Source organism: Salinimicrobium profundisediminis (genome assembly GCF_026241755.1).
In the GTDB taxonomy this organism is placed as follows: domain Bacteria; phylum Bacteroidota; class Bacteroidia; order Flavobacteriales; family Flavobacteriaceae; genus Salinimicrobium; species Salinimicrobium profundisediminis.
On sequence record NZ_JAPJDA010000001.1, the window covers coordinates 173015 to 230685 of the forward strand.

The window sequence follows — 57671 nt, forward strand, 5'->3', positions numbered from 1 at the left end:
ATGGTTAAACTTTAGTTATAGATTCTTTATTTTTTACGGTAGTACAATATGTGTAACACCAAAATTTCGGGACCTTCTGTAATAACTTAAATAAAAATCATGATCATCCTGAACCCAGAATGATCATACCTTAAATATCCGTAATTTATCTAATATTTAAAATATTCTGAAATTAATTAATATTTCACAATTTAAGATAAAAAGTTACTCATTAAAGCTTATCTACTAAACTTTTTACCTTTTGTACAATTCATTTAATTACAACCTACACTTTCCTCAGCATAATCAGCAAACCACTTTTTTGCAGCATTGGCACATGCTTCGGGATCATTATTATAAGCCACTCCCCTATAAGGATCTCCCTCATGGATAAGATTCTCGGGAGCCAGCAAGTTCCAGCTTACATTGCCACTTTCATCGGCAAGAGCTTTAAAATTGGCTCCAAAACCCCAGGCCCCGGCTTCACCTGTTACACCGCCTTCCCCCCAGGCACTATATCCATCTGGCGCCCAGTCTATCTCTGTAATAGCTATGGGTGCAAAATCTGCAACCGGTTGAATATTTTCATGCCAGTTCTTCCTAAAGGTTCCCGGATCATTATTATCCATTCCCCAATATCCCGGATAGATATGTACTGAATATCCTATGTTATTTCCCTCAATAGGATTATTTGCGTAACCTTTATAATGAGACTGATATCCAGAACCGGGAATCCATATTACATTTTGAAATCCATTTTCTCGAATCATCTCAACTAAAGGCTGAAAAAACATTTTTAATTTATCAAAATGAGGTTGAGAATTGCTTCCCCATTCTCCATTAGTACCCAGTATGTGGATAGGTTCATTCGCCAGTTCAAACATTAAGTGGTCGTAACTCTTTAACTTTTCATGACTTGAGAGATAGTTCCATACTGTTTTAAGGTATTCATGATATTCATCTCCAACATCAATCCTTTCTGGGCATACTCCGGGTGGTCTAAGGATAATATACATTCCGCGGGATCTTGCATGCTCAATTAAAGGAATAATAACATTATTAACTCCCTCTACAAACCTGTCAAAATTAAATTGGGAAATGTCATTTTCGCCACCTACTTCAGCGCCCGGTTTATTTGACCAATAAGGATCTATGTGTAAGCGTACCATATTAAGATACCAGCCGTCATTATCCTTATTGGTCAATTTATCCATGACTTTCTTATTATACTCCAGTGCTCCCTGAACATCATAATTGTTCCATCTCCATTCCCCCACATGTCCGCCGTTAAACCAGGGATTGGGAGTCATAGCTACCCCATGAAGTAAAACTTCTTCTCCACAGGAATTTTTTAAAAACCTTCCTTCTACATTTAATTTGGATGTACTTAAGGGCCATTCAAAATTCACTGATGTATCTTCTTCTGTCTCATCTTCCCCATCATCTTCCTCTATGGGGTTTTCTTCGTTAGCCTCTTCTTTCGGCAGGGACGAATCATCAGTTGAACATCTCACCAACACAAATAGCAAAATGAATAGAAATATTCCTCTTTTAAATGGGCTGGTTAAAGACATTACTTCTTATAGATTTTGAAGAGCTTCAGCAAAACTTGCATAAGCCGGTTTTCTAGAAAAATTAAGATCCCAAAGACCCTGTCTTTCGCCAGGCATCCAGTTAGCATCATCAGAACTGTCCTGTACTCCCCATACGGTTACACCGTATCGTTGATTCGCCGGTACATTTTCAGCATAACTATCCACAACATACTTATACATTTCGGCTTGTTTTGCTAACATTTCTGAAGTGGGTTCGCTACTATTTACAGCTACATCGAGTTCAGAAACCTTTACAAGTTTTCCTGTAGCCGCAAGTAAACGGAACATCTCATCAATTTTCTCTTTTGAAGTATTAATGTTGATATGCATTTGAGTACCGATTCCATCTACCGTTGCCCCCTGACTTTCAATATATTCTACAAAATCAATGATACCGCGGGTCTTGTCCAGATTATATTCAAGATTATAATCATTGATAAAAAGCAGATCCCCTGGATTACCGTATTTACGTGCCAATTCAAAAGCCTTAACAGCATAATCCTTACCCAAATAATCCTGCCAGTAGAATTCATCTGCCGCTAGTTCTTTTCCAGCACCTGTTTTTAGTTCAAAGGGATTCCCATCATCCATAGGCTCATTTACTACATCCCAGGCATGTACATAGTCTTTGGAAACTTCCATCATGCCCGCAATCCATCTTTCCATTTCGTTTGTAATAATTTCTTCCTTTTCTTCAGGTGTTTTCTCTGTACCTCCAGGGTTTACACGGGAAAGCGTTACGTCATCAATATAAACTGTTCCTGCAAACTGACCATAGTCAATAATAAATCGCTCACGGTCCTCCTTGGTTATTGTTGTCTGCAAAGTATACTCCTTCCATTCTTCCGATACATTGAATGAGCCAAGCGGATCACTGGAGTAATCAGATGGCGATTGTATCGCGGCACTAAGAGTACCGGCAGTATTTGCCTTTACTTTAAAATTCAGTACATAAGTTGACTCCATTTCCAATGTAGGTAAATCATAGGCAATCTGTGCCTCCCAGGGATTTACAGCCGAAGGATTCGTAAAGGTAAAAGCATATCCTGTATCACCAAAGCCCCCACCTTCTGCCGAGCGCTCCCTTGTAGAACCATTTCCCCAGCCAGCCCAGCCGTCGGTACCAGTTTCAAAATCAGAATTGGTAATTACGCTTGGATCCAATCCGGGACCACCACTGCCTTCCTCGTTATATTTCTTCAGGCTTATGTTATCAAAGTAATAAGTAGTGGCAACATTACCGAGGTTAAAAGCAATTGTACTTGCCCCTGCAACTTCTTCAGAGACTACAATTTTTTTGGTAAAAGTAGTCCATTCAGGTGTGGCGCTAATAGCACCAAAAAAATCCCAGTGTTTATACTCATAAGGTTGAATATGAGCCTGGGTAGCAAAAGAGGCAGCCACATCTGAGCGAACATCCATACTAAGTTCATATTCTTCCCCTACCTCCATAGGCGGAGAGAACTTTAAAAAGAACTGGCTGTCCCATTCGTTTTCCCGAGCTTCTTCATTGGTCACTTTCAATGCCCTGCCATCACCACCTGAGCCTTCTCCGTCAGCCGTAAAAGAAACAATAGCATTAGCGCTACTCTCATAATTTGCTGCTTCATCTGTTTCAAAGTAAGCATCGGTAACCACCTCCCAGATAGGTCCACCTTCTGTTTTCGTTGGTGCAATAGTGCTGTTTAGATATTCAGCATTCTGGTTAGCATGCCATACAAGAGTATGCCCGTAAACAGATAAACCAGCCGCATTTGCAGTTTCGAGAAACTCTTCCACAGCAGCCAGGTTAAGGTTCCCGTTTTTTTGTAACACGGCCCCGTGTTTCATTCCATATCCCGGAGTAACTTCTTCAAAATTTAAATTGATCAAACGATACATTAGTCCTTCCGAATTATAATCTGAAATACTAACTGCTGCGCCCAAAATAAAGTCTGAAGAATCTTCTCCTAAGTATGTCTTTAAAGCCTCGTAACTATTTAACTCCTCCTGGAGCGCTACACTTTCCGGTTTTTCGACCTGAAAGTCGAGTGGTTCATAATCTGTACAAGAGGTCACTAAAGATAATCCCAGTACACAGATACCTATTTTATATAGACTTTTCATCCCATTTAGATCTTAAATATTAAACATTTATTCGAGTACAGGAGTAAAGAGCTCCATCTCTACACCTCTATTTCTCATCACTAAAGTATCTGTTGTTGAAACCCGAAAATCATCCAAATCAACTTCATAATTGAGATAAATGGCATCCCGGTCCTGATTTCCCCAACTGTTTTCTTCTCCATCTTTTACAAATTCTCCACTACCAGTAACAGAAAAATCAGTAGAATTAGTACCAACAGTAATGGTTCCATCTTCATCAAAAGTGAGTATAAGCGGCACTTCTATATTGGTTCCATCACTGGATTTAAAAGTCACAGGAAAAAGAACTTTATTTAAAGACTGAGTAGTAAGCAGTACCACTTCATCATCAACCACAAACTCTTCACCTCTTACAATAGTTTGATCAAGATTAGCATTCCCATTCTTACCAACAATAACATCTTCTCCTCTGCGAAGGTAATACCCGTGTAATTGATTAATATATTTTACAGCGTACAGTACAAAATCTTTAGGCTGGACAGACCAATCACTTGCCACGGTTCTTCTTCCATCTGCAACTAATGGTTTTCCTGACAAAATAGAATCTGCATTTTGAACATTGGTCATTCTCACCGGAATCACATAATTTCTATGAATAGCCAATGGATCTGCAAAAAAAGCTTCGGTGAGTTGAACCTGAACACCGCCCACAATTTTCCCTTTAGGAATTATAATTTTATCGGCTACGATGTTATAGTAGTTCCCAGGCATTGATAGAATATCTCCAGCTCCTTCAAACGCTAACCCATCAACAAGGCTGTTATCTACAGTGATATCAACGGTAACATCAGCTGGATTTTCATAGACTCCCCCGGTCGTAGCCATAATCTGGAATTTCCATTCATTATCTAATGAAGTATCAAAGATATCTTCTCCCAAGGTTATGGTCCTTACAGGATATTGATGAGCGAAGTAAACCGTCTGGTATTCAAAATCGGGGAATTCCCAGTCCTCATTCTCGCATGAAGCGAACAGAATTGAGATAAATAGGAACAAGGTTAATTTAGTTATATTTTTCATGAGTTTTCATTTTAATTTTATATACAATTCCTGTGCAACCAATTTAATTGATTCTTACCACCCCATATTCTGGATTAAACCAAATTTTAATACCTCGCTATACGGAATTGGCCCGTAGATCATATAATCTGAATAAAGTCTTGGTTCAACAGAAATAACCTCATGATTTCCATCCTCAATCCTGTCTCCAAATGCCATTTCTGAAAGGTCTTCATTCCATCTACGCAAATCCCAAAAACGGAAGCCCTCAAAACTTAGTTCCAGTCTTCTTTCATTTCTTATTAATTCCCTCATTGCATCCTGGTCTCCTTTTATAGACTCAAGATAAAGATCACCACCATTAGCACTTAATCCAGCCCGCTCACGAATTGCTCTTATCACATCATAAGCTGAATAAGAATTACCGCCTGTTCCCATTGGCCCCCAGGCTTCATTTGCTGCCTCTGCATAATTCAAATAAATTTCAGTATACCTGATTAACGGATTAATGTGCCTTTGCTGATTGACACTTTGAGGGTCAAGATTCACATCTTCCCTTAGCAGTTTGCGAAGGTAATAGCCTGTACGAGTAGAGGACTCGACTATGTTCAAACCATCAATGGTTCCGCCATCAACTGCGGTTATGATTGTTTCATCAAACGGCCCCATTTGACTACCATTCACTACTATAAAAGCAGTAAGACGGGGATCTCGGTTCACATATGGGTTTGCAGGATCATAACCACTATCGGGGTGATCAATTGGGTAACCATTTGCCATAGGAAATGCGTTGACCAGGTTTTGAGTAGGGTTTACCAGACCATCTCCAAAAAGTGAGGGTGGATAAAGTTGTTCTTCAAGTGTGCTACTTGGCCCTGGCATATTTGCTCTCCACAAAATCTCAGGGGGATTTAAACCGGCAGCAAGATTATCAATCACTCCTCCATCATTGTACCAGGTAAGACCGTCTGGATCAAGACCTCCATCTCCTCCGTTCCTGTCTAATACATCTGCCGCATAATTAGCCGCATCTGCCCAGGTTGTAGAAGTACCTTGATTAAAAGCAGGGCTTGCTGCAAGTAAAGCTGCTCTGGAACGGATACCAAGAGCAACTCTCTCGGTCATGCGTAAACGATTAGTTTTACCTAATACGCGGTTATAGTCATTGACTCCCGCTCCCATATTCACGTATTTTGCAGGAATGCCATCCTGATTTCCAATGTCTTCATAATCCAAGGGAAGCAATTCTATAGCCTTTTCTATATCACTATAAATTTGCTGTATACCTTCTTCAAAAGTAGCTCTTTGCAGACTTGAAAAATCTGTAGAAGCATCTTGTGGCTCTAACATAATTGGTACTCCCAAAAGTTGTCCCCCGGCCATTCCACCATGAGCCTGTAGCAATCTATGCATAAAGTAAGCACGTAGACCGTATACCTCACCTTTAGTACGATCTTTAAACATTTGGTTTACGGCTGGATTTTCGGCATATGTAACGGTATCTGCCTTAGATAGCATTAAGTTCAAATATTGGATTGCTGCAAAGGAATTTTGCCACTGGTCTACAGGGTTAAAATTTTCAGCCCATTGCCCTGTGGCCATGTTAGAGTAATTATTATCCTCGTCACTACTTACAGCGTCATCTGTAGCCATTTCACTAAATGACCATCCACCGGGCAGCCTGGTATAACCATTGTAAAGCAAACCAAGTGCAAAACCCGGCTCATCCTGAATATCGCTCAGATCCCGATTGTTTTCAATTGCCGGCTCAAGAAACTCCTTTTCACATGAGGAGAATACCAGCACAACCGAAACAAAAAACAGTATTTTCTTATACATAATTTAATTTTTAAAATTCATTAAAATAAGGCTTTAACACCAAGATTAAAAAAACGGGTCTGTGGAGCACCTCCTATATTTAATTCCAGAATATCTCTATTAGGAGCGATCGTTAAAAGGTTAGCGCCATTTACGTAAACTCCAAATTCTTTAAGGAAATCACCATTAACTATGCTCTCCGGGAATGTATAAGAAACCTGAACCCGTGCAAGATCAAAACGGTTGGTACTGTAAGTCCAGAAATCTGAATTTCTGAAGTTGTTATTACCTCCCGAAGTTGTTAAACGGGGAAAAGTAGCAGTATCCATAGTCTCTGGAGTCCAACGATCTCTAACAACCTCAGAATATTTATCCTGGCCATTTACCCAGAAATAATTATTGTCTTTCATACCTATTGCACCCGAACGGGCAACTCCCAGAGCAAAGAAGGTGAAGTTGTTCCATTTTGCTGTAAGGTTAACACCTGCGGTAAATGGCGAGCCATACCAGCCCCCTCTTCCAAGGTATACCTCATCCTGTGAATTAATTACCCCATCTGCATTTTGGTCCTTATATTTAATATCCCCAGGTTGAACTTCACCAAATGCTGGTTCTGGTGAATTGGCAATATCTTCTGTACTCTCAAAAAAACCATCACTTTCCAGACCCCAAATAGCATCCAGCGGCCTGCCCTGCCTGTTCTGGTATTCATCTTCATAGAATTCGGCTCGTTTGGAAGCTTCGGTAGTGAAATAAGTACCTACCAGTCCTAAAGACCAATCTACCTGCCCAATTTGCTTATTAAAATTTACACCGAAATCAAAACCAGAACGTAGATCTTCGTTATAATTTACATATGGGATAAAAGAAGAATTAGGCCATCCTGTTTGAAAATAACTAGGATACAAAACCGAGAGTTGATCTACAAGACCAGTCATCTTGCTCATAAAAACATTTCCATTCACTACCAGCATATTGTCAAAAAAGGAAGCATCCAGCCCCACACTTATTTCTTCCCGCTTTGGTAACTTCATATTTGGATTCGCACCACGACGGGAATCGGTACTTTGTGCGGGCGCAGATAAGTCTGCCCATCCATACCAAGCTCCGTCTGTTTGTGTATAGATAGCTTCATAAAGGTAGTAATCAGAAATATCAAGATCTGTATGTAATATACCTGCCGAAACTGACAGCTTCAGGTCATCTACAATAGATGAAGACGACAGAAAGTCTTCTTCACTAATTCTCCAGCCTAACGAGAGCGTTGGAGAAAAGGCAGTCCTGTTATCTTCCGGTACCATGGTAGAGTATACCATTGCACCGTTAAATTGCGCATAGTACTTGCTCCTAAAGTCATAGCCTAAATGTAAACCAAGGTTCGCGTTATTTGTGCCCTGATATACACCAGAAGAAGATCGTTGAAATCCGCCTGCTATTAACATTGCTGAGATATTATGATCATTATCAAGCTGGGTTTGATAATTCAATTGTCCTGAAAAAGCAATTGTCTGGCGGTAAGAACTGTTGCTCACATTTAGATCCCCGGAACTAGCATCCTGTCCATACCGGGTTAAGTTGCTTATAAGATCTGTTCCTGCATAATTATTCCAGGCTGGTTCAAAAACTGCATAACTATTATTGAAAGCCTGAGTATACGAGGTTGCATAGTCTATCCCAAATAAAGAACTAAAGGTCAATCCCTCAAGCACATTTTGTAAGTCGGCATCCACACCGGCATTAAATTGAAATTGTCGGCTGTTGAATGTGTTGGAACCGCCGGCATATACATCTGCAATAGGATTGGTTTGATCCAGTTGAGTGCCTCCTAACAGATACCGCCCATTAATTAGGTTATCGGTACCCTCGACCAGGTTCCATGAAGTTAAATCATTTTCCTCAAGAAAAGTAATGGGAATAAGAGGTGTAAACCGGTTAGGCCTTATATTAGCAGCACCTTCCCAATAATTTGTATTAACCCCTACATTACTGGTAAAAATGGCAGCTAAATCTACATTGGCAGATATATAATCTGTAAGTTTCATATCCACATTCCCGCGCACATTGAACCTTTCATTTTTGTTGTTCTCAGCTTCACCGAAATTTAAAAGGGAGCCTTCTCTCATAAAACCCATGTTAGTATAGTACCTGGCTTTTTGATTTCCACCGGCAATTTCGAGTGTCCCATCATAAAGACTGTAAGCTTCCTGAAGGTAATCGGAAGAATAAAAATCAACATTGGGATATCGGTAAGGATTGTCACCTACAGCGTGATAATAAATTTCTTCCTCAGAATATAAAGCTTCAAGCCCATCATTAATTCTTGCTTCATTATAGAGTGTCATATATTCTGCAGACCCCAAATACTTCGGAAAACCTTTTGGAATATGAAAACCGGCATTTACCCTAACATCAATTGTTTGTTCTCCAATATGGCCTCCTTTTGTAGTGATGAGTATAGCACCTTTAGCAGCCCGGCTACCGTACAACGCAACTGCAGAAATTCCTTTTAAAAAGCTGATCTGGTCAATTGCAGTGGGTTGTACACTATTTAAATCACGAGGTACGCCATCCACAAGCACGAGGTACTCGTTCATTCCCCACAAATTACCATGAAAACCAGGAACAAAGGCTTCCATATTTTCAAGTGGGTAAGTAATATAGTTTTTATCAAGTAATTCCGGCAAATTAACATAAGATATACCTCCTAAAAGGTCATCAACGTTTTCTTTTCGATACGCCACCTGAACGAGTTGTTCTACCTCTAGCACTATCTCTTGCAGTCCTGGTGTGGCGGTAACGAATTGGACTTCGTTACCCAAAGTGCTAATAGATAGTTTGGCATTTGGAGATACCTGCAGGGAAAAAATTCCCATGCTATCTGTCTGGGTGGAAATATTATCCTGCTCACTTGTAACAATAGCCCCTTTAACCGGCAAACCTTTTTGTGTTCGGATAAGGGTGGTTAAATCAAGTTTGGTGGCAGTTTGTGCGGAAAGTATCACAGGAAGTAAAACCGTAATAGCGCACAAAACAATTTTTAGTGTTATATGTTTCATTAGTTGGTGTTTCGACGTTAAGATCATTTAATACTTAAGAGTTAGGTCCTATTAATACCACTACCATCCGGGGTTTTGATAAAATTCAGGACAGATACTTACATCAGATACTTTTAAAGGCAACCAGTAATGCCTATCAGTGAAGTCACGTACAAGAATAACTTCTTCCTTAAGATTCACTACACGATTTTCTCGTGGATTTTCATAATCAAAGGATGCAGGTCTATCAAATTCATGGGAAGTTTTAATGGTATAAGGATATTCAGTCAACAATAACCAACGTCTAAGATCATTAAAACGATGTCTTTCAAAAGCTAATTCCACAGCACGTTCACGCCTCAATTCTGGCAAAAAGTCTTCTGCTGAAGCAGTAAATTTGCTATGAACAGGATCTACCCCCGCCCTGTCGCGAATAGTATTAACAGCTTCCAACGCTGTTTTACTAAAATTTGAAGATTTACCCGCGGGAGAACCATACCCTGTTAGGGAAGCCTCTGCATACATAAGGTATATATCTGCCAAACGCATATATGGCACCATAAGGTGAAGAGCATAGCCGTAATCGTACTCCCTATCATATTGATTTGCAGTAAGTGGAATAAATTTTTGGTTTACATAACCTGTTCGGCTTCCAAAATTCACATCTCGATAACTCCCTCCAGTATATAAATTTGCATAACGCACTGCATTTTCATTTACTTCGGGTGGTAATGATCCTTCTACAACCTGCACCCCATCATACAGTATATCATGATAAAATCGTGGATCACGACCTTCCCAGGGATGGGCAGGATCATATCCAGATTCAGGGTCAGCTTGAGTTATATCTTCTGGAAGAGGCATCCCATTCGCCATACCATAAAAACTTACGTAATTTGCCGTAGGTAAAAATTTGATATCCCCTCCTCCTACTACAGAAGGCAGATACTGTTTACTAATACCCCAGTTAGATCCATTTGCTTCAACATAAGGAGATCTAAAAATCGCTTCTGTACCTCCAGGAATAGCCCAGTTTTGGCCGGTAGTATAAAAGTTCTGGCTATATTCATCAAAAGGAAGAAGTGAATATTGGGTTTCGCCATTTTCAACCAGAGATAATAATTCACCAAAGGCAGATGCCGCCCGTTGACTATATTCATTGTTATATGAACGGCTTCCTGTAGACTCATAGTTCATTAAAGGGCTGGCAGCCCAAAGAAGGTTTTTACCCAGGTAACCCAGTGCCATTATTTTGTTAATGCGCAAATCATTCTTTCCTAGTGTACGTCTACCTACAACCGTATTGTCCCAGTTTACAGGCAAAAGATCGGCCGCCCTTCTAAAGTCAATCGCAGCCAATTCTGCAGTCTCATGGTAGCTAAGGCGGGGTTCGCAAATTTGCTCATCTGAAGGCAAGACTTCCTGTATATAAGGAAGACCTCCAAAATACTGGATCAATTGAAAATGAAACCACGCTCTAAAGAACAATAGCTGACCTTCAATTATATCTCTTTCTTCCTGCGTCGCATTTGTCATGAGATCCAAATTGGCAAGACCAATATTAGCTTTCCTAATTCCGTACCATGCAAGTGGCCATAAGCCCTTGTTCATTCTACCTCCAGCTACATTAGTATTGGCTCCATTTTTATCCATCCAGCCAGCTCCCCAGCCATCATGTTCTGCCTGCCAGCCCCAAAAGTTTCCGTCTTCAATTTTCACCCCAAAGTGGAAAGTATTTGCTGCAGATTGAATCTCATCATCTCCCCAATTGAATGAGGTGGTCCAGTAACTTGTAGTAAAGTTGGGAATAGCCATATAAAGCTCTTCAACAAATCCCTGATAGTTCTGGAAATTCTCAAAAGCGGCCTCTTCTGAGACAACCGATTCTGGTGTTCTCTCCAGATAGTCCTCACAGGAAACCATCATGAGCAATCCTATGAAAAAGCTGCTCTTAACAATTGTTTTTATATATTCTTTCATAAAAAACGATTTTAAAATGTAACGTTGAATCCTAGGTTAAACCTTTTAACTGTTGGGTATGCTCCTTGAGAAGCCCAACCTGTTCCCGCAAAGTTCGATTCCCTATCGTCTGGCATATCGGTCCACAGCAAAAGGTTATTACCATTTATATAAACACGAAGGTTTTGAAGACCAAAACTTTTTACCATATCGTGCTGAAAACGATAAGCAATTTCAGCATTCTTTAAACGGAGGTAGGAACCATCGTAGAAATAACGATTCCCAATATTGTATCCAGATACGACTGAATTCCAGCGTGGCATTGGTGTATCAGCATTAGGAGTATCTATTGACCAGTAAGTTCCCTGATCATAAACCCTGTTCGATTGACCAGCAAGGCTGTTGAATACCACCTGGCGGGTAACATTATTTACTCCATAGAACTGGGTAAAGATGCTAAAGCCTTTCCACTCAATCCCTACATTTGTGCTGTAGGTATTTTGAGGAACTCCCGAATATCCAAACGGAGCAGCATCAAAACTATCTATAACCCCATCCCCATTATAGTCAAGGATCTGGTAATTACCCGGAATTTTATTCAAGTTATTAGTATTATGAGTGGTACTCCCATAAAGTTCATCCCAGGTATTGTAGTACCCACTATTGATATGTGTGCGGGCCTGCCCCAGAGCATATCCTGCATCCTTTTGATAATCGGCTAACAATTGCGGATCATCTCTTTCCAGCACCTCATCTTCGGCATGGGTCATGGCAAAGTCTGCCCAAACATTCAACCCATTACTAAAGGTATGGTTCAAACCTAGAGTAATTTCATAACCCTGGGTTCTAACCCTTCCCAGGTTTGCTGCAGGAGCACCTGTACCAAAATAAGAAGGTATTGCTCTGTCACCCGACATTAGGATATCCTCCCGGTCATCTCTAAATATATCTACTGAACCATCTAAAAAACCTTTAAACAATCCAAAATCCATACCCAGGTTATACTTGTATACGGTCTCCCAGCGAACAAATGGGTTCCCTACCTGTTGCTGTATATACCAGGCATAAGGACTCAATTCACCTCCTTCGCCCACTAAACCAAGTTGAGAGTTCCCTCCGTACGCCCATTCATCCATATATAGAAAACGAGCACCTATATTATCATCCCCTACTTCTCCATAAGAGGCCCGTAACTTCAGCATGTCGAGGAAAGAAACAGATTGCATAAATTCTTCTTCAGTAATGGTCCACCCAATACCTCCGGAAGAGAAGAAAGCAAATCTGTATTCAGGAGCGAACTTTTCAGAACCATTGTAGGCTCCGTTATACTCCAGCATATATTTACTCTTATAATTATAGGTCGCCCTAAACACCCAATCTTCCCGATATGCGGGGATTCCGTTACCTCTTGCATCTTTTTGGCGGTTCATAAGTCCCATCAGGTTAAAATTGTGATCGTCTGCAATGGTGTTTGCATAATCCAACTTCAACTGATAGAAAATTTTACGCCATGTCAAATCATTATCTACAGTTCCGGTCGCAGGAGACCATCTTGGTCCAGGGTTATAAAAGTCAATTCCGGTTGTAGAACTAATTCCTTCTGCAAGGGTCACCTCTCCTGTTTCTGGATCAATCCACTTTTGCTGAGCATCGTTGTACAGGTCATTCACCCCTCTCTCATTTTCTATAAAGGTGTTATCAACGGCCAAAGTTCCATTGAACTTCAATCCTTTCAATATCATACCAAGATCCTGGTCCAGTACAAAGGTTGTAGAGATACGGGCAGTAGTTTCTTTCTCTACACCGCTAAGAGAAAGTATGCGCACAGAATTAAGTCCTTTTTGAGCATTTGGAGCATAGTATCCATAATTCCCATCAGAGTATCGCGGCATGAAAAGGGTTGGATCTCCATTATATGCAGCATCCCAGAACGGATACTCGTTACCACCACCCCATGGGCTTTTGCGAACCCCGTAGGTACCACCCAAATCTGTACGAAGTGTGGTTGTAGATGTAAGTTGAAAATCTAAATTACTTCGGAAGTTAAGACGGTTATATTCATAACCTGGATCATAACCCCGGTCATTTTCAAAATCTCTGAATAAATCCCCTTCATTCTGGAAATCGATAGTAGCAAAATATTTAACGAAATCTGTACCTCCACGGATGTTTACGTTAGCATTATAAGACATAGCATAATCCTTAAAGAGGGTCTTTTGCCAATTAACATCAGGATAACGCTCTCTTTCTGCCAGGTTGGCCGGATTACGATATTTATCCCTTATTTCTTCAGGAATCATTTGCCCCCAACTGGCGGGGTTAGTAGAAAGTTCATATTCGATAGCCCTGTTTCTTATACCTATAGCATCATAAGCATCATAGGTACCCGGTAACTTAGAAACCAACTTCATGGTAGAGCTAAAGTTTGCAGTGATTTCAGCCTTACCAGAAAGTCCTCTTTTTGTAGTTACAATAATAACCCCATTAGCCCCTCTGGAACCAAATACAGCAGTAGCCGATGCATCTTTTAAAACAGACATGGATGCAATTGAACTAATCGACATGTTATTAAAAAATTCGGGGCGCTCTACCCCATCCACCAGGATAAGGGGAGAGGTGCCATTCCAGCTATTCTGCCCCCTTATTACAATTTGAGGCGCTTCCCCACCTGGTAGCCCTGTACTGGCCGATGTTATTAACCCCGGCAATGCACCAGTTAGCGCAGAACCAACATCAGACACCCCTCCGGTACGCTCCAAAACTTCACCAGTAGTTTGAGTAACAGCTCCCACTACAGTTTCTTTTCTTTGTGTACCGTAGCCCACAATTACAACTTCTTCAAGCGCATCTTGATCTGGCTCAAGCACCACATTAACAACAGATTGTCCTGCCACTGATTTTTCTACAGTTCCAAACCCCACATAACTAAAAACAAGAACTGCATCTACAGAAGAAACCTCTAATGAGTAATTTCCATCAATATCTGTAGCAGTACCTTTTTCAGGAAACCCTTTTTCAAAAACATTAGCCCCAGGAAGACCAAAACCATCTATAGACGAGGTTACCGTTCCTGTTACAATAGCCTGTTGCTGAATTGGATTCTCCAATCCAACACCAAAACTGTCTACTCTATTGGCCGCTAATAGGGAGCCAGAAAAGAAAAATTTTAAAAATATCCCTAAGAAAATATATCTTATCAGATATGAAAATTTAAATAGATGTAAAGTCATATTGCCAAAGTGTTAATTTATGTTATAATATGAGTCTTTAGAAGTTTCTGCTACAAAACAAATGCACGAAAACGATTGAATTATAGTTTAGAATTAACCTCGATTTATTAGTGTAGATTTTACACTTAGTAAAAGTCATAAAGATTTTTAGATTTTCCAAATTTATTTTCACACAATTTTAACTACATGTAAACAACTAGTACATGAAGAATTGGAGTTATGAGGTTATGATTAAATTCAAATATGATAGAAATGTTAAATAAGTTTTATAATATTGCTTATTAAATACAAACTATGATTCACGATTACAGTTTTGAAGATAAAGTCTTACTGGCTGTAGATTGTATAATTTTTGGATTTGATGAAGAAGATTTACAAATCCTTTTGATCAAGAGAGATTTTGAACCTGAAAAAGGTAATTGGTCCCTTATGGGAGGATTTCTAAAAAAAGACGAAGATCTTGACCAGGCTGCTAATAGAATTCTTCATCATCTTACCGGAATTAATAATGTCTATATGGAGCAGCTTTACAATTTTAGTAAAGTAAATCGTGATCCCGCAGAAAGAACATTGTCGGTGGCTTACTATGCCCTCATTAATATTGCCGAGCACAGACAGGAGTTAACAGAAAATTATTCGGCAAAATGGTTTAAAATATCCGACTATCCCAGCTTGATTTTTGACCATGACCAAATGGTTCAAAAAGCCATCGCCAGGCTTCGTTACAGAACCTCAACCAATCCTATTGGTTTTGAATTGCTTCCTGAAAAATTTACAATGCGTCAATTACAGAAGTTATACGAGACCATCTTAAACGAAAAGTTAGATAAAAGGAATTTTATTAATAAAATCAAATCTTTGGATATTCTGGTGAAATTAAATGAAAAAGATATGGTTTCTTCTCGCAAAGGTTCTTTCCTTTATAAATTTGATGCAAAAAAATATAATGCAAAAGTGGAAGAAGGTTTTTCTTTCAGGTTATAATAAGTTTATTTTCTTTTGTTATTATCCCTCACTTTATCCAGGCTAGGGTTCTGAAGCTTTACTGAGACTAATTTCAGCGTCACCACTAACACACATGTAGATGACGAATGAATCCAGGTGAGCGAAATATTATTACTATCAAATCTTTTCTTTCAGAATGAGTTCAAATTTTACAGGATAATTCAGCATTTAAGTTTCTTTTGTTCCTGATAAGATAAAAAATCCACCTACAGCTTATTATTCCGAAAGCACAAAAGAAACTTTTTAAATCTTACACAGCATTACCGCCAACAAAAAATCCAAATTCTTTAGGCTATACCATAAAACAAATAACCTCTGCTTCAATAATATTAGGAATCAGCCTTGACCTTCAACCTTACACATTTATTTCAATTAGCCCTTTTCTTATCTTATCTCTCCTAATTACTCAGACAAATACTTCGGAATAAAAGTAACATTTACTCGCTTAATTCAAAATTATCCTTCTAAAATGCCATTTTTGAAAGGTTTTATTTCAGAAAAGTTTATTTTGGTGCAGATTTGATATAAGCTCCGGTGAAATATTATGTAATCATTTTTTTTTTATGTTCCTGCTCCTCCCCCTCCAGGCACAGGAAAGATCCCCGGTTCAGGGAATCGTGAAAAACAATGATTCGCTGCTTAAAAATGTGCACATCAACAATGTTTCTTCAGGAAAATTTTCTGTTTCGGGGGAGCAGGGGTTGTTTCAGCTAAAGATAAAAACCGGTGATACTTTGGTATTGTCTCATGTAGGAATGAATGACCTTATAAGCTTCATAAAAGCTGAAGACCTTCAGAAGTCACCATTGTTCTTTCAGATGATTGAAAACTCCCAGGAATTAGGAGAAGTAGTAATTGATGAAAATTCAGAAATTAATGCGGTAAGCCTGGGAATCATTCCGAAGAAAATAGAAAAGCTCTCCATGAACGAGAGGAGATTGGAAACAGCCGGCGATTTTAAATTTATTCACCTGCTGGGCCTGCTGGGAGGTTCTTTAGAGATTGATCCTATTCTAAATGCCATTAACGGCCGTACAAAAAAGCTGAAGAGAAATATCAGGATAGAAAAAGAACAGCGCAATATCGCATTTTTGGAGATCCACTACAAACCTTATATGCTGGAGACAATGCAATTGACCAGCGGAGAAGTCACCTTGCTCATCGATTTTGCCTTGGAGAAAAAAGAACTACAAGCCTTGTTGGATGAAAAAAATGATGCTGCTATAAAACTTTTTCTTCACGATTGTTGGTTTCACTTGAGCAAACGAATGGAATCATCTAATTAGCATTTTCCAACAACTATTAAAATTGCTGTTAAACATGGCTAATAGCTGCACTTTTATTGCATTTTTCTAATAAATTTAAGACCCATGATTAACTAGCTGAATAATTTTCTTTCATTTGCTATGCGTGCATAATAAAATTTTCTTAACTTTGAAATTGTATGAAAGAAAAAACCATTGATTACGTTCTTCGCGCGACCTGGATTGCTATTGCTAAAATGTACAATGAAGAGGCCGGAAAAGAAGGAAGTACAATGGCTACAGGCTTTGCTCTTTTGAGTATAGATCCCGAGGAGGGCACCCCTTCTACCTCCCTGGGCCCAAAAATGGGAATGGAAGCCACCAGTTTGTCGCGAACCCTTAGAACCATGGAGGATAAAGGTCTCATAAAGCGGAAGAAAAATCCGGTAGACGGGCGTAGTGTCTTAATTTACCTCACCGATTTTGGAAAAGAGATGCGCGATTATTCTAAGAAAGTGGTACTTACTTTTGACCAGGCGGTAAGAAATGAAATCCCTCAAGAAGATCTCGATAAGTTTATTGAGGTAGCTTCAAAAATCATGGATCTTATTGCCACGCGTAAAATTTACAATGAATCATAAAATCGTTCAGGCGATTATCAAAATAAATAACAACATGAAAAGACGAATCAACAAAGTTGCAATTATAGGTTCGGGGATTATGGGAAGTGGTATTGCCTGCCATTTCGCCAACATTGGCGTAGAGGTGCTACTACTAGATATTGTTCCCCGGGAACTGACCGAAAAAGAAAAAAAACAGGGTCTTACCCTGGAAGACAAACAGGTGAGGAACCGTATTGTTAACACAGCACTGCAGGATGCTTTAAAATCGAAGCCCTCTCCTATTTATCATAAAGACTTTGCCAATCGCATTAAAACCGGAAACCTGGAAGATGATATCTCGAAGGTATCGGAAGTTGACTGGATCATGGAGGTTGTTGTGGAGCGCCTGGATATTAAAAAACAGGTTTTTGACAATCTTGAAAAGCACCGCAAACCGGGAACATTGATCACCTCCAATACTTCAGGAATCCCAATTCAGCAAATGAATGAAGGCCGAAGTGAAGATTTCCAGAAACACTTCTGCGGAACACACTTTTTCAACCCTCCGCGATATTTAAGACTGTTTGAAATTATTCCGGGGCCAGATACTTCCGAAGAAGTTTTGGAATTCCTCAATGAGTATGGAGAGAAATTCCTTGGAAAAACTTCGGTAGTCGCAAAAGACACTCCGGCGTTTATTGGGAACAGGATTGGCACTTACAGTATCATGAGCCTTTTCCACATGGTGAAGGAGCTTGATCTTACTATTGAAGAAGTTGACAAACTTACAGGTCCCGTTATAGGAAGACAAAAATCTGCCACTTTTAGAACTGTAGACCTTGTAGGACTTGACACGCTTAAACATGTTGCTGAAGGCCTGCATAAAGGAGTGCCTACCGATGAAGAGCACGATCTTTTTGCCATGCCCGACTATATTAATACCATGGTCGAGAATGAGTGGTTTGGAAGTAAAAGCGGACAGGGTTTCTACAAAAAGATCAAGAACAAAGACGGTTCAAGTGAAATCCAGTCACTTGACCTTAATACACTTGAGTACCGGGCACAAAAAAAGGCAAATTTTGCTACTCTTGAATTAACGAAAACGATTGATAAAGTTTCAGATAGGTTTAAAGTTCTGGTTGACGGTAAAGACAAAGCCGGGGAGTTCTACCGAAAGAATTTTGCTGCTATTTTCGCCTACGCCTCTAAAAGAATTCCTGAAATCACCGATGAACTCTACAAAATAGATGACGCCATGAAAGCCGGTTATGGCTGGGAACATGGTCCGTTTGAAATTTGGGATGCCATAGGTGTTAAAGAAGGTATGGAAATTATGAAAGCTGAAGGCAAAGAGCCTGCAGCCTGGGTAAACGAAATGCTTGAAAAAGAAAATAAAGGCTTCTATACCGTTAAAGACGGTAATACCTGGTATTACGATATTCCGGCAAAGGAGTACAAAAAGATTCCGGGGCAGGATGCATTTATCATTCTGGATAACATCAGGGAATCCAAAAAAGTATTCAGTAACAGCGGAGTTGTAGTTGAAGATCTTGGCGACGGCATCCTGAATGTGGAATTCCGCAGTAAGATGAATTCGATTGGCGGAGATGTTCTTGACGGACTCAACAAAGCCATTGATCTTGCTGAAAAAGAATACCAGGGGCTGGTTGTCGCCAACACCGGAAAAAACTTTTCTGTAGGAGCTAATATTGGGATGATCTTCATGATGGCTGTGGAGCAGGAATATGATGAGCTTAATATGGCTATAAAATATTTCCAGGACACCATGATGAGAATGCGCTACTCCTCTATTCCAACAGTTGCAGCACCACACGCTATGACTTTGGGTGGTGGATGTGAACTTTCACTACACGCAGATAAAGTTGTCGCTGCAGCCGAGACTTACATCGGACTTGTTGAATTTGGAGTTGGGGTAATTCCCGGCGGTGGAGGTTCCAAGGAAATGACCTTGCGTGCTGCCGATACCTTCCAAAAAGATGATGTGGAGTTGAACCGACTTCGGGAACATTTTCTCACCATTGGTATGGCAAAGGTTTCAACCTCAGCTTACGAAGCTTACGACCTGAATATTCTTCAGAAAGGAAAAGACATTGTGGTAATTAATCCAGATCGCCAGCTGGCAATTGCTAAAAAGCATGCGCTGCTCATGGCAGAGAATGGTTATACCAAACCTGTAAAGAGAACAGATATTAAGGTATTGGGTAAACAAGCACTGGGTGCCTTCTTAGTAGGTACAGACCAGATGTACGCCGGTAAATACATTAGCGAACACGACAAGAAGATCGCCAACAAACTGGCTTACGTAATGGCCGGAGGTGACCTTTCTGAAAACTCTTATGTGAGTGAACAATACCTGCTCGATCTGGAAAGAGAAGCATTCCTTTCTTTAACAGGAGAAAGAAAAACCCTGGAGAGATTGCAGCATATGTTGCAGAAAGGGAAACCGTTGAGAAATTAGTATTGAGTAGTAAATAGAGCTAGTAATGCACAAACTGAGCGACCTTAAGATCTGGAACAAAGCCATGGATGTGGCTGAATTGACATACTTACTTTCAGCTAAATTTCCTTCAGAAGAAAAATTTGGCTTAACAAGTCAAATAAGGCGCAGTGCAATTTCAGTTCCTTCTAATGTTGCCGAAGGAGCTGGTAGATCTACAAAGGGAGAATATAAAAATTTCTTAAGTATTGCTAATGGATCTTCTTATGAACTTCTAACTCAACTCATTTTATCTCATCGACTCAATTTGGTGCCTGAAGAAGATACCAGAGAAGTTATTTCGGAGGTGATTGAAATACAGAAAATGAATTATGCATTGATAAAATCGTTAGAAAAGTGAGTAGTCTCAATACTCACTACTAACTACTAAATACTGAAAAATGAACAAAACAGCTTACATCGTAAAAGGATACCGAACTGCAGTGGGAAAAGCGCCGCGGGGGGTATTCCGATTTAAAAGGCCAGATGAATTAGCGGCAGAAACTATCCAGTTTATGATGGATAAGCTGCCCGAATTTGATAAAAAACGCATCGATGACGTGATCGTTGGTAATGCTATGCCCGAAGCCGAACAGGGACTTAACGTAGGGCGTTTTATCTCCCTCATGGGGCTAAACACAGAAGACGTTCCCGGGATGACGGTGAACCGTTACTGCGCCTCAGGTCTCGAAACCATTGCTATTGCAACAGCCAAGATCCAGAGCGGAATGGCTAATTGTATTATTGCAGGTGGTGCAGAAAGCATGAGCTATATCCCAATGGGCGGTTATAAACCAGTTCCCGATTATAAACTGGCTAAAGCCGGAAAGGAAGATTATTACTGGGGAATGGGATTAACTGCGGAAGCAGTTGCTCAAAAATACAAGGTTTCAAGGGAAGACCAGGATGAGTTTGCATTCAACTCTCATCAAAAGGCTCTAAAAGCCCAAAAAGAAGACCGCTTCCAGGATCAGATCGTACCAATCACCGTAGATCAAACTTATGTGGATGAAAATGGTAAAAAACAAACGAAATCTTACACCGTCAATAAAGATGAAGGACCTAGAGCCGATACTTCAAAAGAAGTTTTAGGAAAACTAAGACCTGTTTTTGAAGAAGGTGGTAGTGTGACTGCAGGTAACTCTTCTCAAATGAGTGATGGTGCCGCTTTCGTCATGGTAATGAGCGAAGAAATGGTGAAAGAACTAAACCTGGAGCCGGTGGCAAGACTTGTTAGCTATTCGGCTGTTGGGGTTGAACCAAGGATCATGGGAATTGGACCCGTACATGCCATTCCTAAAGCAGTTAAACAAGCTGGGATTCAACTTAATGACCTTGAGCTGATCGAGCTTAACGAAGCTTTTGCATCTCAGTCTTTAGCAGTGATTAGAGAACTTGGACTTGATATGAACCGCATGAACCCTAACGGAGGCGCTATTTCGATGGGTCACCCGTTGGGATGTACAGGAGCCAAACTATCAGTGCAGTTGTTCGATGAAATGCGCAAACGTGACCTGAAGAATAAATACGGAATGGTAACCATGTGCGTAGGTACAGGACAGGGAGCCGCAGGAGTTTTTGAATTTCTGTCGTAAAAAAAGAGACTAGAAACTAGAGTCTAGATACTAGACTTTTCAACTAAAATAAAAACCAGTCTAGACTCTAGGTTCTAGAAGTCTAGGTTCTAAAAAAAACAAAATGAGCACACAAACAGATAGCAACAAAAAAGACCTTCTTCGCGGAGGGCAGTTTCTGGTAAAGGAAACAAAAGCAGAGGATATTTTTACTCCCGAAGATTTTTCGGATGAGCAAAAAATGATGCGCGAATCGGTACAGGAGTTCGTGAATCGGGAAGTAATGCCGAAGAGAGAAGAGTTCGAAAAGAAGAATTACGACCTCACAAAAGAGTTAATGGAAAAGGCCGGGGAAATGGGCTTTTTGGGAGTTTCAGTTCCTGAAGAGTACGACGGGCTGGGAATGGGATTTGTAACTACCATGCTGGTAGTGGATTATATTTCAGGGGCTACGGGATCATTTTCGACTGCTTTTGGAGCCCATTCGGGGATTGGAACGCTTCCAATTACCCTCTATGGTAATGAGGAACAAAAGAAAAAATATCTTCCGAAGCTCGCTACTGGAGAATGGTTTGGGGCCTATGCATTGACCGAGCCGGGAGCTGGTAGTGATGCAAATTCAGGAAAGACAAAAGCAGTTCTTTCTGAAGACGGAAAGTATTACAGCATTACAGGTCAAAAAATGTGGATCTCCAATGCCGGGTTCTGCAATATGATGATCGTCTTCGCACGAATTGAAGATGACAAAAATATCACCGGATTTATCGTGGAATATGATCCTGAAAATCCAAATGGTATTTCTCTTGGGGAAGAGGAAAAGAAACTTGGTATCCACTCCTCCTCTACCCGTCAGGTATTCTTTAATGAGACAAAAGTGCCTGCAGAGAATATGCTTTCAGAAAGAGGAAACGGATTCAAAATTGCCATGAACGCCCTTAACGTGGGCCGTATCAAACTTGCAGGAGCCTGTCTTGACGCCCAGAGAAGATCTATTGATGCTTCAGTAAAATATGCAAATGACCGCGTGCAGTTTAAAACTCCAATCTCCCAGTTTGGTGCGATACAGTCTAAACTTGCAGAGATGGCAACTTCAGCTTACGCAGGGGAATCGGCTTCATATCGTGCTGCAAAAGATATTGAAGACAGGATTTCTATCCGTCAGGAAGAAGGAAATTCCCACCAGGAAGCCGAATTGAAAGGGGTTGAAGAATACGCTATTGAATGTTCTATTCTTAAAGTGGCAGCTTCAGAAGATCTTCAGAATTGTACCGATGAAGGTATCCAGATCTTTGGGGGAATGGGCTTCTCGGCCGATGCTCCTATGGAATCTGCCTGGAGAGATGCACGTATCACCCGTATTTATGAGGGTACAAACGAGATTAACCGAATGCTTTGCGTAGGGATGCTCGTAAAGAAAGCTATGAAAGGCCATGTTGATCTTTTAGGGCCTGCTACCAAAGTTGGAGAAGAACTCACTGGAATTCCCTCTTTTGACAAACCTGATTTTTCTGAACTTTTTGCTGAAGAGAAAGAAATGGTCAAAAAGTTGAAAAAGGTATTCCTGATGGTTGCCGGTAGTGCAGTTCAAAAATTTGGACCTCAGCTGGAAGATCACCAGCAGTTGTTATTGGCTTCTGCCGATATTTTAATAGAGATCTACATGGCTGAATCCACGATCTTGAGAACTGAAAAAAATGTGAACCGCTTTGGTGCCGATACTCAAAAAGAGCAAATTGCGATGGCAAAATTGTACCTGTACCACGCTGTTGACATTATTAATCAAAAAGCCAAAGAAGGAATTGTTTCTTTTGCTGAAGGTGATGAACAAAGAATGATGTTGATGGGACTAAAAAGATTTACAAAATATGAAAATCAGCCAAACGTCGTAGAATTGCGTAAGGTGATTGCCGATAAAGTAATTGGAGAGAATAAATATCCTTTCTAAATTAATTCTGCATCAATTAAATCTGATCAAGGTCGCCAATGGCGGCCTTTTTCTTTTGTTATTTCTTTAACAGGTTATTTCCTCTTCATTTTATAGCTTGAAAAGAAAGGAAAGACAAATCCTATGGGAGACACAACAAGGAATATTCTCATCTTTTTAGTCGCTTTACTGGTTCTCTATTTCCTGGTTCACTTTCTACTGAAGAAACTTGGAAAAGACCCTGCTAATATTCTACCTCACAATATTGCAAGTCGCCTGAAGGTTCCCATAATTGTTCTCTTTCTTGCAGTTGCAATTCAGGCAGGGCTCATAAACAGGGAAATTATAACAGATGAAAACCAGATAGATTTATTCCAGCAAATAAGGTCTATCCTGCTTATTTTCAGTTTCACCTGGTTTATTGTAGTTGCTATAAGAATTGCCAAAAATCAATTTTTAAAACAATTTGATGTCAATACGGCCAATAATCTTCGTGCCCGTAAATTTTACACCCAATTCAACATAATAGAAAGGATAGCCATCTTTGTTGTTGTTCTTTTTGCCCTTGGTATAGCTCTCCTCACTTTTGATGGGGTAGAGGAAATTGGGGTAAGTATTCTAACTTCTGCGGGGATTGCAGGTATAGTGCTGGGGCTTTCTGCACAAAAAGTGTTTGGAACCATATTCGCCGGAATTCAAATAGCCATAGCTCAACCTATACGTATTGATGATGTTGTTATCGTGGAAGGGGAATGGGGGCGTATTGAGGAAATTAAACTCACTTATGTAGTTGTACAAATTTGGGACAAACGCCGGCTGGTACTGCCTACCACCTACTTCATTGAAAAACCCTTTCAAAACTGGACCCGTAATTCATCGGACATTCTGGGGACTGTCTATATTTATACCGACTTTGATCTTCCTATTGATAAGTTAAGAGAGGAACAGACACGGCTTTTAAATGCAACCGAGCTTTGGGATCGAAAAGTTGATGTGATCCAGGTGACAGATCTTACTGAAAAAACCATGGAACTAAGGGCATTAATGAGTGCAAAAGATGCTCCTACCGCCTGGGACCTACGGGTGTATGCCAGGGAAAATCTCCTGAAGTTTATTCAGGAAAACTTCCCCGACAGTCTGCCGCGTACACGTCTTGAAGTTAAAGAAGAGCGTCCTCGTCAAGAAGGGCCTTCAAATTTGCCTCAGAAGTAATATTCTGAGAAAAATTCATTGCCGTCTCAATCAACGCCAGGTGTGAATATGCCTGCGGAAAATTACCTAAAAGACGCTTGGTTTTAAAATCAAGGTCTTCACTAAACAACCCAAGGTGGTTACTGTAAGAAAGCAATTGATCAAACATTTTCATTGCCTTTTCCTTTTCTCCAATTTTGTAAAGGCTGTTTATAAACCAGAAAGTACAAATAGTAAAAGACGATGATGGGGTTCCAAAATCATCTTTGTTCTTGTACCTGAATAAAAGTCCGTTATAGCTGAGTTCTCTTTCAGTCGCTTTTACTGTGCTTATATAGCGTGGATCTTTAGCTTTTATAAATCCGTAGTTCTCCATTAACAAGGTAGAAGCATCTAAGTCTTTAGAACCATAAGATTGGGTGTAAGCCTGTACCTCCTCGTTCCATCCCCGGTGATAAATATCATCATAGATCTCCTGTCTCAGGTCTTTCCACTTTTGGTCATTAATCCCATTCCTAAGGATTTCCCCGATTTTTACTGCCCTGTCTACTGCTACCCAACACAGCAATTTAGAAAAGGTAAAATGTCGCTCTTCTGTTCTAAACTCCCATATTCCTTTATCGGGCTGTTTCCAGTGTTCCTCAACAATTCGTACAATCCCTCTAACAATCGTCCACAGTTCTTCACTGTTCCCAAGACTGGTTTCAAACCTTAAGAACTGCTGGTAGATCACCTCCATTAGAATACCATAAATATCATTCTGCTTCTGAATGTAGGCTGCATTCCCAATCCTAACAGGCTTTGATCCTTCATAGCCTTCAAGATGAGTAAGAATATGTTCGGTCAATTCTTTTTCCCCGTTAATCCCATACATTATTTGCAGCTTCTCATTTTTATTAGGAATAAGGTCGATGATAAACTGAAGGAAACTTTCTGCCGATTCCCGGTGGCCCAGGCTTGTCATAACCTTTATAACCATAGAGGCATCACGAATCCAGCAGAAACGGTAATCCCAGTTACGCACTTCCCCGATAGTTTCAGGCAAAGAAGTTGTCACAGCGGCAAGCACTGCCCCGGTTTTTTGATAGCTCATAGCCTTTAAGACAAGAGCACTGCGATTTACAGCTTCGTCGTAGAATGGAAATTTGGTGGTAGATTCGCTCCAGTTCATCCAGTACGTCTTGGTGCGCTGGAATTTCAAATAGGCTCTTTCCAGATTCTGTTCCCTCAGTTTTTCATGATATCCCAGTAAGAAATATGCATTATCTTCAAGAGTGATTTCCTCCCCATTCAACACCCTGTCAAGATCAAGGCTGGTGTAGAGATAGAGGGAGTCATAGGTCCCTTTTTTGGTAAAGCTCTTCAGGTAGTACCGGTGATTTTCAGTAAAGGTTTCCTCACGGGCATAATCAAGGCGGGGCTGATAATTGACCTTAATCTTCGGTTTCCCTTTTTGAAGGTGAATATATCTCACAACATCGGGTGGCGTATAAAAAGTTCCATCCTCCTCGCGGTATCGGGGCATAAAATCAATTACCTGGAAAGCTGCTGCTTCCGAAGTAAAAGTGGTACATAAAATATTTGTTTTCCGAAGGTACTTTTGAGTTACAGTATATTCGGGCGATACTTCAAAAGAGAAATGACCGCCTTTATTCTTGTCGAGCAATTTTGCAAAAACCGAAGCCGAATTAAAGTTGGGCAAACAACACCATTCCAGCGAGCCCGATTTCGATATTAATGCGGCACTTTTACAATTGCCTATCAATCCATAATCCAGTGTATTCATTTAGTCTTAAAGTTCTTTTAAAAAGGTAGGGCACTTATTTTAAATTTCGGAAATTTAAGCAAAATGAATAAGATAGAACCCGCTTAAAATTTACTATGGGCAAAACAATAATTATCTCTAATCGCCTACCCTTACAAATAAATATTACCGAAGATGAAAAATTAGAAGTTACACCCAGCGTTGGTGGGCTTGCAACGGGACTTAAGAGTTTTCACCAGGAGGGAGACAGTATATGGATTGGATGGACCGGACTGGCTGCGGAAGATATTTCGGAAGGTTTGGAAGAGGAAGTGAAATCTGAAGCCAGGAAACAAGCCTGTGTACCTGTTTCTTTGACTACCGAAGAAATTGAAAAATTTTACTACGGCTTTAGCAACCGCACAATATGGCCTCTGTTCCATTACTTTATGGAATACACAGAGTTTCAGCCCGACCACTGGGAGGCCTACAAACAAGTGAATGAAAAATATGCCGAAGCTGTTGTTGAGCACCTCGATGATGATGATGTAGTGTGGGTGCATGACTACCAGCTCCTGTTACTGCCCGAGTACATCAGGAAAAAGAACCCGAAGGTTACCATAGGATTCTTTAATCATATCCCCTTTCCTTCTTCTGAAGTATTTCGCACCCTGCCGTGGAGGGAAGAAGTATTAAAAGGTATGCTGGGAGCCGATCTTATTGGCTTTCACACCTACGACTATGAAAGGCATTTTCTGCGTTCTGTAAACCGTATACTTAGGTATGACATCAACTTTAATAGTGTAAATATTGGAAGCCGCATCGTACGGTCTGATTCATTTCCTATGGGAATTGATTATAAGAAGTTCCGCACCGCAGCAAAAGAACATTTTAATCAGCCGCGAAGTGAGAATTCAGATATTCAGAAAAAGCTGGACTACCACAAATACGTGACCCGCAACACAAAGCTTATACTTTCTATAGACCGGTTGGATTATACCAAGGGTATAGCCAACAGGATAAGAGCCTTTGGTTATTTTCTTGAAAAGTATCCGGAATATCAGGAAAAGGTTAGACTTATCATGCTGGCGGTACCTTCACGGACCAATGTACCGCAATACCAGCTTTTAAAGAGGGAAATTGACGAACTGGTAGGCCGCATCAATGGAAAATTTGCTACTATCAACTGGACACCTATATGGTACTTTTACCGTTCTATGCCCTTTGAAAATCTTATAGATCTTTATACATCCAGTGATGTTGCGCTTATTACCCCAACCCGTGACGGGATGAACCTGGTGGCAAAAGAATATATCGCCACAAGAACAGACCAAACCGGAGTTCTAATTTTAAGTGAAATGGCGGGGGCAGCGCATGAACTCAATGAGGCACTTATCATCAACCCGAATAATTTTGAACAGATTGTAGATACCATTAAAATGGCTCTCGAAATGCCCGAAGAAGAGCAGGTGCGCCGCAACAAGATCCTTCAGAAGAGACTTAAGAGATATAACGTAGAAAAATGGGCCAAAGATTTTATGAAAAGCCTGAAAGAAACAAGAAGTTCCAGAAAAGCTTTTAAGGCAATACAGCTTTCAGAGAATGTAAAAAAAGACCTTTTTGACAAGTATAGTGCAGCCCAGCGCCGCATTTTGTTCCTAGATTATGACGGAACTCTTCGGAAATTTGTCGATAAACCCGAAGAAGCCATGCCCGACCCTGAGCTGCTCGAGTTGATTACCCGCCTTGGAGAACAAAAAAACACACGCGTAGTTCTTATAAGCGGAAGAGATAAAGAAACCCTGGGAACCTGGTGGAAAAATGTTCCTATAGAATTAATTTCTGAACACGGGGTATGGAACCGGCCGGTAAACGAGAAGTGGCAACTCACCGAGAACCTCAACAATAACTGGATGGCCTCGGTAAGACCGGTGCTGGAAACTTATGTAGACCGCACCCCCGGAACTTTTATCGAAGAGAAAAACTTCTCTCTTGCCTGGCATTACAGAAAAGCTAACCCCGAACTGGGCGAAGTTAGAGCCAATGAACTATCTGCCGTTCTTAAAGACATGATTGCAAATCATGGTCTTACCGTACTACAGGGGAATAAAGTACTTGAAATAAAGAACAGCGGTGTCAATAAAGGCAAGGCAGCCAACAAGCTACTGGTAGAAAAATACGATTTCATATTTGCCATTGGAGATGACTGGACAGACGAATATTTATTCACCGAACTCCCCGATCAAACAGTAAGCGTGAAAGTAGGACGAAACAAAACTGAAGCCAAATACTACATTGAAGATGTAGATGAAGTACGGGAACTCCTGGAGCAGTTTGTGAGCCTAACACATTAAAAAGCTCACTTTTTTTGTTAATAATGAGCAAAAATTGTTACTTAATTTAAATCAACCTTAACTGAACGATTTACTGCAAATCACCTTTATAGACTATCTTAGTAGTTGGATATAACACCATTATCAATTTAGAAAAAACTCAACATGAAAACAGGAAAAATTTTAGCAGGCATACTATCAGGAGCCGCAGTTGGTGCCATAGCAGCTTTATTATTTGCACCAAAAAAAGGATCTGAAACCCGTAAAGATATTGCTGACAGAGGTAACGAATATCTTTATGGAGCAAAAAGCAAATACAACGATCTCAGCGATAATCTTTCCCACAGGTATGATTCTGTAAAATCAAAATTAAAAGGAAAGCAGGAAAAGCTTGAGGCAGAAATGAATGGAGACGACAAGATCATCTACTAAGTTTTTCTTAGCACCACTAAGAGGTTGCTTTAAATGCTATAAAAAGTTTGTCTAAAATTGTAGACCTATCCCTATAGGTCTGTTTATCAGAAAAGGGATACAAACCAGGTTTAGATCAACGAAAATGGGGCTTTAAAACAGCCTCTTTTTTTTGCGCTATTTTCACTATTTTGCCTTTTAGAAATTTAAAAAATTATGTTCAAAAATGCCATTTTTGCCACCCTACTATTTTGCGGTTTATCCACTTATGCTCAAAAAGTAGCCCCGCCACAGGTAGATCTTCGAATCTATGATATCATCGAAGAAGTTTCGGCCAATGAAATTGAAGCCGACATTCGTCGCCTCGCAGGTTTTGGCACCCGGAACACCTTTAGTGACACCGTTTCTAATACCCGCGGTATAGGTGCTGCCCGCCGATTCATAAAATCTGATTTTGAAGAAATTTCCAGAAACTGTAATGACTGTCTTGATGTATTTTATCAAAAAGATTTTGTCACCAAAGAAGGAAATGACCGTGTTCCAAAAGATGCATGGGTGGTAAATGTAGTTGCGGTGCAAAAAGGTTCAAAGTATCCCAATCGGTATATTATCATGAGTGGTGATATAGATTCCCGTGCCAGCAATACGATGGATTTTACCACAGATGCTCCCGGCGCCAATGACAACGCCAGCGGAATGGCAGGAGTTATGGAAGCGGCCCGTGTACTCTCAAAATACGATTTTGAGAACAGCATCATTTATCTGGGCTTGTCGGGAGAAGAACAAGGGCTTTTTGGCGGCCGCGGATTTGCAAAAATGGCAAAAGATAAAGGCTGGGAAATCATTGGAGTGCTTAACAATGACATGATAGGTAACATTGAAGGAGTAGACGGCGTTATTGACAATCGCACTTTCAGGATCTTTTCTGAACCCGTGCCTCCTACCGAAACTGAAAGGGAGCGGAATATGAGGAGGTTCTATGGCGGTGAAGTAGATGGTATTTCCCGTCAACTGGCAAGGTATGTACACCGTACTACCCAAACCTATATGCCCGAAATGAACCCAATGATGGTCTACAGGCTGGATAGGTTTGGCCGTGGTGGGCACCACCGTCCTTTTAACGATCTTGGTTTCCCCGGAATCAGAATAATGGAAGCCCACGAAAAATACACGCAGCAACACCAGGATATACGTACCGAAAATGGCATTGAATATGGAGATGTTATTGAGCACGTAAACTTTTATTATGCTGCCAAACTCACTGCAGTGAATGCAATTACCATGGCCAGCCTTGCCTGGGCACCTCCTGCCCCAAAAAAGGTAGCTATTGGTGGGATTGTTGAACCTTCAGCAAAATTAAAATGGGAAAAAGTAGTGGGAGACAATGTTGCCGGCTACAAGGTTTACTGGAGAGACACTACTGCGCCACAGTGGGAGCATTCAAGATTTGTGGGTGATGTAGACAATTTTACTCTTAAAGGCATTGTGATTGACAACTTCTTCTTTGGCGTCTCAACAGTGGGAAAAAACGGAAATGAAAGCGTGGTGGTATTTCCATCGGCTACTTTCTGATAAAAAATAATGCTCTAAAATGTCATTTTTGAGTAGGGATCACACGATCCCTATTTTTTTTGAATGTGCAATGGCTTTTCCGCTATCGGCAAAATAGCAGGTAGCCACCCCAAGATCCTCAATGTTCTCCAGGACTTCTTTCACCTTTGATTTTTGTTTTTTTGAGGTTTGCCGAATATAAATGGCCCTAATGTTCATAGGAAACATTTTGGTGACCCGCTCATAAAGGTGAGGGTCCTGCTGGGAATCATCTCCCATTAGCACATACTGAAGCTGAGGATAAAAAGAAATAATGTCTTTTATCTTAATAAATTTATGGTCGTGCCCGCCCCTGCCGGTAAATAGAAAATCCCCTAGACCGGTTTTGATACTCTTTAGTTTAATGACGGCTTTTGGCAGTCCATGTTTCCGGGCAAACTGCAGAATGAATTCGTAGAGGTTCCATTCACTGCTCGAAACATAGAAAAAAGAGTTGAACTGCCCTTCCTCCTGCCCTGCACGGCTCAAAGCCCGGTAATGTGGCACCACATCATCAAAAACTTCCCTGTTATCAATATTCTGGGTAAGAATTACATAGAGTTTCTTGAAAAAATTCTGGGTATGGGAAATCAGAAAAGTATCGTCAATATCCGATATAATTCCCAGTTTACTTTTGAAAGGCTTCAGCAGCTCCCCCCGCTCAACCACCCCTTTTTCCCCTATTTTACAGGAAACTGAATACTCATGCCAGCCGCTCTCTAAAAATTTATTATACGGAAGGTTAAACCTGAAGTAACCGTCATCTGTAGTTTTGGTAACAACTTCCAGCTCTTTAAAATTCAACTGGATAGTGGCATTTTTGATGGGGCTGATGGTAAACATTTTATAAACAGATTTGGCATGTCTGTAACCCCTGCGGTCTATTTCATATTTATCTGGTGCCCACGATTTAAAAACATGGCCGAAGACTACCAATTCCTGATCATTTACATAGCCGCGATAAAGCTTTATGTCTAGCTTCATATTACATTATTTTTAACTGCCATTCCTTCCCAAATTACTTATTTTTGAGCACAAGCTCAATAAAATGGCCGAATTTAGCAGGGTTTTAATGGTTGTTAATCCTATTTCGGGAGGAAAAGATAAATCTGACATTGTTGAAGAAGTAGAAAAGCAGGTGTCGGGGAGAAATCTTGAACTCGAAATTTATTATACCTCCGGAAAATGGGATAAAGAAGCTTTATTTTCTGTCATTGAAGAGTACGACCCTCAGCGTATAATATCGGTAGGAGGTGATGGTACGATTAAATTGATTGCAGAGCTACTTACTGATGATTCCATTCCCATTGGGATCTTTCCTGCCGGTTCTGCTAACGGGCTTGCCGAAAACCTCAACCTGGACAGGAATAATGCCGAATTAACCCGCATTGCCCTGGGAGAAAAGTTTAAATTAATAGATGCCATCCTCATCAATGATGAACTATGCCTTCATATTAGTGACATTGGCCTTAATGCAGCTTTAATCAAAAATTATCAGGAAGGAAATATCCGCGGAAAGCTGGGATATCTCATACAGTCTATACCTACCCTAATTAAAAGCGATTTCCCTTTTCAGTTTAATATAGAAGTAGACGGTAAGGAAATTTCCCGTAAAGCTGTGCTCATCGCTGTGGCCAATGCAAAAAAGTACGGAACAGGATCTAAGATCAACCCAAACGGCAGGTACGACGACGGTAAATTCGAGATCCTCATCTTTAAAGAATTCAACATCCCTCAAATTCTTCAAACCTTCAGGGAAAATGTAGAAATCGATGAAGATTTCCTTGAAATTATTTCAGCAGTAGAGACCCGCATTTACAGCCAAAAAAATATCCCTTTCCAAATTGACGGAGAGTACCGGGGAGACGTTAAAGAAGTAACTGCACGAATCTCTCCCATCAAGATTAAAATTGCAGTTCCGTAAAAATATTTTCATCTATCTTCTTCTACACTGGCATTAATGCAATTAATTTGCTCTTTTAATGCTTAATTAACAATACTTTAGGCTGCCATTAATTAAAATAGCTTTCAAAATCAGTAATTTAGAGATCAATCTAACTAATAAAAAAAAGAAGAATTATGGCAGAGATCAAGATCGAAAAGAAAAAACCAATTTGGCCCTGGATCATCCTGGTTCTTGTTATCCTGGCAATCTTATACTTTTTAGTATTTGCCGATGACGACAACGATTTGGATGATGTACAAACCGAACAGGTAGAAGAAACCACCTGGGAGGAAGATGCTGAAACCACCACCTGGGATGACCAAACCGACACCACAGGATGGGAAAATACCGGGGATACACTTTCCGGAACAGGAGGAGTATCTGGTTACCTGGCTTACATTGGAGATGAAAGCAAAATGGGTATAGACCATGAGTATACCAATAAGGCTATCATTCACCTTATGAATGCAGTACAGGCAAAAGCTGATGAAATGAATTATGACATTAGTGCCGACATGCAGGCTGTAAAACAGGATGCTCAACAAATACAGCAAGATCCTATGGCATTGACCCACGCAGACAAGATAAAAACAGCCGGAACTAAACTGGCAAACATTATCGAAAAGATGCAAAAGGAAAAATATCCAAATCTTTCCGACGATGTTAATGAAGTAAAAACTGCAGCACAAGACATCAATACCTCTACCCCAACCCTGGAACAGAAAGACCAGGTCAAGGAGTTCTTTGATGAGGCAGGTGATGTTTTAAGAAAAATGAGCTAAAAATAAAAAAGAGAGATTATGACAGATAGAAAAGAAAATAAAAAGCATTTATATTACCTCAACGAACTTTCCGATTTTAAAGTGGATAGTGACGATCCCGATGTAAGGGGTTGGCCCGTCAAAGATGTGGACAACAGAGTGGTAGGAAAGGTAGACAACCTCCTGGTAAGCAAAGAAAAAAGGAGAGTAGTGTATCTGGACGTTGAAGTGGATAAAACCATTATTGAAGCTAACCACGATCCTTACGGGAAACCGGCATCTGGCAATGTTCATGAGTTCATAAACAAGGAAGGTGAAAATCACCTCATCCTGCCTATAGGGCTTGCAAGATTAAACGTGGATGACAAGTTTGTATATACAGACAAAATTGACCACCGCACTTTTGCAGAAACCAAGAGGTATGAAAAAGGTTATGACATTGACCGTGATTATGAAATAGTTGTCTTAGAATCTTATAACAGGGATGACAACTATGATCGTGACAATGACAGAACTGTAGATCGCAATAATGATCTGGATGAGGAAAGAAGAAGAATGAGAGAAGGAGATCGCGATAAAGATCATCACGGAGAAGGAAAAATAGCCGGTAGAAGCGGAAGTATTGCTGATAGTGATAGCAGAAGCGTAGACCGCGACCGTGATGCCCTTACAGGCAATGAAAGCGGAAAATACTCCGATCGCCGCTCCAGCGGAACAATTCCTGAAGACGACTCTTTCTATGACAGAGGAGAATTTGATAGAACCAAGTATCGCAGATAGTAAACAGAATCTGTAAGAAGACAAGGGCTTTTAAAAAGTTATAAGTATTCCATATTTTAAAGAATCTCGAGAAACCTTTATGGGATCTCCAGTGTACAAATGGAATCCTGAACTGCTTTTTAAAAGCCTTTTTTTAATTTGATTTTTCACCTATGAACTACAAAAAGATAAGCTTCACCAATTCTGACGGTCTGGAGCTTTCAGGTTATCTGGAACTTCCTTTAAACACGCACCCTCACAGCTATGTGCTATTTGCCCATTGTTTTACCTGCAATAAGAATTTCTTTGCGGTAAAGAATATTGCCAGGGCTTTATCGGCTAAAGGTTACGGGGTACTGCGTTTTGATTTTTCGGGTCTTGGTGAAAGTGATGGCGAATTTGCAAATACAACATTTTCAGGAAACGTGGAAGATCTACTGGCAGCTGCCGATTTTCTTGCTTCAGAATATGCAGCCCCCGAGATGCTTATAGGTCACTCCCTTGGCGGGGCAGCAGCGATCTTTGCTGCCAATAAATTGCCTTCTGTAAAAAGTGTAGTTACTATTGGCGCTCCGTCTTCTCCCGTACATGTAAAACATTTGCTGAGATCAAATCTTGATGAGATAGAGAAGAATGGTGTGGCCGAAGTCAACGTAGGCGGCAGAAACTTTACGATTAAGAAAAATTTTCTTGAAGATATTAATACCCATGACCTCAGTCATTTTGCCCGCGATCTCAAAAAGGCCTTTTTGATCATGCATTCTCCTCAAGACACGGTGGTTAATATCAGCAATGCCGAAACCCTTTACAAAAGTGTAAAGCACCCTAAAAGTTTTCTTTCTTTAGACGGTGCAGATCATTTACTTACCAATAATGAAGATTCAAAATATGCGGGAGATGTAATTGCCTCCTGGGCCTCACGATACCTGGAAATCCCTGAAGATAAAGAGCTAAAAACCGACCACCAGGTAGTAGCCAACCTTGGCAAGGAAGGTTTTACCACTCAAATGAGAGCAGGAAGGCACTATTTCACTGCCGATGAACCTAAATCTTTTGGAGGAGAAGATTTTGGCCCTTCTCCCTATCAACTCCTTTCAGCAGGTCTTGCTTCCTGTACTTCTATGACCATCCAAATGTATGCCAGTCGCAAAAAATGGCCTCTGGTTAATGTAGAAACTCATGTAGACCACAAGAAAACTCATGCTGAAGATTGTGAAAACTGTGAAAGAAACACGGCTAAAATTGACATTTTTGAGAGGGAAATTGTTCTTGAAGGTAACCTTGATGAACAGCAGCAACAAAAATTACTGGAAATAGCCGATAAATGTCCGGTCCACCGAAGCCTTTCCAATAAAGTAAATATTACCACCCATCTTAGAAAAATATAACATCAGGGAGATGTATTCTGAAATGTGGGCATAAAGGAAAATCAGAATTTAGTTCAGGAAATACAGGCGTTTTGAGACCTCGGGAAATCTGTTTTTCTATGAAAGAGCAATAGATTTCGGGAGGGAAGCTTTACTGCTCGCAGTGTTAAGCTCTCCTTAAATTTTTGGCTGTCCATTGTCCATATTCTATTTTAGTCGATTGTTACTAACTTAAACTAACTAATATGAAACGTATAGGAATATCTGCAGTTTTGGCAGCAGCTTTAGTGCTCACCAGTTGCAAAAACGAGAATCAAACCGCTGATGAACGTGTTGATGAGCACACCAACCTCACTCAACAAGAAGAAGAGGCAGGACCTGGTGATACCTATGTACAGGATGAGTTAACACTACAAATGGAGCCAAGAAGCGGCAGTAATGTTTCGGGAACCATCACTTTTGTTCAGGAAAACGACGAGGTGACTATGACCGCCGAACTTACAGGTCTTGAAGAAGGAATGCACGCAATTCACCTTCACGAAAACGCCGATTGTTCTGCCGAAGATGGTACCTCTGCAGGAGGTCACTGGAATCCTACATTTGAAGATCATGGAGAATGGGGTGATGCAGGAGGATATCACCGTGGTGATATCGGAAATTTTGATGTAAACTCTAATGGAGAAGGTAGTGTAACTTTCACTACAGATGAATGGTGTATAGGATGTGATGATGAGAAAAAGAATATCTTGAACAAAGCCGTTATCGTTCACGCGGGAGTAGATGATTATACTTCACAGCCCAGCGGAAATGCCGGTACCAGAATAGGTTGCGCAGAGATCAAAATGTAGATCTTTTTTATTCTAAAAAAATAAGAGGCTGTCTTAAACCATTTTAAGACAGCCTCTTTGCATTAAATCAACACTTAAACTTCTATCAATCTTTAAGATCAAAGCGATCAAGACTCATTACCTTATCCCAGGCTTTTACAAAGTCTTTTACGAATTTCTCTTTTGAGTCATTCTGTGCATAAACTTCGGCCAGGGCGCGAAGTTCAGAGTTAGATCCAAAGATAAGATCTACACGGGTTCCCGTCCATTTCACTTCTTTAGTCTTACGGTCGCGACCTTCAAATACTTTTTGAGAATCATCTTTGGCTGCCCAGGTAGTGGTCATGTCAAGTAAGTTCACAAAAAAGTCGTTGGTAAGCTGCCCGGGACGTTTGGTATAAACACCGTGCTGTGACCCGTCATAATTAGCCCCCAGTACTCGCATTCCTCCTACCAGCACAGTCATTTCTGGCGGAGTAAGAGCAAGCAATTGTGCCTTATCTACCAGCATTTCTTCAGCCGAAGTTGAAATATATTCACTTTGCTTCACATAATTTCTGAAACCATCTGCTCTTGGCTCAAGTGGTTCAAAAGCTTCAGCATCTGTCTGCTCTTCTAAAGCATCGGTTCTACCCGGTGCAAAAGGAACACCCACATCATAACCTGCCTCTTTAGCTGCCTTTTTCACAGCAAGATTTCCGGCAAGAACGATAAGATCTGCAAGGGATATCTTTTTATTCCCTTTTTGAGCTTCATTGAATTGCTTCTGAATTTCTTCAAGTTTATTCAACACTTCCTGAAGCTGCGGCGGATTATTAACTTCCCAGTGTCTTTGTGGTGCAAGACGAACACGGGCTCCATTGGCTCCCCCACGCTTATCAGAATTTCTAAACGTAGAAGCCGATGCCCAGGCAGTCGAAACCAATTGAGATATAGTTAATCCTGAAGCGAAGATCTTTTTCTCCAGTTCAGCAATATCTTCACGGTCTATCAATTCGTGATCTACTTTTGGAAGCGGATCCTGCCAAATTAGTTCTTCAGAAGGTACTTCAGGACCAAGATACCTTGAAAGAGGTCCCATATCGCGGTGCGTCAATTTATACCAGGCTCTGGCAAAAGCATCTGCGAACTCCTTCGGGTTTTCATGGAAATGTTTCGAGATCTTGTAATACTCAGGGTCTTCCCGTAAAGCAATATCCGAAGTTAACATGAAGGGTGCATGTTTCTTGTTAGGATCGTGAGCATCGGGGATCACTCCCTCTCCAGCCCCGTCTTTTGGTTTCCATTGCCATGCGCCCCCAGGCCCTCTATAACACTCCCACTCGTAACCAAAGAGGTTATCAAAGAAGTAATTGCTCCATTTGGTAGGAGTTTGTGACCATGCTCCTTCAAGCCCACTTGTGATAGTGCTTCCGGCATTTCCGGTACCAAATTTATTCTTCCAGCCCAATCCCATTTCAGTAATATCGGCACCTGCAGGTTCTGCACCTACATGCTCTACAGGATCGGCTGCCCCGTGGGTTTTTCCGAAGGTATGCCCTCCGGCAATTAGTGCTACGGTCTCATAATCGTTCATTGCCATACGGCCAAAGGTCTCACGAATGTCCTGTGCAGAACCCAGCGGATCTGGATTTCCGTTTGGACCTTCAGGATTCACATAGATGAGCCCCATGTGAGAAGCTGCAAGAGGTTGCTCCAGTTTATTGTCTTTGGCATAGCGTTCTTTATTTCCTACCCATTCTCCTTCAGAACCCCAGTAAATATCTTCTTCAGATTCCCAGATGTCTTCCCGGCCCCCGGCGAAACCAAAAGGCTCCAAGCCCATAGATTCCAGGGCCACATTTCCGGTAAGGATCATAAGATCGGCCCAGGAGATCTTTCTTCCATATTTTTGTTTGATAGGCCACAGTAAAAGACGGGCTTTATCAAGGTTGGCATTATCTGGCCAGCTGTTGAGCGGTGCAAATCTTTGAGAACCCGAACTAGCGCCCCCACGGCCATCACTTATACGATAGGTCCCGGCGCTGTGCCAGGCCATCCTTATAAAAAGTCCGCCGTAATGCCCAAAATCGGCCGGCCACCAGTCCTGCGAATCGGTCATTAATTCGTGCAGGTCCTTTTTTACAGCCTTTAAGTCAAGGCTTTTAAATTCTTTGGCATAATCAAAATCCGCATCCATAGGATCGGAAAGATTGGAGTGCTGTCTTAATATATGTAGGTTTAACATATTTGGCCACCAGTCGCGGTTTGAAGTACCGCTTCCGGCAGTTTTGTCTACCGCCCCCCCAAGGAAAGGACATCTGCTGGATTCGTTCACTTCCCAGGCTTTGTGAGTACCCGGAGAATTACGGTGTTCGTTCTGTGCCATATTTAATGATTTTTAGTTAATATTTGAATATAAAAATACAATAATTTGACCTTATAGCTTTCATGAAACCATTGGAAAAATTGATAATCACACTCAAAAAAATCGATAATTGGACAAAAATTTACCCATAGAAAATAATTATGGTATTTTAAGAAGCTATAGTAAAACACTTTCACTTATTCTTCTATTTAGGTTCCAAAGATGTTTATAAATTTGTCTACTATGACAAGAGCTCTTTTCCTAATTATCTTCAGCCTTACTCCGGCAATTCTTTCTGCACAATTGGTGAACATTGAATCCAAACGCATGCAGACCGACTCAATAAGGTTTACCCTCAACGCCGATTTTTCTTTCAACCACACCAATAATGATGGAGAACAGGTCAATCAAATTGATGCTGCGCTTAGCACACAGCTTAAATCGAAAGACCTAAAGAAGATCTATTTTTTCCTGGGCAACTATAAGGTCATAGATTCCGAAGAGGGAAACCTACAAAATGCCTGGTTCCTTCACGGCAGGTTTAATTATAAGTTGAATGACCTATTAAGATTAGAATCGTTTTTACAGGGGCAGTACAACCAGTTGCTGGTGGTAGAACAACGGAACCTTATAGGAGCAGGACTCCGGTGGAAATGGGTAGATAAAGAACGTTTCACCGGCTATGCAGGTAATAGCTATATGTATGAAGTGGAGTTTAGCGAACAGGCGGGAACCACTAATTATAATCACCGTAACAGCACATATCTCACTTTATCGTACACCCCAAAATCCCAAAAATTTTCTATTGCCAATACTGTTTATTATCAGCCGCTGTACAGAGAACTGGGTGACTACCGAATCCTGGAACAATTCAGGCTTGATGTTCCCCTGTCTTCCTGGCTAAAGGTATTTACTCTTTATAACTATTACTATGACAGTAAAACTCCACTGAAGACCGAAGAATACACCTCAGACCTTAATATTGGGGTAGGGATTGGTTTTTAAAGGCTCTTGCCTCCTTCTACTTAACAATAAAATTCAGCTGGTCTACTCCCGTATTGCCACTCATGCTGTCATAAGCATAAATCAGCAGCTCGTACATTCCCGGCTCCAGTGTAGTTTCCGTAGAAAAAGTACTGGGCTTCTCCCCTGCCTTAAGCTGCAGCTCTTTCACTTCTCTGCCTTCACTGCTTAGCACGGCAGTAATCTCGTATTGATCTGCATCCCAAATGCCGCCGGGAGTAATGGGGCAACCACACATCATCACCACATTTGCTTTAATTTCTACATTTTCGCTGCTTATCCGCTCATGGGTTTGAGGAGAGAGTATATCTACCACAAAACCCGGCACCTCCAGCACAAGCCCATCTCCGGTAATATCTTTGCCGGGCAGCAGCCACAACTGGGTGCTGCTCGTAACCCGCGCCTGCTTCTTGTTGTAGGGTGCAATAGCTTCAACGGTCACAAAAACCGGTGCTTCCAGATTCAATTTCGCCAGGAACCCTGCAGTGTTTTCGTCGGTTAGCCGTTCATGCCTGGAATGGGGCTGCTGCATAATGAGCCGGGTGTCTCCGGTGCTGCCACTGGTCATGCCACTTGCCAGCAGCTCCCCGGTTTCAGCGTTTTTGATAATGATCCTGGCTCCTCCAATCGAGCTTCCAATAAATTTGGCGTCTTTAGACCTCACCCTTACCATCACTTCGGTTTCCTGTGCCTGTAGTGGGGGAATGATCAAAAGAATTCCCAACACCAGTATTAATTTAGAATACAATGTTCCCATTTTGCAGTTTTAATCCTCCTAATTTACATTAACGGGCTGAGATGTAAAAAAATACCAACAGGTTTTGAAGCTTTCCCTTTCGGTTTTAGCAGTATTTAATTTTCTAAGATCCCTGCGGAAAGTTACCTTTCAAAAATGGCATTTTTAGCTCCTCTTTTCCTGCGGAAATTAATCCGAGAAAAGCATCTTCCGAAGCCAATTAAAAAACTGCAATTGCATGTTTAGTGCATCAAATACCTGAAGTTTTCGAAAATCTGAAACCTTTTGCGCCAAAAATGCTCTTGATAGCGAGTAAAATCTTCAAAAAGGTGATTCCTAAGCTTTATTTCTCCGGAAAAATCTGCTTTCAGGATAATTCTACTGACGCCTGATGGGCAGGGAGACCTTCAAAAAATACTATCTTTATATTCTGAATTTCCCATCATGAAAAAGCTCTTTTTCCTCTCCATATTATTAGTATTTATCGCCGCTTGCAGCAAAGATGATGATACTTCTAAAAGTCCGGAACCCACACCTCCCGTTTCAGAAGAGGAGTTGCCGGTAAGGGCGGTTGATATTTCGGCTTTTCCCGAAATCAATGCTGCCGGAACCATTTTTTATAATACAGCAGGTCAAAAAGAGGATTTTTTAGACATTTTAAAGGCATCTGGAGTGAATACGGTGCGGCTTAGATTGTGGATTGATCCTGCCCAGGGACATTCTGGTTTTGAAGAAGTAAAGTTGTTTTCCCAAACCCTTCGGAATAAAGGATTCGCTGTCTGGCTCACCTTACATTACTCCAATACGTGGGCTGATCCGGGAAATCAAACAAAACCTGAAGCCTGGAAAGATCTTTCTTTTGATGCTCTCAAAAAGCAGGTGCATGATTATACCGTCCTGATTTCAGAAGAAATTAAGCCCGAATATATACAGATAGGAAACGAGATCAATTCCGGAATTCTTTTTCCGGAAGGAAATATTTCAAAGCACCCCAACCAGTTTCTGGAGCTTGTAGCAGCAGGAGTAACTGCTGTGCGAGAGACCCATCCCGATTCAAAGATCATCGTCCACTTCGCCGGACTCGACAATGCCGATTGGTTTTTTGGGCAGGTTGCAGGCATCGATTATGATATTATTGGTCTTTCTTACTATCCTATCTGGCACGGCAAAGACCTCGATCTATTAGAGAACAGCATAAATTCTCTGGCTTCAAAGTACAACCGCCAGGTAGTCATTGCAGAAACAGCCTATCCTTTTACCCTCGATTATAATGACTGGACCAGCAACATCGTAGGCCTTAACGAGCATTTGATACCGGGATATGCCGCTTCGGCACAGGGACAAAAAGAATATCTTGAAACCATTGTTCAAATGCTGAAAGGATCTGACGCAGCCATCGGATTTTCTTACTGGGGTGCCGAACTCGTCGCCTGGAATGGTGCAGAATCTACACAGGGATCTCCCTGGGAAAATCAGGCCCTATTTGATTTTAACAACAAAGCCCTGCCTGTACTGGAAGTTTTTAATCTTCAATAAATGGTTTAGGCTATATGCTTCAGAAAAACGCCAAACTTTTATTACGATTCGCCTTTTTCATATTTAACCTCCTGATATACAATGAAAATAACAACAGATTAACATTACTTCAGAAGAAAGTGCTCTAAATTAGTGAATACTAACTTTTAAAATTAAAAAGTAATGAGAGTACTTAAGAAAAATCTGTATACAACCCTTCTGGTACTGTTTGCACTTGTTTTAGCAAGCTGCGGATCGGCCAAAAAAACCGGTGATGACCTGGTTACAGATGCCCAGCAGGAAAAAGCCATGATAGAAAGAGAATTTCCAATGATGACCAGTTATTTTGACGAGGCTGCAGGCTATGCAATTTTCCCTAACGTTGGTAAAGGCGCATATATTATTGGAGGAGCTTCGGGGAACGGGGCAGTTTATGAAAACGGAAATCTTGTAGGCTACGCCGATCTAAAACAGGTAGATGTGGGGTTGCAACTGGGAGGAAAAGCTTTTGTAGAAGTCCTCTTTTTTGAGACTGATGAAGCCCTGGAACAATTTAAGGACGGAAGTTACAAACTGGAAGCAAATGCTTCTGCAGTGATCCTGGATAAAGGTTTTTCTGAAGACCTCAACTTCAAAGATGGCGTAGCCGTAGTAACCGTTCCTAAAGGAGGTGCAATGGCCGGAATTTCGGTTGGAGGTCAAAGATTTGAATTTAATCCTGTACAGTAGGAAATATTTTCAGTAGAAATATAAAGCTGCCTCAAAAGTCTTTACACCTCATAATCTCAAAATAAGAAATGGAGCGTGGCGAAAAAAAGGGTTTTTGAGGCAGCTTTTCTTCGTTTAAAAGTATATGATTTGAATAAGTTTACTCCTGAATAAAGCGAGTATTAGCTGCCACTGTCAAGCGCTGCTGTTTGTAACCGCTTTACAGGTAGCTCCCCGTTCTCTATCATTTTCACGGTGTGATCGTATCCCACTTTAATGATCTCTGTAATCTTACTGAAATCTAGAAGGGTATAATTTTGCATTTTTGGAGGATCTATCACCACATCGCACAATTCCATTTCAGGTTTGGTATTTTGGGTGATTCCAAGGTTGATGGCTCGCTCCATTATACTGCGCGGACCCGAAAAATCACTTTTTGGGCCGGCAAAATTAACGTGAGAGCCTATCAAATACCGGCATTTTTCCCTGATAGCCGAGGCAGGAAGATTGCAAAGGAGTCCGCCGTCCACATAGTTTCCCTCTTCCAGGACTATAGGCGCAAAAAAACCGGGAACAGAGCAACTGGCTATGATATAGTCAAACAAGGCTCCACTACTCCGCATTTCCCCACAGCCCTTGTTGAGGTTTGAAAGCGCCAGGTAAAATGGCTTTTTCAGGCTTGAAAAATCATCTTCAGGGATATATTTTTCCAGGGCCACTTTCATTTTTTCCAACTTGTAAAGTCCGGTTCGCCTCCAGGAGAAATTGGTCATTTTTGAGAAAGTCTCTTCAGTAAGGATGGTCTGGATCTTTTCGGGGGAATATCCTGCTGCATAAAGTACCCCCACAACCGCACCCATGCTGGTACCCGAAATGATTTGTGGTTCAATTCCGTGTTCGTGAAGGGCTTTTAACACTCCTACATGCGCATAACCGCGGGCACTACCGCCGCTAAGGGTAATCCCAACTTTGTACTCGTATTTTTTTCTGAAGGGAAAGATTTCCGATAAGTTCAAGCGCTATGTTTTAGGTGGTTCAACGCCTGCAAGATACTATTTTTGATAATTGTTCTTTTGATATAATTAAAAGGTCCTGCCAAATTCTCTTTCAGGAATAAAGACCTGACACCGCTCTTTAAAACTCAATCCAAAAGTTAATACCTGGAAGATTTCAGAAGTAAAAAGATCACCTCCCAAAAATGCCATTTTTGACACCTCGCTAAACTATTGTATGCAAATAAAAAAGCTGTAACTTTAGAATTCTTCCTCTTTAAAGCTGTAAATCACAGATTAAGACTGGAATTTTAACCTAAATACGAAGAATAGCTGAAGCCAAACTTTATCAAATATAGTTCCCCTGCCTGTTTTCAAACTCTATCTGCGGGTTGGGTTCAGATAACTGTTTCCTCATTTCTCCTACTCCTTTCCTCGTGCACGCCTAAGATCGCACCCCAGGAAGCCCCCATTCCTCAACCTGAAGCATTTACAGTTTCAGGAACAGTTCCCGTGCCAGATGAATGGTGGCGCAGTTTTGAAGACCCTGTTCTTGATTCCCTTGTACAACAGGGGCTTCAGGAGAATTTATCACTTGCTGGAAGCTGGCAGGAATACCAGGCTTCTCTCGCAGTTGTAAAAAGGGAAAAATCCTTTCTTTTTCCGCAGATAGATGCCTTTGCAGGAGTTGCAAAAGACAGGGGTCGTGAAAATTTTTCTGAAGATTTACAATTACAAACCGGTCTTGCCGCTTCTTATGAACTGGATCTATGGGGGCGGGTTCGCGCCGGGGTACAGGCTGAAAAGTATACTGCTGAAGCTTTTCTTTACGACTACCGGGCTGCTGCCATGACTATTTCGGCCGGGATTGCCAATACCTGGTACCAACTCCTCACTGCCCGAAAGCAACTGGAGCTTGTAGAAGAACAAATAAATACCAATGAAGATATCGTAAAGCTGATTCGTGCACGGTTTGCGGGCGGCCAGATACGTGCGGTAGACATTCTACGACAGGAACAGTTGCTGGAAAGCACCCGTGATCAAAAAATTCTTTATGAAACAAATCTCGAATTATTAGAGAATCGCCTCTTGGTTTTGCTGGGTCGCCCTCCGCAGAACGCAACATATTTAAGAAATGGAATGCTACCCGCCCTGCCACCACTTCCGCAGACTGGCCTACCCCTGGAACTCATTCGTCGCCGGCCCGATCTACAGCAGGCTTACAACCTTGTTTTGGCTGCCGACAGGGAGATGGCATTTGCCGTAAGAAGCAAATTCCCGGTGATCTCTCTTGATGCCAGTGGCAGTTTTCGGGCTGAGAATGTAAGCAATCTTTTTGAAAACTGGACCTACAGCCTGGCAGGAAACCTCCTGGCGCCGCTTATCTATGGCGGAAGATTATCGGCCGAAGTAGACCGTGCAGAAGCGGTTAAAAATCAGCTACTCTATGAATATGGGCAGGCTGTTCTTATCGCTTTTGAAGAAGTAGAAAATGCGCTGCTCCGGGAAAAGAAGCAAAGAGAAAGACTGGAGGTACTCGAGCGAAGGCTTGAACTGTCTACCAAAACATCGGGGCAGTTAAGAATAGAATTTTTGAACGGATTAAGTCCGTATCTTGATGTACTACTGGCACTTGATGAACAACAACAATTAGAAAGAGAAATGCTTGAAGGAGAGCAGGAGCTACTTGAAATACGTATAGGACTATACAGGGCTTTGGCAGGAGCCTTTGAAAATCCACAAGAAACCGACCTTTAAATAAAGTTTATGAGCACCAAAAAGATCGTTCTTATTTGCGCAGGCATCGTAGTCCTGGCCATAGCCGTGACCGCCTTTATATTTATGAGCGAACCCACAGCTCAAAGAGAAGGAGCCACCCGGGAAATGGCAATGCTGGTAAGCGTTACCCGTGCCGAAGCTGGTAATTTCTCCCCCTCGCTGTTGGCCACGGGCACAGTAGAGCCGGTAGAAGATGTGATTATTAGTGCCCGGGTGGGCGGTGAGGTGGTGCGTCGCTCCCCTGCCTTTGTACCGGGCAGAACGGTAAAAAAGGGGGAACTGCTGCTACAAATTGACCCTGCAGATTATCGGAATCAGCTTGAGTTACGGCAAAGCGAGTTACTCCAGGCGCAGACAGAACTTGATGTTGAAATGGGAAGGCAGGAAGTGGCCCAGCAGGACCTTGACCTGGTAGGTAACCAAACCCTTACGCCACAGGAGCGGTCTCTGGTGTTGCGCCAACCTCAGCTCAACGCTGTAAAGGCAAGGATAAAAGCTGCACAGGCAGCAGTAGATCAGGCAAAACTCGATCTTGCCCGCAGTACCATCCGCGCTCCTTTTGATGCACATATTATTACACAGAATGTGACCACCGGTTCGCAGGTGGCTCCGGGGGAAGATCTTGGTCGCCTTGTGGGCACAGAAAAATACAGGGTAATCTTAAGTATGCCGGTCTCCCGCTTAAGATGGTTGCGATTTCCTGATTCAGAAAATGAGAAAGGCTCTTCAGTGCGCATAAGGAACACCGCTGCATGGCCACCGAACACCTTTAGAACAGGCTATCTTGACAGTCAGGTGGGCGCACTTGATAACCAAACCCGAATGGCGAGAGTTCTTGTGGAAGTTCCCGATCCACTTGCACAAACTACCGCCAAAGGAAAACCGGAACTCATTATAGGCACTTTTGTGGAATCCCTGGTGGAAGCAAACGAAATTACAAACGTAGTGCGGCTTAACAGAGATTATCTGCGTGAGAACAATAAGGTATGGGTTATGGAAGATGGAAAACTCTCAATAAAGGAAGTTGAAGTTCTTTTAACCGATAATCAATATGTTTATATAAGTAAAGGGCTGGAGGGCGGAGAAAAAGTGATCACCACCAATTTAAGTACAGTAGCCGAAGGAGTAGCTGTGCGCACCGAAAGAGATTCAGCTTCCCACAACAACCCAACCCAAAATGACAGTTTAAATTAATGGGCGCAAAAGAGTCAAATACCCGCAAGGAAGGAGTCATTGCTTATATGGCGCGCAACTCTATTGCCGCCAATTTGATGATGGTTCTTCTTATAGCAGGCGGGATTTGGACCATGTTGCAAATTCAGAAGGAGGTTTTTCCGCAGTTTCAGCTCGATTATGTAAATGTGAACGTACAATATCCCGGTGCTGCTCCTGCCGAAGTTGAACAGGGAATCCTGCTACCGGTGGAAGAGGCCATTCGCGGAATACAGGGAATAAAAGAGATCGTCTCCACTGCCAGGGAAGGTTCGGGTCAGGTGGAAATTGAACTTATAGCCGGCAGTGATCGCATGAAGGTCTTTCAGGATATAGACCAGGCGGTAAGCCGCATACGCACCTTCCCAGATGATATTGAACAGCCCCAGGTTAGCCTGCAGCTGCAACAACAGGACGTGATGGAGATCAGCCTTTATGGACAGGTAGACATCTGGACGCTGCGGCAGCTGGGGGAACAACTGCGTAACATCCTGCTGAGTAACCCTAATATCACTCAGGTAGAACTGGGAAATGTGCCCAACTATTTTACTCATATCGAAATTCCGCGGAATAATCTGCGTAAGTACAACCTTACATTAGATCAGGTAGCACAAATTGTAGCCGAATCAAGCGAAGATGTTCCGGCGGGAGCTGTGGAGACCGCTACAGGTGAGATCCTGCTCAGGATGAAGGAAAGAAAGCAATGGGCAGACGAATTCAGAAAAATTGCGATAATAAATTCCGATTCGGGCGCAAAGGTGACCCTGGGGGAGATCGCTACAGTAACAGATGGTTTTGAGGAAACCGGGTTCCATGGCCAGTTTAACAGGGAACCGGCAGTAAGCCTGAGCATTTACCGGGTAGGCGATCAATCTCCTCTTGACATTGCCGACGAGGTATATACGATCCTTGAAGAATATCGCCTCCCGCCCGGAGTGAAATACCGCATTGACAGCAATCGTGCAGAAGATTATAATGAACGCCTCTCCCTGCTCACAGAAAATGGTCTTATGGCAATAGGGATTGTGCTTATCATCCTTACGCTTTTCCTGGAGTACCGTCTCGCCTTTTGGGTAATGATGGGAATGTCTATTTCTTTTATTGGTGGGATTATTTTTCTTCCACTTGTGGGGGTAAGCATCAACATGATCTCCATGTTCGGGTTCCTGGTGGTACTGGGAATAGTGGTCGATGATGCCATTGTTGTGGGTGAGAACGTTTATGAATACCGTAAGAAAGGTCTTAGCCCCATAAATGCAGCAATAGCCGGGACCAAAGATGTCTCCCGCCCGGTGGTTTTCAGTATAGCCACAACCATTATTGCTTTCGTTCCTTTACTGCTCATGCCGGGGGAAACAGGTAAATTCTGGTGGCCGCTTCCGGTAGTTGTGATCGTGATCCTCGCCGTCTCCCTGCTTGAGGCACTTTTCATTCTTCCCTCCCATCTTGGCCATTTAAAAGAGAAGAAACCTAAAGGCTGGGCCTTAAAACTTGAAAACCTGCAGCAAAAATTTGCCAATGCCTTTGACAGGTTTGTACAAAATTATTACCGCCCTCTTCTGGACAAGTCTCTAGAATACCGTTATATCACACTCACAGTTGCCATTGCACTCTTGATCATGGTTGGAGGATATGGCTACAGCGATCACATGGGTATGATCATGATGCCTGAAGTAGCCGCAGACGAGATTGAAGCCGGAGTACGCCTTCCGGAAGGCACCACTACCCAACAAGCAGCAAAAGTAGCAGAACAGATCACCAATTCTACCTTCGAAATGTTTGAAGAATATGATCTCTATGAAGTAGCCGAAGGCGTAAAAACTAATGTAAGGGGGCAGAATTTTATAGATGTTGAGATTGTAATGAAACCGCCTGATGAACGCACTACCACTGCGAAAGAAGTGATTGCCCTTTGGCGGGACAATATTGGAGAGATAGAAGGGGTAGATCAAATAACTTTTGAAGCCGAAAGAGGTCCCGGAGGTTACCAACAGGCCATAAGCGTTGATCTTAGCCATACCAGCATTGATGTGCTGGAAAAAGCCAGTACAGCTTTTTCTGAAAGACTTGAAGCTTTTGAAAACACACGGGACATTAGTGACAACTACAATAAAGGAAAGCAGCAGTTTGATTTTAAACTCCTTCCCGAAGGCCGTAATCTTGGCCTCACCTCCAACGAAGTGGGGCGGCAGGTAAGAGATGCTTTCTACGGTGCGCTTGCTATGAGGCAAATGCGAACTACCAATGAAATAGAAGTGCGCGTAAAATTACCTTTAGAAGAAAGGCGGGATATCCAAAATCTTGAAAACTTCCTCATTAGAACACCTCAGGGCGTAGAAGTACCTTTGCTGGACGTGGTGCGGATTGAACAGGATGAAGCCTTTAGCAGCATCAACAGGCGCGATGGCAGGCGCGTGGTAAGTGTGGGGATGGACGTGGAGCCGGCCAACACAGTGGGCCAGGTGCTGGCAGCAATCCAGAATGAGGTGCTACCTCAGCTAAGGGCTGATTTTCCCGGGCTCACCTGGACCTTTGAAGGTAGCCAGGCCGATATGCGCGAATCTACAAATTCCCTGTGGAGCACCTTTTCGATGGCTATGTTAATTATCTATGTACTTCTGGCTATCGCCTTTAGCAGTTACGCCCAGCCGCTCATCGTTATGGCCGCTATCCCGTTTGGAATAGTAGGTGCCGTGATTGGGCATATTTTACTGGGTTACGACCTTTCACTGGTAAGTCTTATGGGGGTTATCGCTTTGACCGGCGTCGTTGTGAATGACAGCTTGATCATGATAGACTATGCCAATAAAAAGCGGGAAGACTGTTCGGTTTATGAGGCAATTCACGAGGCGGGGCTCAGGCGTTTCAGGCCTATTATACTTACAACACTCACCACCTTTGGAGGTTTGACCCCCATAATCCTGGAGACATCCAGCCAGGCATATTACCTAATTCCAATGGCTATTTCTCTTGGGTTCGGGATCATTTTTGCCACTTCCATCATTTTGTTGATCGTCCCCTGCCTTTATCTAATCTTAGAGGATGCCAAATTATATATGAAACATCGGCGTACCGTAGAGCGGAATATTTCTTCGGAAAATACCTGAAATGCCTGTAAATCTAAAAGCTTCCTTAACAGCCTTAACAGCTCGCCTGAATTTTCTTATCTTTAGGTCTACACTATTGAAACAGAATAACAGATCTCAAAAATGCCATTTTTGGCACCCAATACAGCAGAACCTTCAGCCGGACAAGATGACTAGAATACGCTTCCAAAATCCTATTTTTAAAACGAACTACTTCATTCTCTTCAGTTTAATCTTGAGCCTTCAGTTTTGGCCCGCTACGATGCATGCCCAAATCCCCGGAATGCAATCTGAAACAGAAGAACCGGCAGAGCCGCAATGGCCCGATGACGCTCTTGAACGTCGCACCCCACGAGGTAGTATTGCCGGATTTATCTCGGCCGTAGCCGAAAAAAATTACGAAAAGGCAGGAGAATATTTTAAAGTAGGCGAAGGAGAAGCCGAAGATGCCCGAAGTGCCGAACTGGCCCAGCATCTGGAGATCTTATTGAATCAGGGTGGGCAAATCATGCCGTACTCATGGATTAGCAGAAGTGTGGAAGGAAGAACAGACGATGATTTACCCAATCACCTTGAACGCGTGGGAACCATTGACTCTTCCAGGGAAGATTTTGATCTCCTGCTTGAAAAGGTAGAAGGCCCGGAAGGAGGTCCGCTATGGCTTTTTTCAGACCAAACGATCCAATACATCGAAGAACTCTCTGCACTTGATGAAAACGTACTGCTACTTAACCGAATCATGCCCGACATCCTGGAGCGCTACGAACTCTGGGGAGCGACCGTAGGCCAGTGGCTCGCTATAATTTTGCTCGCAGCTTTCTCTTATGCAGTAGCCTGGCTGCTTACCCATTTCTTTTTATACATCATTCCGCTGGTATGGAAAAGAGCCCGTACCGAACCTACTGCAGGTGTACTAAAAGCCTTTGCACTGCCAGTCAAGCTTTACCTGGCAGTATGGCTCTTCGTAATGCTCTCTACAGAAATAGGCATTTCAATAATTCTGCGGCAGCGGTTTAGCGGAATAACCATTGTAATTGGCCTGCTGGCTTTTCTTATCCTTTTATGGCGCTTATCAGAATTTCTGGGAACATTCAGTACAAATAAAATGAGCTCCCGCGGAAATTTATCGGGAGTCTCTGTTGCACTTTTTCTGAAAAGAGCTGCAAAAATTGCTATTGTAATCTTTGGGATTATCGCCATTCTTGGTGCTATAGGAGTAGATATTACCACAGGACTGGCAGCACTGGGAATAGGTGGTTTAGCCCTTGCACTGGGGGCACAAAAGACCATAGAAAATTTTGTGGGCAGTGTGACCCTTATTACAGACCAGCCTATACGCGTAGGAGATTTTTGTAAGGTAGGTGATACTTTGGGAACTGTAGAGAAAATTGGAATGCGCTCTACCAGGATAAGAACGCTGGATCGCACTCTTATTACCATTCCCAATGGAGAGTTCTCTTCGAGTAAAATTGAAAACTATGCTCATAGAGACCGGTTTTGGTTTCATCCCACTATAGGCCTGCGATACGAAACCACACCCGATCAAATTCGGTATCTTCTTGTAGAGCTCAGGTCTATTCTTTACGCTCACCCCATGGTCACTTCCGATCCTGCCAGGGTAAGATTTACAACTCTGGGAGCCGACTCCATAAATCTTGAGATTTTCACTTATGTAAAGGTGTCTACCTTTGATGAATTTCTGGAAGTTAAGGAAGACCTCCTGCTACGCATTATGGATGTGGTAAACGAAAGCGGTACTGGCTTTGCCTTCCCATCTCAGACTATTTACTTTGGAAAAGATACAGGGCTTTCAAAAGAAAAATCCAAATCGGCTGAAGATAAGGTGCGCCAATGGAAAGAGAAGGGAGACTTACAGCTTCCAAAATTTGATCCTGAACATATTAAAGAGATCGAAGACAAGATCCCGTACCCTCCCGAAGGCTCAGCTGAACAAAGAAATAAAGGCACCGGCACCATTCCGGGGCTATAGTTTCCAAAAAAGGCTTTTTCAGAAGTAATTTTCAGAGACCCCTGCATTAATTTTCAGATTGTGCAGCAGTGGCCTAATATTTGTTAAAATTTAAATATCTTCTATTATCCACTTAAATTTTAACCAAATGAATATCATTTTACTACTCTTTGTCTCCACATTATTGAATATTTCTGTTGAAGCCGAAGTAATTTCCGGAACGGTAACAGATGAGAACAATCGCCCGCTCCCGGGTGTTAATATCACTGTAGAAGGCACTAACACTGTGACCCAAACAAACTTTGATGGTAAATACACTATTAAAGCCGAAGAAGGTGATAAACTGGTCTTTAGCTATATTGGGTATAAAACCGCAAAAATAAAAGTGGGTGACAAAAAAGTAATAGATGTTGCCCTGAAACCCGATTTTACAGCCCTCGAGGAGCAAATAGTAGTAACAGGCATCCAGAACTCACAGTTAAGGATTCGCGGGGTAGCCACCCACCTTCCGCCACAGCGGGAATCTTATAACCAGATTGAAGAAAATATCTTCAAAAGTACAAACACCACTCCCCTCTCCACCTTTTCAATAGATGTAGATAAAGCTTCTTACAGCAACGTGCGTAGAATGATCAATAATGGCCAGAAAGTTCACAAAGATGCAGTGAAAATTGAGGAAATGCTTAACTATTTTAATTACGATTACGCACAACCTGCCGGAGAGCATCCTTTTGCCATACATACGGCTGTAGCAGAAACTCCCTGGAATAGTGATACCCGACTGGTAAAAATAGCGCTACAGGGCAAAACCATCCCATTAGATGATGTGCCTGCATCAAACCTGGTATTTCTCTTAGATGTATCGGGATCAATGAATTCCCAAAATAAACTTCCGCTTTTAAAATCGGCTTTTAAGCTTTTAACCGCTCAATTAAGGGAAGAAGATAAAGTTGCCATAGTAGTTTACGCAGGTGCAGCCGGTGTGGTATTACCCTCAACAAAAGGAAGTGACAAAAAAGCCATTTTTGAGGCTATAGATAATTTATCGGCCGGGGGTTCAACTGCAGGTGGAGAAGGCATTGAATTAGCCTATAAAATTGCACAGGAAAATTTTATTGAAAATGGAAACAATCGCGTGATCCTGGCTACCGATGGAGATTTTAACGTTGGCGCCAGCAGCGACCGCGCCATGGGAGAACTTATCGAAGAAAAAAGGGATACCGGAATTTTCTTAACCGCTCTTGGTTTTGGAATGGGGAACTATCAGGATTCAAAACTGGAAACTCTTGCGCAAAAAGGCAATGGCAATCACGCTTACATAGACACCATGCAGGAAGCTAAAAGAGTGCTGGGAACAGAATTTGGCGGCACCATTTATACTATTGCCAAAGATGTAAAGATACAGGTAGAGTTCAACCCCGCGAAAGTCCAGGCTTATCGCCTAATCGGATATGAGAACAGGCTGCTCAATAACGAAGATTTTAACGACGATAAAAAAGATGCCGGCGAACTGGGCAGCGGCCACACGGTTACTGCACTTTATGAAATCATTCCGGCAGGGGTAAATAGTAAATACCTGAAAGATATTGATGACCTTAAGTACAGCGACAGAAAAATAAAATCTTCTTCGGAAGAATTACTCACAGTGAAATTCAGGTATCAAAAACCTGAAGGTTCCAAAAGCATCCTGATTACCAAATCCCTTAAAGATGAGGTCGAACCTATGGACGCCGATTTCAAATTTGCTTCGGCTGTAGCCCTCTTTGGTATGCAGCTCCGGGAATCTGAATTCACCAATAATGCACCCGAAAGTCTTGTAATTTCTCTTGCCGATGCCGGAAGAGGCGAAGATCCTGAAGGTTATCGTGCAGAATTCATTCGACTTGTAAAAACAGTGAATACAGGGCAAACAATGAATGAAGAGTGAAAAGGAGAGGATCAATAAAGATCATCATCAACTCATTTTATGTACTAATTAATAAAGAGAATGAACAAATGGGCTGAAAGCTTATCTTCCTTTATAATTTCACTTTAAATAACAAGCCTTTAAAAATGCCATTTTTAGAAGGTATAAATAAACAACTACAATGAGTTTTCAGGACAATATAAGATTAGGAAATACTAAAGAGTTAGAACGTCAAATTGAAGCCGACCCGGCTTTAGTAAACCTGCGGGATGAAAAGGGCTTTCCTCCTATCATCCTCGCCACCTATTTTGACCAACCCCAAGTTACCCGGCTACTGCTTGAAAAAGGAGCCGAAGTTGATGGCCGCGACGCCGCCGGCAATACTGCTCTTATGGGAGTTTGTTTTAAAGGAAATATGGATATTACCCGCATGTTGATCTCTGAAGGAGCCGATGTTAACGCCCGAAATTCTGGCGGCACCACTCCCCTCATTTTCGCAGCTATGTTTGAACAGCTGGAGGTTACTCAACTTTTATTACAAAACGGGGCCGATAAGACCATGAGGGATGCGCAAGGCAATTTCGCTTACACCTATGCCGAAAAGAAAGAAAATCAAAACCTAATGACGCTACTTAAAGAATAAAAGTTGATGAGCTAAAACACAGCTATCGTTCGGCTCCGTGAATATTAAAGTTTACATAATTCGTTGTTTTTGAGCTCATTTTCTTCTAATTTAGAAGGAAACCAACTAAAATTATGATAGACGAAAAGATTAAGAAAATGGCCCGCACAGGGTTTGTAGCTAAGGGAGTGGTGTATGGAATTATTGGTATTTTAACCTTTAAAGCTGCTTTTGATATGGGCGGCAAAAAAGCGGGACAGCTTCAGGTTCTTGAATTCCTTGAAAAACAAACTTTTGGTAACATTCTGCTTGTTCTAATGGCCCTGGGGCTAGCCTGCTATGCCGCCTGGAGATTTGTACAGGCAATAAAAGATCCCGAGAATATAGGCGATGACAAAAAAGGAACTGCAAAACGAATCGGTTTCTTTTGCAGTGGCCTGCTGTATTTGGGAATAGGAGTACTCGCAGCACTTAAAGCCTTTGGCGCCGGCCGTGGAGGTTCGGGTTCTTCAGGTTCCATGCAAAAATCTTCCTTCCTGGCCAGTGAGACCGGACTTTGGATTATTGGTATTGTAGGAGTAGGAATTATCATTGCCGGAATATTTCAGTTCGTGAAGGCGTATAAGAATGACTATTACAAAAAGTTAGGACTGGCATCTTTGAGTGAGAAGAAAAAGAGGGAAACCGTCAAAAAAACTGCTGAATTTGGCCTTAGTGCCAGGGGTGTTATCCTGGTAATCATCGGATTCTTTGCAATTAAAGCCGCTGTAAATTCCAATCCTTCAGAAATAAAAACTACACAAGAAGCTTTTTCATTCCTTCAGGATTCGGCTTACGGCCCCTGGTTAATGGGTGTGGTAGCTGCAGGCCTGGTTGCATATGCGGCTTACATGTTCCTCATGGCAAAGTACAGAAGGTTTCATGCATAAAAATTAGGGGATTTCCCCTATATGTAATGATAACCATTGAGTGATATATTTACCCTACCAATTAATAGGCACGCGCTTTTATTAAAGGGTATTTGTAAATTTTTATAAAGAAGAGAGATTGGGGGATCTCTCTTCTTACTTATATACCCTCCTTATCTCTTTGAAAAATATAATCTACAGCCATTTTTGCATGTAGATTGGTACTTTGCAGCAAAGGAAGATCGGTGTCTTCATCATTCACGAGGATGGGCAGTTCTGTACATCCCATAATTACAGCCTGAGCCCCTTTTTCCTTTAGTAACTGAATATGATCTAAAAAGAATGACTTTGCAGACTCTGTGAATTTTCCGCGGGTGAGTTCGTGAGCAATATAATAGTGTATCTCGTCCATAAAATCATCTTCTGGAACGATGACTTCAATACCAAATTTCTCTTTAAGTCTTTTATGAAGAAAATCTCCTCTCATTGTAGGACGGGTACCTAATAAGCCAAGTTTTGTCAATCCCTTACTGCGCGCTTCAAGCCCTACAGCATCTGCAATATGGAGAATGGGAATAGAAATTTTGTTTTGCACATACTCATAAACAAGGTGAGGTGTGTTGGCACATATCACAATAGCACGGGCTCCGGCGATTTCCAGCTTTCGGGCTATATGCAGGTAGGTTGTCTTTATTTTATCCACATTGTGTTCCCTCATCAATTCTACATTGAGACTGTAAAGCATAAGGGGTGGGTTTGAATGAGTTCCTGTTCGTTTCCCGGCCATTTCATTAATGAGCCGGTAATAGACTATGGTAGAATGCCAAGAAGTGCCGCCGATTAATCCTAGAGTACGCATGAATGGTAAGTTTTTATAAAGGTACTTATCTACCCTTGGAGCAATGGTGATCAAAATCATTAAAACCCAAAAAAGCATCCCGAAGGATGCTTTTAAGATAATAAGAGAAATCTTAATGAACAGAAATTGGATCTGCATCACCATCGGGATCGCCAGAAGCGTAACCACTGGTCGAGATATTCCCTAATAGCCAAACTCCGGCAGTGTGTGGTGCAGCCATTGATGTTCCGCTGATTGTATTGTAACCTCCACCTTTCCAGGTAGATTTTATACTAACTCCCGGTGCCGCATAATCTACCGGAGGATTACCCCAGTTTGAAAAAGATGCAAATGTATCACTGGAATTGATGGCAGAGATAGTTACCACATTAGAATGATTAACCCGTGCAGGTGATGAATCATTAGCATCTGTGCCTTCATTACCTGCAGCCAGTGCAAACTTAATACCTGCCTGGGCAGCTGCTAGAACAGCATCATCAAGGGCCTGTGAAATTGGGCCTCCCAGACTCATGTTCGCTACATCTCCCGGTTTCCCGTTTGCCGCCACATGATTAACCCCTGCTACAACACCAGAATATGATCCGCTTCCACGGCTGTCAAGTACTTTTACTGGAATAACTGTCGCTCCGGCCGCTACTCCAATAACTCCTACATTATTATCAATTGCAGCAATAGTTCCGGCAACATGTGATCCATGACCATTGCCGTCGTCAAGAGACTGTCCGTCTTTTCCCGAAGTAAAGGCATTGTAACCCCTGGAGACATCCACATTCAGATCTTCGTGATCAAGATCTATTCCTGTGTCAATTACCCAGGCTACGCCAGAACCGGTATAAGTTACACCACCATTCACACGACTAATTCCGTAAGGCGTTTCCTGAGCAGATGTTCCGCCGTCATCACCTCCCCCGTCTCCGGGGTCGTCACATGGTCCGCCATTGGGTGTGCCGCATGGAGGCGCAAGAGCAACAATTCTATCCTGCTCAACATAGGCAACATCTTTACTTTTGCTCAATTTGAGGGCTGCATCCTTAGACATCTTTAAAGCAACACCCGAAATTGCTGCGCTGTAAACCTGCACAATTTCGGCACCATCAACAGCATTAACCGAAAGGACTTCCTGTGTTTTTTGCTGAATCTGCAAGCTGTTAAGCCGGTGGTCACCTTTCATCTTGCCATTTTCCCTATACACTACAATGTATTGCCCGGGAATAACTTCAGAATAGGATTGAGCCGTCTGGGGCTCTTCTTGAGTGGGTAAATTGGTCGTTTCCTCCTGTGAACACGACACCATTGCGGTTAAAGCTAGAGCAGCCGCAAAACCTGAGTAGTACTTCTTAAAATTCATAAAAATAGTTTGGGTTAATGTTAAAAGATCTTCCGAATCTATATGATTAAATCTTTTAAAAAAAGTATTTAACATCAACTCCTACAGCTTTTTATGAAATTTAACATCGAAAAATCCTGAAAAATAT

General features: G+C 41.8%; 40 protein-coding genes. 26 read left to right on the forward strand and 14 right to left on the reverse strand.

All coding sequences use genetic code 11. From position 1 onward, the window contains the following. Positions 1-254 precede the first annotated feature (254 nt). From OQ279_RS00655 to OQ279_RS00685, 7 genes are read right to left on the reverse strand one after another with little or no spacing between them, the layout of a single operon-like run. The gene (locus tag OQ279_RS00655; RefSeq protein ID WP_266067819.1) at positions 255-1553 is read right to left on the reverse strand and encodes a cellulase family glycosylhydrolase; all 1299 of its coding nucleotides are present in this window, start codon (positions 1551-1553) and stop codon (positions 255-257) included. A 6-nt stretch (positions 1554-1559) separates the two neighbouring features. Then, entirely contained in the window at positions 1560-3680 is a 2121-nt protein-coding gene (locus tag OQ279_RS00660; RefSeq protein WP_266067820.1) for an endo-1,4-beta-xylanase, read from the reverse strand. Positions 3681-3707: 27 nt separating this feature from the next. Continuing rightward, positions 3708-4739 (reverse strand): DUF5627 domain-containing protein, encoded by a 1032-nt coding sequence (locus OQ279_RS00665; protein ID WP_266067821.1) that lies wholly within the window; start codon positions 4737-4739, stop codon positions 3708-3710. Between the two features lie 54 nt (positions 4740-4793). Beyond that, positions 4794-6557, reverse strand: a complete 1764-nt coding sequence (locus tag OQ279_RS00670; RefSeq protein ID WP_266067822.1) for a RagB/SusD family nutrient uptake outer membrane protein — start codon at positions 6555-6557, stop codon at positions 4794-4796. A 20-nt stretch (positions 6558-6577) separates the two neighbouring features. Next, positions 6578-9592, reverse strand: coding sequence for a SusC/RagA family TonB-linked outer membrane protein (locus OQ279_RS00675; RefSeq protein ID WP_266067823.1), 3015 nt, complete (start codon positions 9590-9592; stop codon positions 6578-6580). A gap of 60 nt (positions 9593-9652) precedes the next feature. Beyond that, entirely contained in the window at positions 9653-11551 is a 1899-nt protein-coding gene (locus tag OQ279_RS00680) for a RagB/SusD family nutrient uptake outer membrane protein (RefSeq protein WP_266067824.1), read from the reverse strand. A gap of 11 nt (positions 11552-11562) precedes the next feature. Further along, positions 11563-14637 carry a SusC/RagA family TonB-linked outer membrane protein gene (locus OQ279_RS00685; RefSeq protein WP_266067825.1) on the reverse strand — a complete coding sequence of 1025 codons (3075 nt, stop codon included), beginning with the start codon at positions 14635-14637 and terminating at the stop codon, positions 11563-11565. Positions 14638-15054: 417 nt separating this feature from the next. Here OQ279_RS00685 and OQ279_RS00690 point away from each other — a divergent pair, with 417 nt between their 5' ends. From OQ279_RS00690 to OQ279_RS00725, 8 genes are all read left to right on the forward strand, one after another. Next, on the forward strand, positions 15055-15744 hold the full coding sequence (locus tag OQ279_RS00690; protein ID WP_266067826.1) for an NUDIX hydrolase: 690 nt from the start codon (positions 15055-15057) through the stop codon (positions 15742-15744). Positions 15745-16328: 584 nt separating this feature from the next. Then, on the forward strand, positions 16329-17051 hold the full coding sequence (locus OQ279_RS00695) for a peptidase associated/transthyretin-like domain-containing protein (protein WP_266067827.1): 723 nt from the start codon (positions 16329-16331) through the stop codon (positions 17049-17051). A 158-nt stretch (positions 17052-17209) separates the two neighbouring features. Beyond that, positions 17210-17650: a MarR family winged helix-turn-helix transcriptional regulator gene (locus OQ279_RS00700; protein WP_265162799.1), complete on the forward strand. Its 441-nt coding sequence runs from the start codon at positions 17210-17212 to the stop codon at positions 17648-17650. 34 nt (positions 17651-17684) lie between these two features. After that, positions 17685-20090, forward strand: a complete 2406-nt coding sequence (locus OQ279_RS00705) for a 3-hydroxyacyl-CoA dehydrogenase/enoyl-CoA hydratase family protein (protein WP_266067828.1) — start codon at positions 17685-17687, stop codon at positions 20088-20090. Between the two features lie 25 nt (positions 20091-20115). Continuing rightward, positions 20116-20469: a four helix bundle protein gene (locus OQ279_RS00710; RefSeq protein ID WP_266067829.1), complete on the forward strand. Its 354-nt coding sequence runs from the start codon at positions 20116-20118 to the stop codon at positions 20467-20469. A 40-nt stretch (positions 20470-20509) separates the two neighbouring features. Continuing rightward, positions 20510-21703, forward strand: a complete 1194-nt coding sequence (locus OQ279_RS00715) for an acetyl-CoA C-acyltransferase (protein ID WP_266067830.1) — start codon at positions 20510-20512, stop codon at positions 21701-21703. A 103-nt stretch (positions 21704-21806) separates the two neighbouring features. Then, entirely contained in the window at positions 21807-23627 is a 1821-nt protein-coding gene (locus tag OQ279_RS00720) for an acyl-CoA dehydrogenase FadE (RefSeq protein ID WP_266067831.1), read from the forward strand. Positions 23628-23750: 123 nt separating this feature from the next. After that, entirely contained in the window at positions 23751-24818 is a 1068-nt protein-coding gene (locus OQ279_RS00725; protein WP_266067832.1) for a mechanosensitive ion channel family protein, read from the forward strand. On the opposite strand, the gene OQ279_RS00730 is transcribed toward OQ279_RS00725, so the two are convergent. Continuing rightward, positions 24766-26583 carry a glycoside hydrolase family 15 protein gene (locus OQ279_RS00730; RefSeq protein ID WP_266067833.1) on the reverse strand — a complete coding sequence of 606 codons (1818 nt, stop codon included), beginning with the start codon at positions 26581-26583 and terminating at the stop codon, positions 24766-24768. The genes OQ279_RS00725 and OQ279_RS00730 overlap by 53 nt on opposite strands. 95 nt (positions 26584-26678) lie before the next feature. Between OQ279_RS00730 and OQ279_RS00735 the strand changes: the two genes are divergently transcribed. From OQ279_RS00735 to OQ279_RS00745, 3 genes are all read left to right on the forward strand, one after another. Next, a complete protein-coding gene (locus tag OQ279_RS00735; protein ID WP_266067834.1) occupies positions 26679-28895 on the forward strand; it encodes a bifunctional alpha,alpha-trehalose-phosphate synthase (UDP-forming)/trehalose-phosphatase in 2217 nt (738 codons plus the stop codon). Positions 28896-29039: 144 nt separating this feature from the next. Next, positions 29040-29306, forward strand: coding sequence for a YtxH domain-containing protein (locus tag OQ279_RS00740; RefSeq protein ID WP_266067835.1), 267 nt, complete (start codon positions 29040-29042; stop codon positions 29304-29306). 195 nt (positions 29307-29501) lie between these two features. Then, positions 29502-30857 carry a M28 family peptidase gene (locus tag OQ279_RS00745; RefSeq protein ID WP_266067836.1) on the forward strand — a complete coding sequence of 452 codons (1356 nt, stop codon included), beginning with the start codon at positions 29502-29504 and terminating at the stop codon, positions 30855-30857. A gap of 39 nt (positions 30858-30896) precedes the next feature. Here OQ279_RS00745 and OQ279_RS00750 read toward each other — a convergent pair whose 3' ends face one another. Then, positions 30897-31859: an App1 family protein phosphatidate phosphatase gene (locus OQ279_RS00750; RefSeq protein ID WP_266067837.1), complete on the reverse strand. Its 963-nt coding sequence runs from the start codon at positions 31857-31859 to the stop codon at positions 30897-30899. A 64-nt stretch (positions 31860-31923) separates the two neighbouring features. Here OQ279_RS00750 and OQ279_RS00755 point away from each other — a divergent pair, with 64 nt between their 5' ends. From OQ279_RS00755 to OQ279_RS00775, 5 genes are all read left to right on the forward strand, one after another. Beyond that, entirely contained in the window at positions 31924-32799 is an 876-nt protein-coding gene (locus OQ279_RS00755) for a diacylglycerol/lipid kinase family protein (protein WP_266067838.1), read from the forward strand. Positions 32800-32954: 155 nt separating this feature from the next. Next, the gene (locus OQ279_RS00760) at positions 32955-33602 is read left to right on the forward strand and encodes a hypothetical protein (protein WP_266067839.1); all 648 of its coding nucleotides are present in this window, start codon (positions 32955-32957) and stop codon (positions 33600-33602) included. An 18-nt stretch (positions 33603-33620) separates the two neighbouring features. Beyond that, entirely contained in the window at positions 33621-34361 is a 741-nt protein-coding gene (locus OQ279_RS00765; protein WP_266067840.1) for a hypothetical protein, read from the forward strand. Positions 34362-34513: 152 nt separating this feature from the next. Continuing rightward, the gene (locus OQ279_RS00770; RefSeq protein WP_266067841.1) at positions 34514-35728 is read left to right on the forward strand and encodes a bifunctional alpha/beta hydrolase/OsmC family protein; all 1215 of its coding nucleotides are present in this window, start codon (positions 34514-34516) and stop codon (positions 35726-35728) included. Between the two features lie 224 nt (positions 35729-35952). After that, on the forward strand, positions 35953-36555 hold the full coding sequence (locus OQ279_RS00775; RefSeq protein WP_266067842.1) for a superoxide dismutase family protein: 603 nt from the start codon (positions 35953-35955) through the stop codon (positions 36553-36555). 85 nt (positions 36556-36640) lie between these two features. Here the strand turns inward: OQ279_RS00775 and katG are convergent, their stop codons facing one another. Beyond that, on the reverse strand, positions 36641-38902 hold the full coding sequence (gene katG / locus OQ279_RS00780) for a catalase/peroxidase HPI (protein ID WP_266067843.1): 2262 nt from the start codon (positions 38900-38902) through the stop codon (positions 36641-36643). A gap of 222 nt (positions 38903-39124) precedes the next feature. Here katG and OQ279_RS00785 point away from each other — a divergent pair, with 222 nt between their 5' ends. Continuing rightward, positions 39125-39886, forward strand: a complete 762-nt coding sequence (locus tag OQ279_RS00785) for a DUF481 domain-containing protein (protein WP_266067844.1) — start codon at positions 39125-39127, stop codon at positions 39884-39886. Positions 39887-39902: 16 nt separating this feature from the next. On the opposite strand, the gene OQ279_RS00790 is transcribed toward OQ279_RS00785, so the two are convergent. Then, entirely contained in the window at positions 39903-40661 is a 759-nt protein-coding gene (locus OQ279_RS00790; RefSeq protein WP_266067845.1) for a hypothetical protein, read from the reverse strand. A gap of 423 nt (positions 40662-41084) precedes the next feature. On the opposite strand from OQ279_RS00790, the gene OQ279_RS00795 reads away from it, so the two are divergent. After that, on the forward strand, positions 41085-42176 hold the full coding sequence (locus OQ279_RS00795) for a glycoside hydrolase family 53 protein (RefSeq protein ID WP_266067846.1): 1092 nt from the start codon (positions 41085-41087) through the stop codon (positions 42174-42176). A gap of 162 nt (positions 42177-42338) precedes the next feature. After that, a complete protein-coding gene (locus OQ279_RS00800; RefSeq protein ID WP_266067847.1) occupies positions 42339-42884 on the forward strand; it encodes a lipid-binding SYLF domain-containing protein in 546 nt (181 codons plus the stop codon). Between the two features lie 161 nt (positions 42885-43045). On the opposite strand, the gene OQ279_RS00805 is transcribed toward OQ279_RS00800, so the two are convergent. Beyond that, positions 43046-43879 carry a patatin-like phospholipase family protein gene (locus tag OQ279_RS00805; RefSeq protein WP_266067848.1) on the reverse strand — a complete coding sequence of 278 codons (834 nt, stop codon included), beginning with the start codon at positions 43877-43879 and terminating at the stop codon, positions 43046-43048. Positions 43880-44257: 378 nt separating this feature from the next. On the opposite strand from OQ279_RS00805, the gene OQ279_RS00810 reads away from it, so the two are divergent. The 7 genes from OQ279_RS00810 (at position 44258) to OQ279_RS00840 (ending at position 55358) form a co-directional block, all read left to right on the forward strand. Further along, a complete protein-coding gene (locus tag OQ279_RS00810; protein ID WP_266067921.1) occupies positions 44258-45613 on the forward strand; it encodes an efflux transporter outer membrane subunit in 1356 nt (451 codons plus the stop codon). A 9-nt stretch (positions 45614-45622) separates the two neighbouring features. After that, positions 45623-46828 (forward strand): efflux RND transporter periplasmic adaptor subunit, encoded by a 1206-nt coding sequence (locus OQ279_RS00815; RefSeq protein ID WP_266067849.1) that lies wholly within the window; start codon positions 45623-45625, stop codon positions 46826-46828. Beyond that, positions 46828-49953 carry an efflux RND transporter permease subunit gene (locus tag OQ279_RS00820; RefSeq protein ID WP_266067850.1) on the forward strand — a complete coding sequence of 1042 codons (3126 nt, stop codon included), beginning with the start codon at positions 46828-46830 and terminating at the stop codon, positions 49951-49953. Before OQ279_RS00815 ends, OQ279_RS00820 begins: the two co-directional genes overlap by 1 nt. Positions 49954-50215: 262 nt before the next feature. Continuing rightward, positions 50216-51922, forward strand: coding sequence for a mechanosensitive ion channel family protein (locus OQ279_RS00825; RefSeq protein ID WP_266067851.1), 1707 nt, complete (start codon positions 50216-50218; stop codon positions 51920-51922). Positions 51923-52049: 127 nt separating this feature from the next. Continuing rightward, positions 52050-53828: a vWA domain-containing protein gene (locus OQ279_RS00830; RefSeq protein ID WP_266067852.1), complete on the forward strand. Its 1779-nt coding sequence runs from the start codon at positions 52050-52052 to the stop codon at positions 53826-53828. Between the two features lie 160 nt (positions 53829-53988). After that, entirely contained in the window at positions 53989-54450 is a 462-nt protein-coding gene (locus OQ279_RS00835) for an ankyrin repeat domain-containing protein (RefSeq protein WP_266067853.1), read from the forward strand. A gap of 113 nt (positions 54451-54563) precedes the next feature. Beyond that, complete coding sequence (locus OQ279_RS00840) at positions 54564-55358, forward strand: DUF1206 domain-containing protein (protein ID WP_266067854.1); 795 nt, start codon at positions 54564-54566, stop codon at positions 55356-55358. A gap of 139 nt (positions 55359-55497) precedes the next feature. Here the strand turns inward: OQ279_RS00840 and OQ279_RS00845 are convergent, their stop codons facing one another. Further along, positions 55498-56196: an aspartate/glutamate racemase family protein gene (locus tag OQ279_RS00845; protein ID WP_266067855.1), complete on the reverse strand. Its 699-nt coding sequence runs from the start codon at positions 56194-56196 to the stop codon at positions 55498-55500. A 112-nt stretch (positions 56197-56308) separates the two neighbouring features. Then, positions 56309-57544, reverse strand: a complete 1236-nt coding sequence (locus OQ279_RS00850) for a S8 family serine peptidase (protein ID WP_266067856.1) — start codon at positions 57542-57544, stop codon at positions 56309-56311. Between the last annotated feature and the right edge of the window lie 127 nt (positions 57545-57671).

Bases quoted from the DNA above. Each gene is read 5' to 3' on its own strand.
- OQ279_RS00655 (WP_266067819.1), bottom strand. From the start codon at position 1,553: ATGTCTTTAACCAGCCCATTTAAAAGAGGAATATTTCTATTCATTTTG.
- OQ279_RS00660 (WP_266067820.1), bottom strand. From the start codon at position 3,680: ATGAAAAGTCTATATAAAATAGGTATCTGTGTACTGGGATTATCTTTA.
- OQ279_RS00665 (WP_266067821.1), bottom strand. From the start codon at position 4,739: ATGAAAAATATAACTAAATTAACCTTGTTCCTATTTATCTCAATTCTG.
- OQ279_RS00670 (WP_266067822.1), bottom strand. From the start codon at position 6,557: ATGTATAAGAAAATACTGTTTTTTGTTTCGGTTGTGCTGGTATTCTCC.
- OQ279_RS00675 (WP_266067823.1), bottom strand. From the start codon at position 9,592: ATGAAACATATAACACTAAAAATTGTTTTGTGCGCTATTACGGTTTTA.
- OQ279_RS00680 (WP_266067824.1), bottom strand. From the start codon at position 11,551: ATGAAAGAATATATAAAAACAATTGTTAAGAGCAGCTTTTTCATAGGA.
- OQ279_RS00690 (WP_266067826.1), top strand. From the start codon at position 15,055: ATGATTCACGATTACAGTTTTGAAGATAAAGTCTTACTGGCTGTAGAT.
- OQ279_RS00695 (WP_266067827.1), top strand. From the start codon at position 16,329: ATGTTCCTGCTCCTCCCCCTCCAGGCACAGGAAAGATCCCCGGTTCAG.
- OQ279_RS00700 (WP_265162799.1), top strand. From the start codon at position 17,210: ATGAAAGAAAAAACCATTGATTACGTTCTTCGCGCGACCTGGATTGCT.
- OQ279_RS00705 (WP_266067828.1), top strand. From the start codon at position 17,685: ATGAAAAGACGAATCAACAAAGTTGCAATTATAGGTTCGGGGATTATG.
- OQ279_RS00710 (WP_266067829.1), top strand. From the start codon at position 20,116: ATGCACAAACTGAGCGACCTTAAGATCTGGAACAAAGCCATGGATGTG.
- OQ279_RS00715 (WP_266067830.1), top strand. From the start codon at position 20,510: ATGAACAAAACAGCTTACATCGTAAAAGGATACCGAACTGCAGTGGGA.
- OQ279_RS00720 (WP_266067831.1), top strand. From the start codon at position 21,807: ATGAGCACACAAACAGATAGCAACAAAAAAGACCTTCTTCGCGGAGGG.
- OQ279_RS00725 (WP_266067832.1), top strand. From the start codon at position 23,751: ATGGGAGACACAACAAGGAATATTCTCATCTTTTTAGTCGCTTTACTG.
- OQ279_RS00730 (WP_266067833.1), bottom strand. From the start codon at position 26,583: ATGAATACACTGGATTATGGATTGATAGGCAATTGTAAAAGTGCCGCA.
- OQ279_RS00735 (WP_266067834.1), top strand. From the start codon at position 26,679: ATGGGCAAAACAATAATTATCTCTAATCGCCTACCCTTACAAATAAAT.
- OQ279_RS00740 (WP_266067835.1), top strand. From the start codon at position 29,040: ATGAAAACAGGAAAAATTTTAGCAGGCATACTATCAGGAGCCGCAGTT.
- OQ279_RS00745 (WP_266067836.1), top strand. From the start codon at position 29,502: ATGTTCAAAAATGCCATTTTTGCCACCCTACTATTTTGCGGTTTATCC.
- OQ279_RS00750 (WP_266067837.1), bottom strand. From the start codon at position 31,859: ATGAAGCTAGACATAAAGCTTTATCGCGGCTATGTAAATGATCAGGAA.
- OQ279_RS00755 (WP_266067838.1), top strand. From the start codon at position 31,924: ATGGCCGAATTTAGCAGGGTTTTAATGGTTGTTAATCCTATTTCGGGA.
- OQ279_RS00760 (WP_266067839.1), top strand. From the start codon at position 32,955: ATGGCAGAGATCAAGATCGAAAAGAAAAAACCAATTTGGCCCTGGATC.
- OQ279_RS00765 (WP_266067840.1), top strand. From the start codon at position 33,621: ATGACAGATAGAAAAGAAAATAAAAAGCATTTATATTACCTCAACGAA.
- OQ279_RS00770 (WP_266067841.1), top strand. From the start codon at position 34,514: ATGAACTACAAAAAGATAAGCTTCACCAATTCTGACGGTCTGGAGCTT.
- OQ279_RS00775 (WP_266067842.1), top strand. From the start codon at position 35,953: ATGAAACGTATAGGAATATCTGCAGTTTTGGCAGCAGCTTTAGTGCTC.
- katG (WP_266067843.1), bottom strand. From the start codon at position 38,902: ATGGCACAGAACGAACACCGTAATTCTCCGGGTACTCACAAAGCCTGG.
- OQ279_RS00785 (WP_266067844.1), top strand. From the start codon at position 39,125: ATGACAAGAGCTCTTTTCCTAATTATCTTCAGCCTTACTCCGGCAATT.
- OQ279_RS00790 (WP_266067845.1), bottom strand. From the start codon at position 40,661: ATGGGAACATTGTATTCTAAATTAATACTGGTGTTGGGAATTCTTTTG.
- OQ279_RS00795 (WP_266067846.1), top strand. From the start codon at position 41,085: ATGAAAAAGCTCTTTTTCCTCTCCATATTATTAGTATTTATCGCCGCT.
- OQ279_RS00800 (WP_266067847.1), top strand. From the start codon at position 42,339: ATGAGAGTACTTAAGAAAAATCTGTATACAACCCTTCTGGTACTGTTT.
- OQ279_RS00815 (WP_266067849.1), top strand. From the start codon at position 45,623: ATGAGCACCAAAAAGATCGTTCTTATTTGCGCAGGCATCGTAGTCCTG.
- OQ279_RS00820 (WP_266067850.1), top strand. From the start codon at position 46,828: ATGGGCGCAAAAGAGTCAAATACCCGCAAGGAAGGAGTCATTGCTTAT.
- OQ279_RS00825 (WP_266067851.1), top strand. From the start codon at position 50,216: ATGCAATCTGAAACAGAAGAACCGGCAGAGCCGCAATGGCCCGATGAC.
- OQ279_RS00830 (WP_266067852.1), top strand. From the start codon at position 52,050: ATGAATATCATTTTACTACTCTTTGTCTCCACATTATTGAATATTTCT.
- OQ279_RS00835 (WP_266067853.1), top strand. From the start codon at position 53,989: ATGAGTTTTCAGGACAATATAAGATTAGGAAATACTAAAGAGTTAGAA.
- OQ279_RS00840 (WP_266067854.1), top strand. From the start codon at position 54,564: ATGATAGACGAAAAGATTAAGAAAATGGCCCGCACAGGGTTTGTAGCT.
- OQ279_RS00845 (WP_266067855.1), bottom strand. From the start codon at position 56,196: ATGCGTACTCTAGGATTAATCGGCGGCACTTCTTGGCATTCTACCATA.
- OQ279_RS00850 (WP_266067856.1), bottom strand. From the start codon at position 57,544: ATGAATTTTAAGAAGTACTACTCAGGTTTTGCGGCTGCTCTAGCTTTA.